The 57139-nt window shown below is 44.9% G+C and carries 61 protein-coding genes and 1 riboswitch; of the genes, 35 read left to right on the forward strand and 26 right to left on the reverse strand.

Annotated elements, in window-relative coordinates; genetic code table 11:
* Positions 1-76: 76 nt before the first annotated feature.
* The 8 genes from OCU90_RS15420 to mlaF all read right to left on the reverse strand — a co-directional run bounded on the left by OCU90_RS15420 (position 77) and on the right by mlaF (position 5572).
* A complete protein-coding gene (locus OCU90_RS15420; RefSeq protein ID WP_029222177.1) occupies positions 77-802 on the reverse strand; it encodes a 1-acylglycerol-3-phosphate O-acyltransferase in 726 nt (241 codons plus the stop codon).
* Positions 803-952: 150 nt separating this feature from the next.
* Entirely contained in the window at positions 953-2218 is a 1266-nt protein-coding gene (murA, locus tag OCU90_RS15425; RefSeq protein ID WP_004735317.1) for a UDP-N-acetylglucosamine 1-carboxyvinyltransferase, read from the reverse strand.
* Positions 2219-2226: 8 nt separating this feature from the next.
* Complete coding sequence (gene ibaG, locus OCU90_RS15430; RefSeq protein ID WP_004735316.1) at positions 2227-2481, reverse strand: BolA family iron metabolism protein IbaG; 255 nt, start codon at positions 2479-2481, stop codon at positions 2227-2229.
* Positions 2482-2494: 13 nt separating this feature from the next.
* Positions 2495-2803: an STAS domain-containing protein gene (locus tag OCU90_RS15435; protein ID WP_004735315.1), complete on the reverse strand. Its 309-nt coding sequence runs from the start codon at positions 2801-2803 to the stop codon at positions 2495-2497.
* Positions 2803-3432, reverse strand: coding sequence for an MlaC/ttg2D family ABC transporter substrate-binding protein (locus tag OCU90_RS15440; RefSeq protein ID WP_136973692.1), 630 nt, complete (start codon positions 3430-3432; stop codon positions 2803-2805). Before OCU90_RS15440 ends, OCU90_RS15435 begins: the two co-directional genes overlap by 1 nt.
* A gap of 70 nt (positions 3433-3502) precedes the next feature.
* Positions 3503-3994, reverse strand: coding sequence for an outer membrane lipid asymmetry maintenance protein MlaD (gene mlaD / locus OCU90_RS15445; RefSeq protein ID WP_017078788.1), 492 nt, complete (start codon positions 3992-3994; stop codon positions 3503-3505).
* A gap of 2 nt (positions 3995-3996) precedes the next feature.
* On the reverse strand, positions 3997-4776 hold the full coding sequence (gene mlaE / locus OCU90_RS15450) for a lipid asymmetry maintenance ABC transporter permease subunit MlaE (protein ID WP_004735312.1): 780 nt from the start codon (positions 4774-4776) through the stop codon (positions 3997-3999).
* Position 4777: 1 nt separating this feature from the next.
* Positions 4778-5572, reverse strand: coding sequence for a phospholipid ABC transporter ATP-binding protein MlaF (gene mlaF / locus OCU90_RS15455; RefSeq protein ID WP_004735311.1), 795 nt, complete (start codon positions 5570-5572; stop codon positions 4778-4780).
* Positions 5573-5837: 265 nt separating this feature from the next.
* On the opposite strand from mlaF, the gene OCU90_RS15460 reads away from it, so the two are divergent.
* From OCU90_RS15460 to mgtE, 12 genes are all read left to right on the forward strand, one after another.
* Positions 5838-6803, forward strand: coding sequence for a calcium/sodium antiporter (locus OCU90_RS15460; RefSeq protein ID WP_061023516.1), 966 nt, complete (start codon positions 5838-5840; stop codon positions 6801-6803).
* 34 nt (positions 6804-6837) lie between these two features.
* A complete protein-coding gene (locus OCU90_RS15465) occupies positions 6838-7809 on the forward strand; it encodes a KpsF/GutQ family sugar-phosphate isomerase (protein ID WP_004735308.1) in 972 nt (323 codons plus the stop codon).
* Complete coding sequence (gene kdsC, locus OCU90_RS15470) at positions 7809-8366, forward strand: 3-deoxy-manno-octulosonate-8-phosphatase KdsC (RefSeq protein ID WP_004735307.1); 558 nt, start codon at positions 7809-7811, stop codon at positions 8364-8366. The genes OCU90_RS15465 and kdsC overlap by 1 nt, the downstream gene beginning before the upstream one ends.
* Complete coding sequence (gene lptC, locus OCU90_RS15475) at positions 8363-8926, forward strand: LPS export ABC transporter periplasmic protein LptC (protein ID WP_004735306.1); 564 nt, start codon at positions 8363-8365, stop codon at positions 8924-8926. Before kdsC ends, lptC begins: the two co-directional genes overlap by 4 nt.
* The gene (gene lptA / locus OCU90_RS15480; RefSeq protein WP_004735305.1) at positions 8907-9401 is read left to right on the forward strand and encodes a lipopolysaccharide transport periplasmic protein LptA; all 495 of its coding nucleotides are present in this window, start codon (positions 8907-8909) and stop codon (positions 9399-9401) included. Before lptC ends, lptA begins: the two co-directional genes overlap by 20 nt.
* 2 nt (positions 9402-9403) lie before the next feature.
* Positions 9404-10129, forward strand: coding sequence for an LPS export ABC transporter ATP-binding protein (lptB, locus tag OCU90_RS15485; protein ID WP_004735304.1), 726 nt, complete (start codon positions 9404-9406; stop codon positions 10127-10129).
* 54 nt (positions 10130-10183) lie between these two features.
* On the forward strand, positions 10184-11644 hold the full coding sequence (locus OCU90_RS15490; RefSeq protein WP_004735303.1) for an RNA polymerase factor sigma-54: 1461 nt from the start codon (positions 10184-10186) through the stop codon (positions 11642-11644).
* A gap of 72 nt (positions 11645-11716) precedes the next feature.
* Positions 11717-12004 carry a ribosome hibernation promoting factor gene (hpf, locus tag OCU90_RS15495; RefSeq protein ID WP_004735302.1) on the forward strand — a complete coding sequence of 96 codons (288 nt, stop codon included), beginning with the start codon at positions 11717-11719 and terminating at the stop codon, positions 12002-12004.
* Between the two features lies 1 nt (position 12005).
* The gene (gene ptsN / locus OCU90_RS15500; RefSeq protein ID WP_004735301.1) at positions 12006-12467 is read left to right on the forward strand and encodes a PTS IIA-like nitrogen regulatory protein PtsN; all 462 of its coding nucleotides are present in this window, start codon (positions 12006-12008) and stop codon (positions 12465-12467) included.
* Between the two features lies 1 nt (position 12468).
* On the forward strand, positions 12469-13338 hold the full coding sequence (gene rapZ / locus OCU90_RS15505) for an RNase adapter RapZ (protein ID WP_061023519.1): 870 nt from the start codon (positions 12469-12471) through the stop codon (positions 13336-13338).
* A 2-nt stretch (positions 13339-13340) separates the two neighbouring features.
* Entirely contained in the window at positions 13341-13616 is a 276-nt protein-coding gene (locus tag OCU90_RS15510) for an HPr family phosphocarrier protein (protein ID WP_004735299.1), read from the forward strand.
* Positions 13617-13764: 148 nt separating this feature from the next.
* Positions 13765-15120 (forward strand): magnesium transporter, encoded by a 1356-nt coding sequence (gene mgtE / locus OCU90_RS15515; protein WP_004735298.1) that lies wholly within the window; start codon positions 13765-13767, stop codon positions 15118-15120.
* Positions 15121-15268: 148 nt separating this feature from the next.
* On the opposite strand, the gene pmbA is transcribed toward mgtE, so the two are convergent.
* Positions 15269-16612: a metalloprotease PmbA gene (gene pmbA / locus OCU90_RS15520; RefSeq protein ID WP_004735297.1), complete on the reverse strand. Its 1344-nt coding sequence runs from the start codon at positions 16610-16612 to the stop codon at positions 15269-15271.
* A gap of 118 nt (positions 16613-16730) precedes the next feature.
* Here pmbA and yjgA point away from each other — a divergent pair, with 118 nt between their 5' ends.
* Positions 16731-17255: a ribosome biogenesis factor YjgA gene (gene yjgA, locus OCU90_RS15525; RefSeq protein WP_017083748.1), complete on the forward strand. Its 525-nt coding sequence runs from the start codon at positions 16731-16733 to the stop codon at positions 17253-17255.
* Between the two features lie 108 nt (positions 17256-17363).
* On the opposite strand, the gene thiQ is transcribed toward yjgA, so the two are convergent.
* From thiQ to mpl, 5 genes are all read right to left on the reverse strand, one after another.
* Positions 17364-18068, reverse strand: a complete 705-nt coding sequence (gene thiQ / locus OCU90_RS15530) for a thiamine ABC transporter ATP-binding protein (RefSeq protein WP_004735295.1) — start codon at positions 18066-18068, stop codon at positions 17364-17366.
* Positions 18068-19681: a thiamine/thiamine pyrophosphate ABC transporter permease ThiP gene (thiP, locus tag OCU90_RS15535; RefSeq protein ID WP_061023522.1), complete on the reverse strand. Its 1614-nt coding sequence runs from the start codon at positions 19679-19681 to the stop codon at positions 18068-18070. Before thiP ends, thiQ begins: the two co-directional genes overlap by 1 nt.
* 124 nt (positions 19682-19805) lie before the next feature.
* Positions 19806-20798, reverse strand: coding sequence for a thiamine ABC transporter substrate binding subunit (gene thiB, locus OCU90_RS15540; protein WP_061023524.1), 993 nt, complete (start codon positions 20796-20798; stop codon positions 19806-19808).
* 53 nt (positions 20799-20851) lie between these two features.
* Positions 20852-20971: riboswitch (TPP riboswitch) on the reverse strand.
* A gap of 43 nt (positions 20972-21014) precedes the next feature.
* On the reverse strand, positions 21015-21638 hold the full coding sequence (locus tag OCU90_RS15545; protein WP_016787846.1) for a flavin prenyltransferase UbiX: 624 nt from the start codon (positions 21636-21638) through the stop codon (positions 21015-21017).
* Between the two features lie 38 nt (positions 21639-21676).
* A complete protein-coding gene (mpl, locus tag OCU90_RS15550; RefSeq protein WP_061023526.1) occupies positions 21677-23035 on the reverse strand; it encodes a UDP-N-acetylmuramate:L-alanyl-gamma-D-glutamyl-meso-diaminopimelate ligase in 1359 nt (452 codons plus the stop codon).
* A 270-nt stretch (positions 23036-23305) separates the two neighbouring features.
* Between mpl and fbp the strand changes: the two genes are divergently transcribed.
* Entirely contained in the window at positions 23306-24316 is a 1011-nt protein-coding gene (gene fbp / locus OCU90_RS15555) for a class 1 fructose-bisphosphatase (RefSeq protein ID WP_004735289.1), read from the forward strand.
* A 91-nt stretch (positions 24317-24407) separates the two neighbouring features.
* Here the strand turns inward: fbp and OCU90_RS15560 are convergent, their stop codons facing one another.
* The 4 genes from OCU90_RS15560 to tamA all read right to left on the reverse strand — a co-directional run bounded on the left by OCU90_RS15560 (position 24408) and on the right by tamA (position 30721).
* Positions 24408-24764, reverse strand: a complete 357-nt coding sequence (locus OCU90_RS15560; protein WP_029224572.1) for a DUF2799 domain-containing protein — start codon at positions 24762-24764, stop codon at positions 24408-24410.
* 83 nt (positions 24765-24847) lie between these two features.
* Positions 24848-25204, reverse strand: a complete 357-nt coding sequence (locus tag OCU90_RS15565) for a gamma-glutamylcyclotransferase family protein (protein WP_061023528.1) — start codon at positions 25202-25204, stop codon at positions 24848-24850.
* Between the two features lie 49 nt (positions 25205-25253).
* Positions 25254-29012, reverse strand: a complete 3759-nt coding sequence (gene tamB / locus OCU90_RS15570; protein WP_061023530.1) for an autotransporter assembly complex protein TamB — start codon at positions 29010-29012, stop codon at positions 25254-25256.
* Positions 29009-30721 (reverse strand): autotransporter assembly complex protein TamA, encoded by a 1713-nt coding sequence (tamA, locus tag OCU90_RS15575; RefSeq protein WP_061023532.1) that lies wholly within the window; start codon positions 30719-30721, stop codon positions 29009-29011. The genes tamB and tamA overlap by 4 nt, the downstream gene beginning before the upstream one ends.
* Before the next feature lie 212 nt (positions 30722-30933).
* On the opposite strand from tamA, the gene msrA reads away from it, so the two are divergent.
* Complete coding sequence (gene msrA / locus OCU90_RS15580) at positions 30934-31563, forward strand: peptide-methionine (S)-S-oxide reductase MsrA (protein WP_017083757.1); 630 nt, start codon at positions 30934-30936, stop codon at positions 31561-31563.
* A 110-nt stretch (positions 31564-31673) separates the two neighbouring features.
* Here msrA and OCU90_RS15585 read toward each other — a convergent pair whose 3' ends face one another.
* Positions 31674-31874 (reverse strand): DUF1107 family protein, encoded by a 201-nt coding sequence (locus OCU90_RS15585; RefSeq protein WP_004735283.1) that lies wholly within the window; start codon positions 31872-31874, stop codon positions 31674-31676.
* A gap of 252 nt (positions 31875-32126) precedes the next feature.
* Between OCU90_RS15585 and OCU90_RS15590 the strand changes: the two genes are divergently transcribed.
* The 7 genes from OCU90_RS15590 (at position 32127) to OCU90_RS15620 (ending at position 37916) form a co-directional block, all read left to right on the forward strand.
* Positions 32127-32678, forward strand: coding sequence for a YtfJ family protein (locus OCU90_RS15590; RefSeq protein ID WP_004735282.1), 552 nt, complete (start codon positions 32127-32129; stop codon positions 32676-32678).
* A 90-nt stretch (positions 32679-32768) separates the two neighbouring features.
* A complete protein-coding gene (locus tag OCU90_RS15595; protein ID WP_017078801.1) occupies positions 32769-33059 on the forward strand; it encodes a DUF2607 family protein in 291 nt (96 codons plus the stop codon).
* Positions 33060-33100: 41 nt separating this feature from the next.
* A complete protein-coding gene (zrgA, locus tag OCU90_RS15600; RefSeq protein WP_061023534.1) occupies positions 33101-33838 on the forward strand; it encodes a zinc uptake protein ZrgA in 738 nt (245 codons plus the stop codon).
* A gap of 139 nt (positions 33839-33977) precedes the next feature.
* Positions 33978-34694, forward strand: a complete 717-nt coding sequence (locus OCU90_RS15605; RefSeq protein ID WP_004735279.1) for an ABC transporter ATP-binding protein — start codon at positions 33978-33980, stop codon at positions 34692-34694.
* On the forward strand, positions 34691-35950 hold the full coding sequence (locus tag OCU90_RS15610; protein ID WP_004735278.1) for an ABC transporter permease: 1260 nt from the start codon (positions 34691-34693) through the stop codon (positions 35948-35950). The genes OCU90_RS15605 and OCU90_RS15610 overlap by 4 nt, the downstream gene beginning before the upstream one ends.
* Positions 35951-35964: 14 nt before the next feature.
* Positions 35965-36480, forward strand: a complete 516-nt coding sequence (locus tag OCU90_RS15615; RefSeq protein ID WP_004735277.1) for a DUF3299 domain-containing protein — start codon at positions 35965-35967, stop codon at positions 36478-36480.
* 527 nt (positions 36481-37007) lie between these two features.
* Positions 37008-37916, forward strand: a complete 909-nt coding sequence (locus OCU90_RS15620) for a TIGR03899 family protein (protein ID WP_017078804.1) — start codon at positions 37008-37010, stop codon at positions 37914-37916.
* A 165-nt stretch (positions 37917-38081) separates the two neighbouring features.
* Here OCU90_RS15620 and cysC read toward each other — a convergent pair whose 3' ends face one another.
* The 4 genes from cysC to cysD form a co-directional block, all read right to left on the reverse strand.
* The gene (gene cysC / locus OCU90_RS15625; protein WP_099426166.1) at positions 38082-38702 is read right to left on the reverse strand and encodes an adenylyl-sulfate kinase; all 621 of its coding nucleotides are present in this window, start codon (positions 38700-38702) and stop codon (positions 38082-38084) included.
* A 24-nt stretch (positions 38703-38726) separates the two neighbouring features.
* The gene (locus OCU90_RS15630; protein ID WP_004735273.1) at positions 38727-40451 is read right to left on the reverse strand and encodes an SLC13 family permease; all 1725 of its coding nucleotides are present in this window, start codon (positions 40449-40451) and stop codon (positions 38727-38729) included.
* 65 nt (positions 40452-40516) lie between these two features.
* Complete coding sequence (gene cysN, locus OCU90_RS15635) at positions 40517-41947, reverse strand: sulfate adenylyltransferase subunit CysN (RefSeq protein ID WP_061023540.1); 1431 nt, start codon at positions 41945-41947, stop codon at positions 40517-40519.
* Positions 41948-41965: 18 nt separating this feature from the next.
* The gene (gene cysD, locus OCU90_RS15640) at positions 41966-42874 is read right to left on the reverse strand and encodes a sulfate adenylyltransferase subunit CysD (protein WP_004735271.1); all 909 of its coding nucleotides are present in this window, start codon (positions 42872-42874) and stop codon (positions 41966-41968) included.
* A 450-nt stretch (positions 42875-43324) separates the two neighbouring features.
* Here cysD and OCU90_RS15645 point away from each other — a divergent pair, with 450 nt between their 5' ends.
* The 11 genes from OCU90_RS15645 to OCU90_RS15695 all read left to right on the forward strand — a co-directional run bounded on the left by OCU90_RS15645 (position 43325) and on the right by OCU90_RS15695 (position 53317).
* A complete protein-coding gene (locus OCU90_RS15645; protein WP_017069395.1) occupies positions 43325-45301 on the forward strand; it encodes a bifunctional 2',3'-cyclic-nucleotide 2'-phosphodiesterase/3'-nucleotidase in 1977 nt (658 codons plus the stop codon).
* 317 nt (positions 45302-45618) lie between these two features.
* Complete coding sequence (locus OCU90_RS15650; RefSeq protein WP_004735269.1) at positions 45619-46206, forward strand: DedA family protein; 588 nt, start codon at positions 45619-45621, stop codon at positions 46204-46206.
* Positions 46203-47336 carry an ATP-grasp domain-containing protein gene (locus OCU90_RS15655; RefSeq protein WP_017063716.1) on the forward strand — a complete coding sequence of 378 codons (1134 nt, stop codon included), beginning with the start codon at positions 46203-46205 and terminating at the stop codon, positions 47334-47336. The genes OCU90_RS15650 and OCU90_RS15655 overlap by 4 nt, the downstream gene beginning before the upstream one ends.
* 19 nt (positions 47337-47355) lie before the next feature.
* Entirely contained in the window at positions 47356-47898 is a 543-nt protein-coding gene (locus OCU90_RS15660) for a DinB family protein (protein ID WP_017083769.1), read from the forward strand.
* Between the two features lie 2 nt (positions 47899-47900).
* Positions 47901-48650: an NRDE family protein gene (locus OCU90_RS15665; protein WP_061023543.1), complete on the forward strand. Its 750-nt coding sequence runs from the start codon at positions 47901-47903 to the stop codon at positions 48648-48650.
* Positions 48651-48662: 12 nt separating this feature from the next.
* A complete protein-coding gene (locus tag OCU90_RS15670) occupies positions 48663-49100 on the forward strand; it encodes a YHS domain-containing (seleno)protein (RefSeq protein ID WP_017083771.1) in 438 nt (145 codons plus the stop codon).
* Between the two features lie 10 nt (positions 49101-49110).
* Entirely contained in the window at positions 49111-49554 is a 444-nt protein-coding gene (locus OCU90_RS15675) for a hypothetical protein (protein ID WP_004735264.1), read from the forward strand.
* A gap of 12 nt (positions 49555-49566) precedes the next feature.
* Entirely contained in the window at positions 49567-51321 is a 1755-nt protein-coding gene (locus tag OCU90_RS15680; protein ID WP_061023546.1) for a lysophospholipid acyltransferase family protein, read from the forward strand.
* A 71-nt stretch (positions 51322-51392) separates the two neighbouring features.
* A complete protein-coding gene (locus OCU90_RS15685; RefSeq protein WP_017083773.1) occupies positions 51393-51959 on the forward strand; it encodes a Crp/Fnr family transcriptional regulator in 567 nt (188 codons plus the stop codon).
* Between the two features lie 57 nt (positions 51960-52016).
* The gene (locus tag OCU90_RS15690; RefSeq protein ID WP_061023548.1) at positions 52017-52469 is read left to right on the forward strand and encodes a GNAT family N-acetyltransferase; all 453 of its coding nucleotides are present in this window, start codon (positions 52017-52019) and stop codon (positions 52467-52469) included.
* A complete protein-coding gene (locus tag OCU90_RS15695) occupies positions 52469-53317 on the forward strand; it encodes a DMT family transporter (RefSeq protein ID WP_061023550.1) in 849 nt (282 codons plus the stop codon). The genes OCU90_RS15690 and OCU90_RS15695 overlap by 1 nt, the downstream gene beginning before the upstream one ends.
* A gap of 59 nt (positions 53318-53376) precedes the next feature.
* On the opposite strand, the gene OCU90_RS15700 is transcribed toward OCU90_RS15695, so the two are convergent.
* Positions 53377-53961: a LysM-like peptidoglycan-binding domain-containing protein gene (locus OCU90_RS15700; RefSeq protein ID WP_061023552.1), complete on the reverse strand. Its 585-nt coding sequence runs from the start codon at positions 53959-53961 to the stop codon at positions 53377-53379.
* Positions 53962-54174: 213 nt separating this feature from the next.
* Here OCU90_RS15700 and OCU90_RS15705 point away from each other — a divergent pair, with 213 nt between their 5' ends.
* On the forward strand, positions 54175-54795 hold the full coding sequence (locus OCU90_RS15705; protein ID WP_017078817.1) for an FKBP-type peptidyl-prolyl cis-trans isomerase: 621 nt from the start codon (positions 54175-54177) through the stop codon (positions 54793-54795).
* A 134-nt stretch (positions 54796-54929) separates the two neighbouring features.
* Positions 54930-55424, forward strand: a complete 495-nt coding sequence (locus OCU90_RS15710; RefSeq protein WP_017083776.1) for a DUF2780 domain-containing protein — start codon at positions 54930-54932, stop codon at positions 55422-55424.
* A gap of 298 nt (positions 55425-55722) precedes the next feature.
* Here the strand turns inward: OCU90_RS15710 and rplQ are convergent, their stop codons facing one another.
* The gene (gene rplQ / locus OCU90_RS15715) at positions 55723-56103 is read right to left on the reverse strand and encodes a 50S ribosomal protein L17 (RefSeq protein ID WP_004729812.1); all 381 of its coding nucleotides are present in this window, start codon (positions 56101-56103) and stop codon (positions 55723-55725) included.
* A 24-nt stretch (positions 56104-56127) separates the two neighbouring features.
* Positions 56128-57120: a DNA-directed RNA polymerase subunit alpha gene (locus tag OCU90_RS15720; RefSeq protein WP_004729813.1), complete on the reverse strand. Its 993-nt coding sequence runs from the start codon at positions 57118-57120 to the stop codon at positions 56128-56130.
* Between the last annotated feature and the right edge of the window lie 19 nt (positions 57121-57139).

The raw sequence follows: 57139 nt of genomic DNA on the forward strand, positions 1-57139 counted from the left end.
GCTGAGCGTTTATCAGATACAAAAAAGGTTGCCCAATTGGCAACCTTTTTTATTGTTCATCATTTCACTTAGATGATTACTTCTTATTAAGCTCAATCACTTCTTTGTCTAACTCTTCAAGCTTAGCAGCCATCTGCTCACGGGCTAAGTTAGCCAGTTGACGAACATTAGACTTATCGTAATCTTCAGTGCTGATTGGTGGTAGCATTTCCACAATCACATGACCATTGTTCCAACGATTCAGCTTCACGCCACCTGTTGAGCTGCACACGATAGGAATAATAGGTAAGCCAGCGCCAATCGCAGCATGGAAAGCACCCGTTTTAAATGGCAACAAACCACGACCACGAGAACGAGTCCCCTCAGGGAACATCCATACTGAAACATCACTCTCTTTTAGACTAGTAACCACTTGATCGATCGTACCTACCGCTTTGCTGCGGTTAGCTCGGTCAATTAGGATATTCCCCGTCAACCAGTACAACTGACCAAAAAGAGGCATCCACGCTAGGCTTTTCTTACCAACAGTCACGACTTTAGGTGTTACCGCTGATGAAATCGTAAATAGATCCCAGCTGTTTTGGTGGTTTGCGACATAAACATGTTGGCCACGAGAGTAAGCATCTTCCGGGATGCGAAGCTCTAACTTCATGCCAAAGATTTTCGACATGCGACCGAAATAACGGCCAAAGGTAAATACGTGTTTCGGGTTACGTGGGCTTAATAGACAATAGCCACAACCAAATACAAACATAAGAATCGCAAATATCGCCACTGCGAAAATACGTAATATTGCTATCATTTTGCTCCTCACAACCGCCAAGTTGATTCATCTATTCACACAAAATAGGCAATAGATTCACTTGCGGTAAATACAACTATAAAAAAGCCGAAACCAAGGTTCCGACTTTTATGTTTTCATCTTACTGATTCATGAATCCACTAACCTAAGTTAGTTCGACTCGCTAAATCGTGTAATGTTTGCGCCTAAAGCTGAAAGTTTATCTTCAATCTTATCGTAGCCACGATCGATGTGATAAATACGGTCAACGATAGTTTCGCCTTGGGCAATACAGCCAGCAATAACTAGACTCGCAGATGCACGAAGATCCGTTGCCATTACTTGAGCGCCGCTTAACTTCTCAGTTTCACCACAGATAGCCGTGTTGCCTTCGATTTCCGCTTTTGCGCCCATTCGCTGTAACTCAGGAATGTGCATAAAGCGGTTTTCAAAGATAGTCTCAGTGATAACACCACTGCCCTTCGCCATCATGTTGAGCAGAGTAAACTGTGCTTGCATGTCGGTTGGGAAACCTGGGTGAGGTGCTGTTACGATTTTCACCGCTTTCAGCTCACGATCTGTCATATCAAGGCTGATCCAGTCTTCGCCCGTTTCAACCTTCGCACCCGCTTCTTCAAGCTTCGCTAATGCAGCTTCAAGAAGATGAGCGTTGGTATTACGACAAACCACTTTACCGCCAGAAACAGCAGCAGCAACAAGGAACGTACCCGTTTCGATACGGTCAGCAACCACAGAGTGATGACCACCACCAAGACGCTCAACGCCTTCGATAGTAATCGTATCCGTACCTGCGCCAGAGATCTTAGCACCTAGTTTGTTTAGGAAATCAGCCGTATCAACAATCTCAGGCTCACGCGCTGAGTTATCTAATACAGTTGTACCTTCCGCTAGCGTTGCTGCACACATGATAGTAATGGTGGCACCCACACTTACTTTATCCATCACGATGTGCGCGCCTTTCAAACGGCCGTCAACACTTGCTTTTACATAACCATCTTCCAACTTAATGGTCGCACCTAGTTGCTCTAGGCCATGGATATGTAAATCAACAGGTCGAGCGCCAATTGCACAACCACCAGGAAGTGACACTTGGCCTTCACCAAAACGAGCGACTAGAGGACCTAAAGCCCAAATAGAAGCACGCATTGTTTTTACTAAATCATAAGGCGCACAAAATTCATTAATCTCGCTGCCATCAACATGAACACTACCGTTACGTGATACTTTTGCGCCTAAACGCTTAAGTAGTTCCATCGTAGTATCGATGTCACGTAGGTGAGGAACATTACTCACTTCAACCGGCTCTTCAGCAAGGATTGAGGCGAATAAAATAGGTAGCGCTGCATTTTTTGCGCCTGAGATCGTCACTTCACCGCTTAACGGCTTATCCGATCCAATAACTCGAAACTTTTCCATCATAAACCTTAAAGTGACATCAGTTTCTTATCACGTTCCCACTCTTCTGGCGTGAAAGCCTTAATAGAAAGAGCATGGATGTCATTGCGTTGAATGTATTCCATTAGTGGGCCGTAGATTAGTTGCTGCTTCTTAACTCGATTCATGCCGTCAAAACATGCATCAACCGCAACAACTTCGTAATGACTGCCTTCACCCTTCACGAAAATCTCCTGAAGGTTCAGTGCCGCTGCTAATAATTCTTGTACTTTTGTGCTGTCCACAAATAGCTCCTGCCTAATTTTTTATGTGTTCTGCCATCATTGGCTGGATATTGCTCAATTGGAACAACGTTCGTAATTGTTCTGGCACGAAACTGAGCATTATATGACAGTTTTGATTTTTTGCATGCTCTAATAAGTGAATTAGCATCACCATTCCTGCTGAATCGACTCGATTTATATGGCTAAGGTCAATTTCAACGCTCGATTCCGTCGTTTGCCACTTTTCCAATATACGCCAGATTGCAGGGACACTGTCTCGGTCTATGTCACCGAGCAGCTGATACTCTTTAGAGCTTAGTGCTTGCCATTGAGAGTGGCTCATTATTTATTACTCTCAAAACGAATCGGTTGTGCTGCCAATTTCTCTAATTCATCGGCAACTTGTAAGATGCCTTCTTGACGAATTTTAGTATTCCACTCTGATTGCTTGCTCGATAATAGGCTAATACCTTCAGCAACCATATCAAACGCCTTCCACTCGCCCGACTTCTTGTCTTTGCGTAACTTAAATTCAAGCTTAATGTTTGGTCGCGGCGTATCTATGATACTAACCTTAATACTGGTAATACGACTATCTGCTTTGATTTTTGGTTCTGGACCAAATTCAATCGTCTGATCTGTGTACTGAGTCAGTACTTGAGCATAAGAAGATACAAGGTATTTACGGAACGCATCGATAAACACGCCTACGTCTTTTCTATCCGCGCCTTTCAAGTTTGGACCTAGCAGTTTAAGAGCCGCATATTGAGCATTAACATAGGGCATCAACTCTTCTTCCACAATGACCTTCAATAACTCAGGATCTTGCTGGATATTCTCTTGCTCACTCTTCAAACGATCAAATGCCACTTCAGCAACTTGCGTCATCATCTGATAAGGCTGAGTGCGATCAATCGATTCTGAAGCAAAAACTTGAGCAGAAACAAGTGAAGCCATTGCGACCATAAACATTGATTTCAAGTAACCGATAGCTTTTAAATGACTAATATCTTTTAAATGACTAATAGTTTTCAACATCATCTTACTCCTTAGCTTCGCTGTCATCAGAGCCACCAACGCTATACAGCACTTGGCCAATCAAATCTTCTAGTACCAATGCTGACTTGGTGTCTTCAATAGAATCACCATCAACCAACATCTCTTCATCATCAAAAATGAAGCCAGGAACCAGGCTGATGTACTGCTCACCGATTAAGCCAGACGTTAAGATTTGAGCACTAGAGGTATCTGGAAATTGTGAGTACTTCGCATCAATAGATAATTCAACGACAGGAAGGTAACTCTCGGTATCAAGCTCAATACTTTTAACTCGACCGACAACGACACCACCCACCTTCACTGGAGAGCGAACTTTTAGGCTACCAATGTTGTCAAAGGTCGCTTTTAGATTGTAAGTATGGTTCGAACCTAAGCCTTTTACGTCAGCGACTTGAAAGATCATGATTAAGATTGCGCAAATTCCGACAATAACAAAGGTGCCGACCCATAATTCTAATTTTCGAGTTTGTTGCATGATTAATTCCCAAACATCAATGCGGTAAGAACAAAATCTAGCCCTAATACCGCTAGAGAAGAGTGCACTACAGTGCGTGTGGTTGCCTGACTAATACCTTCTGAGGTCGGTACCGCATCATAACCATTAAAAAGTGCGATCCAAGTTACTGTGATAGCAAAGACCATACATTTGATCGTGCTGTTACCAATATCTCGACCTAGCTCAACGGAAGACTGCATCGCAGACCAGAAACTGCCGTGGTCAATGCCCTTCCAATCGACACCAACCAACTGAGCCCCCCAAATCCCGACCGCCATAAAGATCATCGCGAGCAGTGGCATTGAGATAAGCCCGGCCCAAAGGCGTGGCGCTATAATGCGTTTGAGAGGATCGACGGCCATCATTTCAAGGCTAGAGATCTGTTCGGTTGCTTTCATTAAGCCGATCTCAGCCGTTAATGCTGAACCTGCGCGGCCTGCAAACAATAATGCAGTCACCACTGGGCCCAACTCACGTAACAATGAAAGCGCGACCATTTGACCAAGGTTACCTTCAGCACCGTAGTCGATTAACACGACATAGCCTTGCAGGCTGAGCACCATGCCAATAAACAAACCCGAAACTAAAATGATAGCTAATGACTGAACACCAACGCTATAAAGTTGTTTAACGAATAAAGGGAAATTCTTTAGTCTCGGGATGCCAAACAAAGCCCCAAATAACATCAGGCTTGCTCGACCAAATGACTCACAGATCGCAAGTGTTCGCTTACCGACACCCGCAATAGCTTTAACAATCATATTAAAACAAATCCTCTTTTAAGCTCTTCGCAGGAAATCTAAACGGCACAGGGCCATCCGCGTCACCTTGCAAAAATTGCTGCACTCTCGGATCGCTGTTGTTGTACAACTCATCAGGCGCACCAGCAGCAATGATTTTTCCATCAGCCATCAGATAAACCCAATCGGCAATACTCATCACCTCAGGCACATCGTGGGAAACGACAATAGAGGTTAAGCCTAGGGCTTGATTGAGATTACGGATCAGCTCAACTAAGACGCCCATAGTGATCGGGTCTTGGCCAACAAATGGTTCATCGTACATGATGAGTTCAGGATCCAGTGCGATCGCACGGGCCAACGCAGCACGTCTCGCCATCCCACCAGACAATTCACTCGGCATCAATTGCGCAGCACCTCGTAACCCTACGGCTTCAAGCTTAAGTAATACGATGGTACGAATGAATTTTTCGTTAAGTTCAGTATGCTCTCGCAGCGGAAACGCCACATTATCAAAGACATTAAGATCAGTAAAAAGTGCACCCGATTGGAAAAGCATGCTCATTTTCTTGCGGGCTTGATATAGCTTACGACGTGATAATGCAGGGATATTGTCGCCATCAAACCAAATTTCGCCCTCATCTGGCGGTAATTGTCCGCCAATCAAACGCAGCAAGGTCGTTTTACCGATCCCTGACGGGCCCATGATTGCGGTTATTTTTCCCTGAGGCACCTCTAAACTGATGTCATCAAAGATAACGCGCTCACCGCGTGAGAAGCTGAGGTTCTTAACTTTCACAAGCTCAGTGTTCAACATATTTTTGTTGTTTCCTTGCTTTAAAATACGCCAATTATGGCTGCAATAATAATGAGTCTACTTTAGAATTAAAAGCACTGTTCAATTAATTCATATTAAACAGGAATCTATGCAGGGATTTGAAAGCATTAGAAAATTATCTATTGAGCTCTCTTTCTTGCCTGCTAACTGGTAATTAATTTGCCGAGTGACTTCCCTTTTATCTAGCAACAGGTCAAAATTAGCGGTTAATTCTCCGTTTTTTATTAATTTTTTAGGAATCATCATGCTTGAAGCGATTGCGCTTCTTATTATCGGTCTAGGTTTTTTGGTGTGGAGTGCAGATAAGCTGGTTTACGGCGCCGCTGCTCTTGCTCGCAACTTTGGTATCTCACCATTAGTTATCGGTATGACGATTCTAGCAATGGGGTCTTCGGCTCCTGAAATGATGGTTTCAGCAACAGCTGCTCTTGATGGAAAAACAGATACGGCTGTAGGTAACGTTCTCGGTTCAAACATCGCCAACATCGCACTGATTTTGGGTATTACAGCGCTTATCAAACCGCTATCAATTAGCTCTGGTGTGATTCGCCGTGAACTACCATTGATGATTGGTGTCACTCTACTAGCGGGCGCTTTGCTGTGGGACAACCATTTAGGATTCTACGAAGGCGTATTATTGTTTGTTCTTTTTGCCGCATTCTTATTCGCGATGCTGCAAATCAGCCGCAGTGAGAAAAAGAACGGCGATGCCTTCCTTGAAGAACAAGAATCTGAAGTTCCTGAAGGCGTGAGCAACCCTAAAGCCGCAATGTGGGTGGTAGTTGGTCTGATTATTCTGCCTCTAGCTGCCAACATGTTGGTTGATAACGCGGTTGTTATCGCGAAGTTCTTTGGCATGAGCGACCTTGTGATTGGTTTAACCATTATTGCCGTTGGTACAAGTCTGCCTGAGCTAGCAGCATCACTTGCTGGCGTAATGAAGGGTGAGGATGATATGGCCGTGGGTAATATCATTGGCTCGAACGTATTCAACATCCTTGCTGTTATGGGTATCCCTGGCATCCTCAACCCTTCAGTCTTGAGCGAGTTTGCGATGGGTCGTGATTTCTGGGTAATGCTAGGTGTATCGCTACTGCTTGTCGTCATGGCGCTAGGTAAATCACGTAGTGTGAATCGTATTGAAGGCGGTGTGTTAATAGTGACATTCGTGGCCTACCAAGCTTACCTACTTATGAACATGTCAGCTTAATTATTGATTTAACTTCCCGTACTTGGAGTATTTAATGTCTCAGTCATTCGATTATCGCAGTGTTGCAAAGCAAGTTTTGGAAACCGAAGTTGCAGGTCTTACTCAATTGGACCAATATTTTAATGATGACTTTTGCAATGCTTGCGACCTTATCCTGAACAACAAAGGAAAAGTGGTTGTGATGGGCATGGGAAAATCTGGCCACATCGGCAAAAAAATAGCAGCAACACTAGCAAGTACTGGCACATCCGCTTTCTTCGTACACCCAGGGGAAGCTGCGCACGGTGACTTAGGAATGATCGGGGCTGGCGATGTCGTGATAGCAATATCCAACTCTGGCGAATCAGGTGAAATCCTAAGCTTATTCCCGGTATTGAAGCGTTTGAACATCAAGATTATCAGCATGACAGGTAAGCCAGCATCAAACATGGCGACTTTGTCTGATATTCATTTACAAATATCAGTGCCAGAAGAAGCGTGTCCATTAGGGCTTGCACCAACAACCAGTACAACGGCTACCTTGGTGATGGGTGATGCATTAGCCGTCGCACTGTTACAAGCCAGAGGATTTACTGCGCAAGATTTTGCTTTGTCCCACCCTGGCGGCGCTTTGGGTCGACAACTATTATTGAAGCTTGAAGATATCATGCATACGGGCGATGCACTCCCAGTGGTAGCACCGGAAGCATTGGTACGAGACGCTCTTTTGGAGATATCTCAAAAAGGCTTGGGGATGACGGCAGTCGTAGGTGAAGACGGTCTAATGGCCGGTATTTTTACTGATGGTGATTTGCGCCGTATCCTAGACAAGCGCATCGATATCCATGATACGCAGATCGGCGACGTGATGACGCTAAATCCGACGGTAGCAGAACCAAACATGCTCGCGGTTGAGGGTTTGAACTTGATGCAAGCTAAGAGCATCAATGGCCTAATGCTGTGCCATGAAGGCAAACTAGTCGGAGCGTTAAACATGCATGACTTACTGAAAGCAGGAGTAATGTAATGACACAGACAGTCGAAACTCTATACGGCACGGTAGATTCAGAAGTGTTTGCCGTAGCGAAAGAGATTAAATTGCTTATTTGCGATGTCGATGGCGTATTCTCAGATGGTCGCATCTACATGGGCAACAACGGTGAAGAACTGAAAACCTTCCACACTCGTGATGGCTATGGCATTAAGTCACTGATGAACGCCGGTATCGAAATCGCGATCATCACTGGCCGTAAATCTCAAATTGTTGAGAATCGAATGACCGCTCTCGGTATTAAGCTTATTTACCAAGGTCAGGATGATAAAGTTAAGGCATACCAAGATATTTGCGATAAGCTTTCTGTAAATCCTGAAAATACGGGCTACATCGGAGACGATCTGATCGACTGGCCTGTGATGGAAAAAGTTGGCTTGAAAGTATGTGTTGCAGATGGTCATCCACTACTTGCAAAGCGTGCAAATTACGTGACAACCATTAACGGTGGTCACGGTGCGGTACGTGAAGTTTGCGACCTTATTTTACAAGCAAGAAATGAACTCGACGTGCATAAAGGTTTAAGCATATGAGTTTTACTCGTATTATCTATTTAATACTAATATTTATTGCCTCTTGGTCGACCTATTACTTGTACGACAAAGAGCAAACATCAACGATACAAGTGGCTCCAAATTTGGAGCTGCCCGCGTTTAGTGGCAAAAGTCTAAACAACATTAGCTATGACGAAAGCGGTATTCGTAGCTATCAGGTTGAATCGACGTATTTAGAGCACTACTCAGTGGTTGGCGATACGCACTTTCAAAACCCGGTTCTTTCGGTATTCCGAGAAGGGCACACGATTGAATGGCAAGTCACCGCTGATCGCGCGATTATGGATGAGAATCAAGTTGTCACGTTTTATGACAACGTCGTGGCAAAGAACCTGTTGCCAGAAGCCAGCTTCGATACAATGACCACAGATAAAATGGTTGTTGAGCTGCCTAGCCGAGATTTTTATTCAGAGACTCCGGTCCATATGATCGGTACATTTTTTGAAACTGAGGGACAAGCAATGAAAGGTAACTTCGGTACCAACAATGCAACCCTCTTTAATTCTGTTCAAGGTAGATATGAAACTCTTACACCTTAGTTTATTCGCTTTGACCCTTGCGGCGCCTAATGTCTATGCCCTTTCTTCGGATAGCGAGCAACCTGTCTACATTGACTCAGACAGCCAGCAATTGGATATGAAAAGTAACCAAGTGACTTTCCTTGGTGATGTAAACCTTAAGCAAGGCAGCATCAATATCAATGCCGATAAGGTTATTGTTACCCGCAACGCCGTAAACGGTGAGATTGAAGAAATTCAAGGCTTCGGTAAGCCAGCGACCTTCTCTCAACTGACTGACGACGGGAAGACACTCTACGGTGAAGCTGATGACTTACATTACCAGCTTGTTGCCGACAAATTGATCATGACTAAGAATGCAATGCTATCTCAAGATGGCAGCATCATTCGTGGCTCTAAGATCACCTACCAGATCGGCTCTCAAAAATTAGTCGCTGACAGTGGTGAAAACAAACGAGTGTCAACGGTTTTACAACCAACGGAAGTGAATAAGTAACGATGGCTGTTCTTAAAGCAAAAAACCTAGCGAAAACCTACAGCAAGCGCAAAGTTGTTACCGATGTAAGCTTGCAGGTAGAGTCAGGCCAGATCGTTGGTCTGCTTGGCCCTAACGGTGCGGGGAAAACGACCTCTTTCTATATGATAGTTGGCCTGGTTGCGCGTGATGAAGGTACTATCAGCATTGACGACCGTGACATCAGTATCTTGCCAATGCACAGCCGTTCTCGTCTTGGTATCGGTTACCTACCGCAAGAAGCATCGATTTTCCGTAAGTTGTCTGTTGAGAACAACATCATGGCCGTTTTACAAACCCGTGATGAGATGACTAACGAACAGCGCCAAGATAAGCTGGAAGACCTTCTAGAAGAATTTCACATCCAACATATCCGCACCAGTAATGGTATGGCTCTGTCAGGTGGTGAGCGTCGTCGTGTGGAGATTGCTCGAGCTCTAGCAGCAAACCCGCAATTCATTCTGCTGGATGAACCGTTTGCCGGTGTTGACCCGATCTCAGTTATCGATATCAAGAAAATCATTGTTCACCTACGTGATCGCGGCTTGGGCGTTTTGATTACCGATCACAACGTTCGTGAAACATTAGATGTGTGTGAAAAAGCTTACATCGTAAGCCAAGGACACCTGATCGCTGAGGGTACTCCTGAAGATGTTCTCAATAACGAACAAGTTAAACAAGTTTATCTAGGCGAACAATTCCGTCTATGATTATATAGAGAGTATCGAGAGTTCTAAGAATAATAACTAGGTAAGTCACACTGAATGAAACCCTCATTACAACTTAAGCTAGGCCAACAGTTAGCAATGACTCCTCAATTGCAGCAAGCGATTCGTTTGTTGCAATTGTCTACTTTAGATTTGCAGCAAGAGATTCAAGAAGCACTTGAATCTAATCCACTACTCGATGTCGAAGAAGGCAATGAAGATACGCCTACATCGGAAGAGAAACCTAGCAGTGACGAGAAAGAAACAGTTGAAGCCACAGAGCAAGATTTACCTGATAGTTCAGACTTAATCGAAAAATCAGAAATTGGCAACGAACTAGAAATCGACACAACTTGGGAAGACGTCTACAGCGCAAACACAGGTAACACTGGTATTGCGATTGATGACGACATGCCTGTTTATCAAGGCGAAACGACTCAAAGCCTACACGATTACCTACTTTGGCAACTCGACCTAACACCATTCTCTGAAACTGACCGAAGCATTGCTTTCGCGCTGATTGATGCCATTGATGACTATGGCTACCTCACCGTATCTTGTGAAGATATCCTTGAAAACTTCGATAGCGAAGAAGTAGAGCTTGATGAGATTGAAGCCGTCCGCAAACGAGTTCAGCAGTTTGACCCGCTGGGTGTCGGTTCAGTGAACCTACAAGATTGCTTGTTACTGCAACTGGCAACCTTTCCCCAGGATACCCCTTGGCTTAACGAAGCTAAGTTAGTACTTACTAGCCACATCGACCAACTCGGTAACCGCGATTACAAATTAGTCATCAAAGAAACCAAGCTGAAAGAAGCGGAACTACGTGAGGTTCTGCAGCTGATTCAGCAACTGGATCCTCGACCTGGCAGTAAGATTACACCGGACGAAACTGAATATGTGGTTCCAGACGTAACGGTGTTCAAAGATCTTGGAAAGTGGTTAGTCACCATTAACCCTGATAGTGTCCCTAAGCTGAAAGTAAATCAGCAATATGCCGCTCTTGGTAGCAAGGGCAGCAGCGCAGACAACCAATTCATTCGCTCAAATTTGCAAGAAGCAAAATGGCTAATCAAAAGCTTAGAAAGCCGAAATGAGACGCTACTCAAAGTTGCGCGATGCATTGTTGAACATCAGCGTGATTTCTTCGAACATGGCGAAGAAGCGATGAAGCCAATGGTTCTGAATGATGTTGCGTTAGCCGTTGATATGCACGAATCCACGATCTCTCGTGTGACGACTCAAAAATTCATGCACACGCCACGTGGCATCTTCGAACTCAAATACTTTTTCTCAAGCCATGTCAGCACTGACAATGGCGGTGAATGTTCATCTACAGCAATTCGCGCACTCATTAAGAAGCTTGTCGCAGCGGAAAATACCGCGAAGCCTCTCAGTGACAGTAAGATTGCTGCTTTACTGGCTGACCAAGGAATTCAGGTAGCTAGACGTACCATAGCGAAATACCGTGAGTCTCTGGGCATTGCCCCATCGAGTCAGCGTAAACGCCTGTTATAGGCTAATTTAGTTAGCTATTTAGTTAACTATTAATTTAGTTATAACCTGGCAACCAACTGAAAAGGAAAGTCTATGCAAATCAATATTCAAGGCCATCACGTTGATCTTACCGATTCAATGCAAGACTATGTTCGCACTAAATTCGACAAACTTGAGCGCTTCTTTGATCATATCAATAGCGTTCAGGTTGTTTTAAAAGTTGAGAAAATCAATCAAATCGCGGAAGCTACCCTGCATATAAATCAGGGGGAAATCCATGCGACAGCAACTGATGAAAGCATGTATGCCGCGATTGATTCATTGGTTGATAAACTCGTCCGCCAACTCAACAAGCACAAAGAAAAGCTAAGTAGTCACTAACATGCAATTAAGCGAAGTACTTTCATTGGACTGCACCAAAAGTGCAGTCCAATGCACAAGCAAAAAAAGAGCCCTTGAGCTCATCAGTCAGATCGCTGCAGAAAGCTGCGGTCAAGATTCAACAGAACTGTTTGAGTGCATGTTGAGCCGTGAAAAAATGGGCAGTACTGGTATTGGTAATGGTATCGCTATTCCTCATGCTCGTATGAATGTCAGTGATAAAGCGATAGCTGTATTACTACAATGCCAAGACCCAATCGAATTTGATGCGATTGATAATCGTCCTGTCGACCTACTATTTGCCCTGCTTGTTCCAAGTGAACAGTGCAAGGAACATCTAAAAACCCTTTCATGTATGGCAGAACGACTTAACGACAAGCAGACTCTTAAAAAGTTGCGTAATGCTCAAAGCGATCAAGAGCTTTACGACATAATGATCCAAGTGCCAACTTGCGAGCAATAACATGCGATTAATCGTTGTGAGTGGCCAATCTGGGGCCGGTAAAAGTGTTGCGTTACGAGTCCTTGAAGACTTGGGGTATTACTGTGTTGATAATCTTCCAGTAAACCTGCTAAGCGACTTCGTCGAATCGGTACGCGAGATCAATCAAAACGTCGCTGTTAGCATTGATATTCGCAACCTACCGAAAGAACCGCAGTTAGTTACAGAGACTCTAGAACAACTAGAAGCCGCCACTGATATTGATGTGAACGTTTTGTTCCTAGACGCAAGCAAGCAAACGCTACTCAACCGCTACAGCGAAACACGCAGAATCCACCCTTTATCGATCGGTCAGGAAAAGTTATCTCTTGAGCAAGCGATTGATTTAGAAAAGACACTCCTAACACCTCTCGCAGAGCAAGCCAGCATTGTGATTGACAGCAGTGACTGCAACCTCTATGAATTGAGCGAAAAGGTTCGATTTAAAGTTGAAGGCAAAGAGAAGCAAGAGCTGATCATTGTCTTTCAATCTTTCGGCTTCAAATACGGCCTACCAAGTGATGCCGACTATGTGTTTGATGTTCGCTTTTTGCCGAATCCTCACTGGGAACCCGCACTGCGACCATTAACGGGTCTTGATGCACCCATTCACTCTTTTCTTGAAAAACATTCAGAAGTTCTTGAACTCAAGCAGCAAATTCAAGGCTTTGTTGAGCAGTGGTTGCCAATGCTAGAGAAGAATAATCGCAGCTATCTAACGGTCGCGATTGGTTGTACTGGCGGTAAACACCGCTCGGTTTACCTAACTCAGAAAATTGGTGAATACTTCGAACAACTTGGCCATCAAGTTCAAATCAGACACGCCTCCCTAGAGAAGCACCAACAGGGCTAACCATGGAATTAACTCGAACTGTACTGATCCAAAATCGCTTGGGTCTTCACGCTAGAGCAGCCGTAAAATTGGTTGAGCTTGCACAAAGCTTTGATGCAACCATCACTATCCATAGTGAAGAAGATAAAACGGCAACAGCAGACAGTGTGATGGGGCTACTTATGCTGGAGTCGGCGCAAGGGCAACACATCACCATCCAAGCCGCAGGCACCGATTCACAGCAAGCGCTTGATGCCGTTTGTCACCTAATTGAAGACCGGTTTGATGAAGGCGAGTAGCAAAAACGCTTCACTCACAACATCTAGAACTCAAACCACGCATCAACCAATATTAATTCTTAGTTCTACCTAAGTTAATGATTTAAATAAGCCCCAGAATTAAGTTACTATTCCAAGCATTGTTAGAATAATGAGATAGGAGGAAAATATGGCAGAGCAATTAGAATTCGACCAAGCTCACCAAACCCTCCAAGAAGTCAGCGAAGCCCTAGAAAACGGCCGATTTGTTCACGTACGCCGACAACTTCAGGATATGGAACCTGAGGATATTGCACACCTTTTAGAAGCCTCCCCTCGCAAAAGTCGTGACGTACTCTGGCAACTCACCGACCCTGAAGACTACGGTGAAATTCTTGATGAACTAAACGAAGACGTCAAAGATGCTCTTGTGTCGAAAATGGCACCAGAGACCTTGGCAGAAGCAACAGAAGGCATGGAAACCGATGACGTCGCGTACGTACTTCGAAGCCTACCTGACGATGTTTCTCGCGAAGTCCTTTCTCAAATGGACTCCGTTGATCGTGCTTTAGTTGAAACCGCACTATCGTACCCAGAAGATTCAGCGGGTGCGTTAATGAACACCGACGTAATCACGATACGTGGTGATGTCGATGTTGAGGTCGTACTGCGTTATTTACGTATGCGTGGTGAATTACCTGACGCTACCGATGCATTGTATGTTATCGATGACGACGAACGCCTCATTGGTAACCTATCGCTCAGCACACTGATTACGACTCAGCCTGATGTGTCTGTTTCAGAAGTGATGGAAGATGCCGACGAAGCGATCGCAGTTGAAACCAGTGCCTCTGATATCGCCAGCCTGTTCGAACGTCGTAACTGGGTGTCAGCTCCTGTTGTCGATGTAAATCAACACCTTGTCGGTCGTATCACGATCGATGATGTGGTTGATGTTATCCGTGAAGATGCCGAACACTCAATGATGAGTATGGCGGGTATGGACGATGACGAAGATACCTTCGCACCGGTCGTCAAATCTGCTCGTCGTCGTAGTGTATGGCTAGGCGCAAACGTTTTGGCAGCACTCGCGGCAGCGTCTGTGTCTAACATGTTTGAGGCGACACTGAATGAGATGGCCGCGATTGCTGTTTTGATGACTATCGTACCGTCCATGGGTGGGGTTGCAGGTAACCAAACCGTCGCTCTAGTGATTCGTGGTTTAGCGCTTGGTCACATTGGTGACAGTAACAAACGCGAACTGCTACTCAAAGAAGCCTCTATCGGCTTCCTTAACGGCATTCTATGGGCCGTTATCATTGGCGGCATAGTGGTTGCTTGGAAAGGCAATTGGATCTTGGGAGGCATCATCTCAGCAGCGATGATGACAAACTTGATTGTCGCGGGTATCGCCGGTGTAACCATTCCTGTGATGCTGAAGAAGATGAATATCGACCCTGCCCTTGCAGGCGGTATGGCTCTGACCACAGTAACCGATGTGATTGGCCTATCGGTATTCTTAGGCCTAGCCACCATTCTTATCTAACTCATGCTTATCTAGTGTGAATAAACAGATAGCCTATTCTAAGATGGGATGCTGAATACAAAAAGGGAGCCAGAGGCTCCCTTTTTAATAGGTCAGATTTACGCTTCAGGTTTAAGTCTCATGTTTAAACTACAACAAATTAAGTAAATTACTCACCCGCGACTTTCATCGATTCAAGCAAGATAGAACCGGTTTGAATTTGTGAACGAGTTTCAACGTCGTTACCTACCGCTACAATCTGAGTGAACATATCTTTTAGATTGCCTGCGATCGTCACTTCCGATACTGGGTATTGGATCTCTCCGTTCTCAACCCAGAAACCTGCAGCACCACGAGAATAATCACCTGTCACGGTATTAACGCCTTGACCCATCACTTCAGTCACAAGGAAGCCTGTGCCTAACTCTTTTAGCATCTGCTCAAAGTTTTGACCGGTCGATTTAACGAACCAGTTATGAATACCACCCGCATGACCTGTTGGCGTCATATCCATTTTACGTGCGGCGTAGCTCGTTAGCAGGTAAGTTGCTAACACACCGTCGGTGATGATTTCACGATCTTGAGTGTAAACACCTTCGCTATCGAATGGGCTTGAAGCCAAACCACGTAAGATATGCGGACGCTCAGAGATATTGAACCAATCTGGCAAAATTTTCTGACCTAGATGATCCAGTAAGAACGAAGACTTACGGTAAAGGTTACCACCGCTAATTGCCATCACAAGGTGGCCAATTAGACCTGTAGCAACATCGTTCGCGAACATAATTGGATATTGGCCTGTTGGTAGCTTTTTAGCATCCAAACGGCTGATGGTTTTTTCTGCCGCTTCTTGACCAACACGCTCAGGCGCCCATAGCTCATCACGATGACGTGCAACGGTGTAGCTGTAGTCACGTTCCATTTCACCATTAGCGCCTTGTCCAATCACACAGCAGCTCGTGCTATGGCGACTTGAGGCGTAGCTTGCTAGTAAGCCATGGCTGTTACCATAAACCTTAACACCATAATGACTGTCGTAGCTTGCACCATCACTTTGCTTGATCTTGTCGCTATAAGCTAGCGCTTGCTTCTCAGCAGCAATTGCAATCTCAGCGGCATAGTCAGGGTTTGGTTCATCAGGGTGGAAAAGATCCAAATCTGGAATTTCTTTTACCATGTATTCTTTTGCTGCAGGACCTGCAAATGGGTCTTCAGAAGTATACTGAGCGATATCAAGCGCAGCCGCGACTGTTTGAGCAATTGCCTTTTCACTCAGATCAGATGTAGATGCGCTGCCTTTTTTCTGGCCGCGGTAAACAGTAATACCTAGAGCACCATCACTATTAAATTCAACGTTTTCCACTTCACACATACGTGTTGAAACACTTAAACCCGTTGACTTAGTAATAGCGACCTCAGCTGCGTCTGCACTCACTGATGCCATATCCAACGCTTTAGCTACTGCGGCTTCTAGCTCAACTCTTTGCTGGGCGACTTGCTGTTTTACATCCATATCTATTCTAATTTTTTAGGTCAATATTACGTAGGATAACAAGAATTTCGCTTTCTCCCCAAGATTCTTGCTAAAATAGGCAATATATTCGTTTGAGATAGTGACATAGGCAGAAAAGATGGCTCGCAAAAACCAAAAAGCCCCATGGGAACCAGAAGAAGAAATCATCTGGGTAAGTAAGACAGAAATGAAAACGGACATGGATGCCCTGCAAAAGCTGGGAGAAGAGCTTGTTGAACTAAAGCCTTCTATTCTTGATAAGTTCCCTTTGTCTGAAGACCTGGCACAAGCGATTAAAGATGCACAACGCTTTAAAAATGAAGCAAAGCGCCGTCAGCTTCAATACATTGGTAAAGTAATGCGCAATGTAGATCCAGAGCCAATTCAAGCGGCTTTAGATAAAATTCGCAACAAACACTCTCAAGCAACAGTTGAACTACACAAACTAGAACAACTGCGTGACCGCGTTGTTGCAGAAGGCGATGCTGCCATTTCTGACGTTATGGAAATGTACCCTGAAGCAGACCGTCAACGTCTTCGTCAGCTAGCTCGCCAAGCTAACAAAGAGAAATCAGCGAACAAACCAGCGAAGTCTTCTCGCGAGATCTTCCAAATCTTAAAAGAGCTAAAGCAAGGCGACTAATCTTCGTCTCCCTTTGCTCAGAAAGATAATAAAAGACCTAGCACATGCTAGGTCTTTTTGTTTTCGACTGACTCTATATCAAAAGCCATCAAGACCAATACTCAGTCGTCACTCACCCGCTTTAACAAACGAGCTTAATTCTTGCTGTGGATGAGCAGCTGTCAGTACCTCTATCGAGTCTTCAACCAACACCTTACCTAGCGCCACAAAAATAAACTTATTCGCGATACTGCGTGCATCACCTAAATGGTGAGTCACCATCAATACCGTAATATTTCGTTCTGCCGCTAATCGCTTCACTAAGCTAAGCATCTCCTCGCGCAGCAAAGGATCAAGCGCAGAGAAAGGTTCATCAAGCAACCAGATATCATGAGGCTGAACAAAACAGCGGGCTAACGCGACACGCTGGCGCTGGCCACCCGATAAATGCTCAGGCAATCTATCTAAATACTCTGCAACACCTACTTGTGCGGCTGCTTGCTCAACTTTGAGCTTTTGGGTTGCGGTAAGCTTTAATCCTGGATGCAGCCCTAAACCAATATTTTCACGTACGGTGAGATGGGCAAACAAATTATGCTCTTGGAACAACATCGCCAATGGACGTTGGTGCGCTTCTTTACCAATAAGCGATTGTCCTGCCACTGAGATCTCACCCGATGTAGGCTCTATGAATCCCGCGACTAGCGCCAACAACGTTGATTTACCAGCGCCACTCGGCCCCATCAACGCGACAATGTCGCCCTGCTCAGCTTGAAAATCAAAGCGAAACAACTCTCGGTGATAGTGGTAGTCCACCTCTTTCATCACTAACATCATCGGTTCCTTAACTCTTTAGCATTGGGCTTTGAACTTCGAGTAAATAAAAATTCTATTAAGCTAAAACTGCCCACACTCAGCAGCAGTAAACTCACAGAAACCACCGCTGCAGCTTCCATCTGATAGCTGCCTAACAATTGGAATAGATACAAAGGCAGCGTTCTAAAATCTTGGCTACCAAACAAGGCAATGGCACTTAAGTCACCCATCGCCAGCATAAAGCTAATAGAGAAGGCTTGCGCCATTGGTTTACGTAGTGCGCGCCACTCCACCAGCCTAAAACGTGTGAAACCTGTCATTCCCAAGCTTGCACACACGTATTGATACTGTTGAGATAAATGCAACATAGGTTGGGCTAAGGTTTTTATCACATAAGGCAGTGCCATCAAGCTATTTACTGCAATCACAATAAAGAAAGCTAAGCTAAATACATCGGTAAATGAACGCAGTAATAAGAAGAGTCCCGTACTGATCACTAACCCTGGTGTCACTAAGATAATGGTACCAATCAGCTCGATTTTATCGGCTCTAAAGTTCTTATTCTGCAAACGCCATGCACGACTGGTCAGCAGTATCGCAATACCAATACCGACAGCAATAACACTTGCTAAGGACGCAACTTTAACGGAGGTCATTAACGCAGCCCAAAACGGTTCGCTGCTGAGCACAATCAGTGCTTGTGAGTTAATACCACTGACGATAACCATGGCTAATGGCGGCAATACCAGCATTGAGACTACTATGATCCAAAAGCTATCCCAAGCTTTTGACCACCAGCTGTCCTTAACCAAATATTTCTCTTCCGACAGCTGACTGGCTGTCACGGAGATAGGCTTAGACAAGCGCTGAATACTCACCGCTAATACACCACATAGCAGCATTTGCCATATCGCGAGCAAGGCACCAGCCTGTAGGTCAAAATCGAATTTAATCGCTTGATAAATAGCGAGTTCGATAGTGGTCGATTTCGGACCGCCACCTAGCGCCATCACGGTAGCAAAGCTAGTAAAGCACAACATGAAGACTAAGCCACACACATGAGGCAGTTGTTGTCTCAATCGCGGCCATTCTACCCATTTGAATTTATTCCAATGACTCATACCCAAATGAGCACACAGCTTATGTTGCTCGGCAGGCACGGTATCTAAAGCTTGTAAAAGTAAACGACTGGCATAGGGCAGATTAAAGAAGACATGTGCGAGTAAAATGCCATTCAATCCATAGATGGAGAATGGCAGTTCAATATCGAAGTTCGCCAGAAATTTAGCTAACCAACCACTGTTGCCATAAATAGCAAGCAAACCAAACACACCGACTAACACAGGCAGAACCAAGGTCGACGCGAACAGCCTTAACAACAGAGCCCGCCCAAAAAATTGCCTGCGACACAAAGCATGAGCAATAGGTATAGCAAAGCCAACACTCAGCACAGTTGAGAGTGTCGCTTGATAAAAACTGAATTTCGTTACATGCCAATAGTAAGGATCGGACCATACTTGGCTGATATCAAGAGAAGGGGCATTGCTAAGCAATGCCCCAACTGCTGAAACCACAAAGGCGGTAATGAGTATCGCAACCCAGATCCCGACCTTAGGTGTTTTCTTTATCATAAATTGATTTTTTACCGTAAATAGTTCGCTCAAAGTATATCGAACGAACCTTTAAATACAGAAAGTTAGAAAGCTGAATTTTAGGAAACTCATCTTTAGAAAGTTAAGCTAGAGAGCTAATCTTTTAAAAAGTAAGTGCACTCTGCCATTCACGAATCCAAGGCTTACGCTTAGCAGCGATTTCTTCAGGCGTAAAACTCAGAGCTTTCTGCGGTACTGTTAACAGATCAAACCCTTTTGGTAGCTCGATATCCGTCACTGGGTACATCCAGTTGCCCGTTGGCATCGCAGATTGGAATTCATCACTTAGGATAAACACCATAAACTCATCGGCAAGCTTTTCGTTCTTGCTGCCTTTAACTTTCGCTGCCACTTCCACTTGAGTGTAATGGCCTTCTTCAAAGCTTGCTGCTGCGTACTTAGAATCACTTTCTGCAATGATGTGGTAAGCCGGAGAAGTCGTGTAAGACAAGACTAAGTCCGACTCACCCTTTAAGAACATAGAGTAAGCTTCAGACCAACCTTTAGTCACAGTAACCGTTTTCTGAGCGAGCTTCTTCCAAGCTGCTGTCGCTTCATCACCGTATACTGACTTCATCCATAGCATCATGCCTTGACCCGGCGTTGATGTACGTGGGTCTTGGTAGATAACCTTAAGGTCATCACGCTGCTCAACCAGTTCTTTCAAGCTCTTAGGCGGGTTTGCCAACTTCTCTTTGTTGTAAACAAAAGCAAAGTAGCCAAAGTCATAGGGTACAAAAGTGCTGTCGTTCCAACCATTAGGAAGCGTTACTGATGACGTATCAACACTGTGCTTAGCTAATAAGCCCGTCGCTTTCGCTTCAGCCATCAGATTGTTATCTAAACCTAACACGATATCTGCTTTGCTGTTCCCACCTTCAAGACGCAAGCGGTTCAGAATAGACACGCCATCTTCTAGCGCGACAAAGTTCACATCGCAGCCACACTTTTCTTCAAATGCTTTTTCAACGGCAGGACGAGGGCCCCAATCCGCAGCAAAAGAATCATAGGTATAAACCGTTAGGGTATTGTCTGCAGCAAAGGCAGAAAAAGAGATGGCTGTAGTAACAGCAAGAGTTGTTAATGTGAATTTCACTGGACGCTCTCCATGGTCTGAGCGGCACAGGTTTGAGGGAGGAGAACGGTAGAAGTTATTCCTAACTCAATTCCTACGCCAGCATTATCTGGTTCAGGTTTACGGGTCCCAAGCACTTGCTTGATCTCAGCTCGCATTCATTATTTGAATGGTTTGCTCCCCGATGAGTGTTCAGAATTGTAATTCGAATTTTAACAATAAGCTATCAAGTTTGGATCAATTACGTTGATCGTAACCCCAACGTGGCACTAAACCTTGCTCAATGCCAAGATGATCCAAAATGCGCGCCACCATAAAATCGACCAGATCTTCAATCGACTTAGGTTGATGATAAAAACCCGGAGCGGCAGGCATGATCGTCACGCCCATAGTCGATAGCTTATGCATGTTCTCCAAGTGCAGCGTCGAGAATGGCGTCTCACGAACCACCAACAACAGTTGGCCTCGTTCTTTCATGACCACATCTGCAGCACGCTCAATCAGGTTATCCGATAAGCCATGAGCAATTGAAGCCAAGCTTCCCGCTGAACATGGGCAAACTACCATCTGCTTCGGCGCTGCTGAGCCAGAGGCAACCGGAGAGAACCAATCATCTTTGCCACACACCACCAGCTTTTCGGGGTCACACCCAAGGTGTTTAACCAAAGCTTGTTTCGCTGCATCGGGCCCTGCAGGTAACTTAAGTTCATGCTCGGTCGCCAACACCACTCGCGCAGCCGACGATATCAGTAAATAGACCTGATAATCCGCCGCCAAAAGGCATTCAAGTAAACGCAGGCCATAAGGCGCACCTGATGCGCCAGTGAAAGCGAGGGTTATAGCTTTATCGTGTTTTGTCATGTTCTCAATTACTTCAAAATATAAGGTCGTGGATGCCGTTAGCCTTTGAGTGCCAACGCATCCAACAATTTCTGGTGAATACCACCAAAGCCACCATTACTCATTACTAAGATTTGGTCGCCCGCTTGTGCCTCTGAGACAATTCTAGCAACGAATGCATCCATGTCATCACTTACATGTGCGGGTTGATGGCACGCATTGGCAACATCTTGTACAGACCAATCAATATTATCCGGTTGGAATAAGTAGGTAGAATCCGCCTGTTTGAGCGAATCAGCCAAGGTTTCTTTATGCACACCACGCTTCATGGTGGCAGAACGAGGCTCTAAAACAGCAATGATTTTTTTCGTATCGACCTTATTACGTAAGCCACCCAGCGTAAGTTCAATCGCTGTAGGATGATGAGCAAAATCGTCATAGACAGAAACACCTGCCACTTCGCCTTTAAACTCTAAGCGACGCTTGGTATTAATGAAAGTCGCCAGTGATTCACATCCTAAGTCGGGTGTCACACCAACATGTCTTGCCGCCGCAATCGCCATCAAGGCATTACTTACGTTATGATCGCCAACCAAATCCCAGTCTACGGTTCCAACACATTCGTCTTGGAAATAGACCTCAAATTTAGAGCCATCTTTAACCAGTTTCTTGGCATCCCAATCGCCAAGTTCGCCGCTCGATTCAGTCTCACTCCAACACCCACGAGATAGAACATCTTCAATAGCCGTATCTTGCTTCGGTGAGAAAATACGACCATTACTTGGCACAGTGCGAACCAAATGATGGAACTGTCGCTTGATCGCTTCAAGATCGTCAAAGATATCCGCATGATCGAACTCAAGATTATTCATCACCAAGGTTCTTGGGTGGTAATGAACGAACTTAGATCGTTTATCGAAAAAAGCACTGTCATATTCGTCGGCTTCGACCACGAAGAACATGCTTTCACCAAGGCGAGCAGAGATACCAAAGTTACCCAACACGCCGCCAACTAAGAAGCCAGGCGCATAGCCACAGTCTTCTAAAATCCAAGCCAGCATGCTCGATGTTGTTGTCTTGCCATGCGTTCCCGATACCGCTAATACCCAACGGTCATGCAGTAGAAATTCTTGCAACCATTGCGGGCCTGATGTGTATCTAAGGTTATTATCCAATACATACTCAACACACGGGTTACCACGGCTCATGGCATTACCGATAACCACGAGATCAGGCCTTGGCTCTAATTGACTGGGGTCGAACCCTTCAATAATTTCAATCCCTTGTGATTCCAACAAAGTGCTCATTGGAGGGTAAACATTCGCGTCACTACCCGTAACCTTGTGACCTAATTGACGAGCCAATACCGCGGCACCACCCATGAAGGTGCCACAAATTCCTAAGATGTGAATATGCATATATTGCTTCCAAACGCTTGGCTAAATGAGCCATGTCTAAATCAAACTACTTGCACTCATTATCATTAAATGGCGATTAAAAGCGAGCAGCAATGCAAAACAAATTTAGTCGACATTGTAAGTGAGATCTGTGTCGCTTAGTTCATTACCATTAAAAAGATCTAACCTTTAGAATTTAGGTAAGCGTCTAGATGAATAAAGCCCACTCAAGAGGCCTAATCTACAGTGCTCAAATCCCCCCTAATATTGAGAGAAGTTTAAGGAAATAACATGTCTGAGATGCGCACCCTTGGTGAGTTCATTGTTGCAAAACAAAGTGACTTTCCCCATGCAAGTGGTGATCTATCATCCCTTTTGTCATCAATTCGTCTTGCTGCGAAAATTGTTAACCGTGAAATCAACAAAGCAGGTCTTGTCGACATTACTGGCGCTGTTGGTACAGACAACGTTCAAGGTGAAGAGCAACAAAAGCTAGACCTTTACGCGAACGACAAATTTAAAGCGGCTCTAGAAGCTCGTGACCAAGTTTGTGGCGTTGCAAGTGAAGAAGAAGACGAAGCTGTTGCCTTCAATAAAGAGCTCAACAAAAACGCAAAATACGTTGTTCTGATGGATCCACTTGATGGTTCTTCAAACATCGATGTGAATGTATCGGTTGGTACGATTTTCTCTATCTACCGCCGAGTGTCACCGATTGGTACCCCACCAACACAAGAAGATTTCCTACAACCTGGACACAAACAAGTCGCAGCTGGTTACGTAATTTACGGTTCTTCAACCATGCTTGTTTACACAACAGGCGCTGGCGTCAATGGTTTCACCTACGACCCATCACTGGGTACCTTCTGTCTATCTCATGAAAACATGATGATCCCTGATGAAGGTAAGATCTACTCGATCAACGAAGGTAACTACTTCCGCTTCCCTACGGGTGTTAAAAAGTACATCAAGTACTGCCAAGAAGATGAGCCAAGTGATAACCGCCCTTACACTTCTCGTTACATTGGTTCTCTAGTATCAGATTTCCACCGTAACCTGCTGAAAGGCGGCATCTACTTATACCCAAGCACACAAAGCCACCCTCAAGGTAAACTGCGTTTGCTTTACGAGTGCAACCCAATTGCTTTCCTTATGGAACAAGCGGGTGGTATCGCTTCAGACGGTGCTCAACGTATCATGGACATCAAACCAACTGAGTTACACCAACGTGTACCTTTCTTTGTTGGCTCAACAGACATGGTTCGCAAAGTAGAAGAGTTTCTTGAGCTTAACCGAGACTAATCCTCTCGTTTATTTCTCAAAATAACGTCATTAAAAAAGCCAGCATTTATATGCTGGCTTTTTAGTACTCACTAAGTGATTATTTACCGGATTATCGAACCTGATACTTCGATTCAGCACCCCGTTCAAAGTTGAAACGGAACCATTTATCGACGTCATCGCAAATGCCAAGGTAGGTCTCACCGCGACGTCCTAGCGCTCGCGGGTTCTGCGAACAGTACTGAGTTTTACCCACTTCATAACCTTGGTCGTAAGCCGCATACAAATCGGCATCAATAGATGGTGAAGACGCAGCTTCTGCTAAACTTGCTTCAGTCTGTTTGGTTTTCCCTTTTAGCGCCATTTCTTCGCCAAAGCTCTGCCAATCGGTCGTATTCATTGATGTTGGTGGCGGGGTTTGCGCGCAACCGAATAACATTACTGATAGCACCAATAATAGATATTTCATGATTTCCTCCTGATGGAAAAAAGACTAGCCTGTACATTGAGACTGTTAGCTATTACGTCAGAATGCTTTCATTAGTTCACTCACTAGAGCGGGTTATTCCGCTTACACCAGTCACCCGAAAGTATTTCTTTATTAGCTGTTAGATCAAGCTGATATAAATATACCCATGCTAATCCAAATATAGTCTCTATTTGCTCGCGACGATACTCAACAGGAACATCTTCTAGCCGATCGAGCGACTCCAAAATTTCGTCGTTAATGATATAGACCTCGCCAGCGACACTTTTCTTTCCGAAAATCATCGCCGGATACGCAACTAAATCAAAAAGTGCGTATTCCTCAGGTGTGTCAAACCTTCCTAAACACTCACATTGTTTTAAATAGTGGTGGTTCGATTGGTCTTTTCTCAATGTCCCGTAAACAAAAACGAGGTGCTTCATACTCACTCCCTAGCATTCGTCATCCGCTAATCAATCACCGCTCAAAGTGTTACTCAAATTCAAATTGATAGAGAAGATCCACAGCACTGTCTAGACCCGATACTGCCTCAACGTAGAGATCCTGCATCAATCGATAACGAACGGTAAACTCGCCTAACGAGTTAAAGATACCCACACCATATTTCACCTGTAAACCTGGGAGAATATAGCCGCTTACCGTAACCTGAGAGTCATCCCCAGAGCCTGCTGTATCCAGTTGTAAATCTTGTACACCAAAGGCTTCGCCGATTTCGCCAACAACCTTACCACTCTTCGCCAAACTCAAACCGATCAAGGTTGTTGTCATCGAACCGCTGGACTCACCATCGATATCTTGGCCACGCAGAATATAAGACAGCGCGTTCGCTTGTGGCATCGCTGGATCAGAGTAAATCTCGATGGTCGGCTCTGTCGCAGGGCCTGTAACTCGAATACCTGCGGTCACATCATCCTGAGTATTATCAGGGTTACGAATTGCATTGATGGCTACATATGGCTGATCCGGTGGGCCATTCATTAGAATCTTACCCTCTTCGATCAAGAGGTCTTGACCGAATGATTGATAAGTACCATCGACGATATTCACTTCACCAGTGATGAATGGGCCTTGGTCTTTTTGAGCTACATTGAGCTTACCAACCAAGTCGCCTTCAAGACCGAAGGCAGACAATTTAAAGTCATCACCAATGGAGATATTAATATTGGTCATCACATTGAATGGGATCGTATCTTCACTTTCAGGCTCAAGATCTTTGTTCAATATCACCTGATCGGAAGACACACCAACCGCTGACGGTGGTAAGTCTTCTACCACAATTCGTCCCCATGGTAGTGCTATGTCACCGGTAATTTTTGCCAGCTCGGGCGTGACATCAATAGTCATATCAGGTACGACCTTAACCTTGACCATCGGCGGGATATCAACCATCAACTCATCGGCAAAAACTCTAACGTTAGAGTGCCATGCTTTAAGATCTTGCCAATCTCCGGTTCCCTCAATATCAAGGTGACCGTCAGGTGTTTCTACATTCGCATCAAGCTTTGCACTATAACCATCAAAGTCGAGATCGATACGGCCATCTTTCACATCAACAGGCGTAACGTCGCCTTTGACTTGAATACCATCAACCGAGAACTGACCAAAGACTTGAGGATGCATCAAAGAGCCTTTAACTTGAAGATCACTCTCAAGGTCGGCTTTCAACAGGCTGTACTCACCTAGGATTGGTTGCAAGAAATCGAGGTGGAACGTGGTCAGCTTAATTGCAGCATCTACCATTTTGTCTTCGGCAAGAATATCCGGTAACGACACCGTACCAGACAGGTCACCATTGTCGGAAACATCCAGCTTAAAATCGGCATCCAATTTGTTATCTTTCAGCTGGGCATTCAATGCAATACTTTCCCAACCCAGTGTGATTGGCTCACCAACTTGTTGAACAACCTGACCTTTCGGCATATCAACGCTTACCGTAACCTCAGGCTCACCTTGTTCAGACCACTTAGCATGAGCGGTCGCATTGACTAAGCCCTGTAGTTGCGTCTCTTTAGGCACAAAAGCTTTAATCTGTTCGAAGTCGAATTGGTTGATCGCCAATTTCGCCTCACCTGATTTCCCGACACGAACGTCTTCATCCAGACATACACTCGAACCCGATTGATTCCAACAGTGTGCTTGTACATCGGCAAACTGCTTGTCGACATCCGCCTTAATCGCGACAGGTTGATCTAACACCCAAGGCCCCTGTTGCGTGGTAATTTTGACTCTGTCTAACGACCCATCCCAAATAAGAGAAGGCTTTTGAATCAACTCACCGGAAATAGCTAAGCTTGTAGACACGATGTCGGATATCACATCAAGTGTCACGGTATGCTTCTTCTCACCACCACTCACCGTGAGATCAATACTTTCCACGTTTTGATCTTGATAGGTTAAGTTCTTAGCTTTGAGTACAAGATCGGCTTGGGCTTCAGGTAATGGCAGAGGAACCAAAGAGCCATTAAGCGACAAGGATTCTAGTGTTGCTTCGTTATTCCAATCGACCTTATCAACATTTAAAGCAAGATCGACTTCAGGCTCTTTCGTTGGGCCGCTAAGTTGGATGCTACCGATCACTCTACCTTTCAGCTCAGGACTACTTTTTGCAAGCTCAGGGAAGAAGATCTCAACGCCCATGTCCCATTGCTTATCAAGTTGCCCCTGTGCCTTAATCGAGTTCACACCATGAGCCAAGCTCAAACCGCTGGTTTTCAGCTTTGGTTCACCGTTCGCGCTGCGATCCGACGCTGACAACTGACCTTCGATATCGAGAGGATATTCTCGTAAGATCCCTTCAATATCCAACTTAGGCAATTCAATCGCCCAGCCGCCCGCTTCCGTCAACTCACCCGAGGTGACGATGCTTCCGCTAATGTTACCCTCGGCTTCTGGCCATTGCAGGCCCGGCTGAATGTCTTTGAGTGTCACGTCAGCTTGCCAGTTAACGAGACTCTTCCAATTCGCTTTAACGACACCGTTAAGTTCACCGCCTAGCGTGTTGAGCTTTAGACGCTCGAGCTCGATCTGTTCCGTGGTGCCTTTACCCTGTAGATCGATTGATAACTCAGGGATTTCCTTACCATCGGCCCCACCTTTAAGTAGAACATTGAAACTATCTAGTGAGCCATTAGCTTTGAATTGCTCAATTGTCGCTTGGTAATCGCTTTTTCCGGTAAGAGGCCACTGCGCTTGTCCGCCCTCTAAAAGAAGGTCAAATGGTAGAGTTGGCTCTAAGGGTTGAATATCCCCAGACAGCTTTGCCTCAATCAATTCAGAAAACTCGGAATCTAAGTTTAGTTTAGCTACGCTACCTTGCGCTTTCAGGGATAGCTTCTGCCCAGCAAGGTCGGTTTCTTTCACTAACGTATCCAAAGACAGCTCTAACGGGTAATCACCTTTAAGCTCAACCTTCGTCGTTAGATTTGCGCTTACTTGTGGCATATCGAGTTCGAGAGTGGAAACATCAACCGTGTGTTTACCCGCGCGTGCCTCTAGTCCAAGGTGATTAACAACGATTGGTGTTTCTTGTTCTAAGGTGAAACGGTTAAGATCAAAACGCTCAAGTACAACCTGCAAAGGAATTAAGACTTCAGGTAACTCGATAGCCGTTTTAGTGGCAGCCTCTGGTTCTACCGTTTCTGTTTGCGGTTCTTCTGTCGATTCAGCAAGCTTAATTTTTAGGTCATTGAACAAGGTTGGCGATACCGTCAGCGTTTCTCCCTGCATGCTCAGAGCCGTTGAGAACAGACCCCATTCGATTTCATGACCCAAGATATTCAGTTTGATATCAGATAAAGCGATGCGATTGATCACTATTGGTAATGGTGTTTTCACTGATGTTAGGGGCGGAGTCGGTTCTACTTCTTCTGTAGAGGGGGGAGGCAGTTCAGTCAATGCGAAGTCCAACCCTTGAATCGCTAAACGATCAACACACAGCTTAGGATCAAGCAAACAACGAGGGTTAATAGCCAAGTTCAGCTTTTGAACCTTGGTGTCGATATGCAGGCTGTCATCTTTAAACTGAACATTATTAAGCGTAAAGCTTGGGAACAGGGCTCCTTTAGTACTTTCCACTTTAAGTTGTGGTAATGCTTTTTCAGCGCCCCACAACACGGTGTTCAACCCTAGATTGGTGAACAAAACAAAACCGAGCAGGGCTATCAACAATAGCAAAATAGACGTCAATGAGATCGACGTCCATTTCAGGCACTTGCCCATCACTTTGATCATAATTCAGGTCCTAAACTAAAGTGCAGTTGGAACTCATCGCCTTTCTTCGCATCTAGGCCCCAAGCAAAATCTAGACTCACTGGACCAACGGGGGACGCCCAACGCACCCCGACACCGGTGCCGTGCTTCCACTCTGGCTTGTCATTAAATGCATCACCAATATCGTAGAATGCAGCGCCCCACCAGTTTCCAACCAAGCGGTATTGGTATTCAAACGAACTGGTTGCGATAAATTTTGCACCCGTTAAAGCGCCACTTTCATCGCGCGGAGAGATCGACTCATAGCCATAACCACGAATACTGTTATCACCACCGGCAAAGAATCTTAGGGAAGGAGACAGCTTCTCAAACTCGTCGGCAAAGTTACCGCCAAATTGAAGCCGAGTTAGGCCTCGGTGGTTATCGCCAATGCTTCTAATCCAAGCGGTTTGGCCTTGAAAACGAACAACCTTAGTTTCGGATAACAAGGTATCATCGGCCGCTTCAAACATAATGGTTTGTTTATCGCCCCACATCGGCATCGAACCACCTCGCGTTCGAGTTCGTGAGAAAGAGAAACCCGGCAAAACAAACTGTGCCAAGTCATCTTGTAAACCTTGTTCATAGTTTTCGACCAAGTATCGAATGAACACCGTGCGTTGCCAGCCATTGTCCAGACGCCAATATCTTTCTAAGGCGAGGTTGGATTCCAAACTCTTGGTATCACGATTATCCAAATTTTTCATACCGTACTTAACTTGGTAGTAGTCATTAAGTACGTCATCCAATGGGATTTTATAAGCTGCAGTGATCGTCTGCTCAGGCTTGGAGATCGACAAGCTACTATTGAAGCTATGGCCTCGATCATTAACCCAAGGTTTTTTCCATTTAAGAGTGCCTTTCACACCAAGGTCTGTTGAGACACCGATACCCGTTTCGATTTGGTTACGAGCTTGCGGAGCAAGGCTAACCTTCATCGGGATTTCTCGGCCTTCGCCTAACTGACTTAAATCTGGCTCAACAAATACCGAGGAGAACCAATCTGTATTCGACAAGTTTTGGTTGTACTCGCCGACTTTGGTAATAGAGTAAGGTTCGCCATCTTTAAACGGCTTGAGAGATTGAACTTTGTCATCTTCAATTTGACTGCCCGTCACTGTAGTTGTGCCAAAGTGGTAGCGTATACCACTGTTATAATGAAGGCGGACATAAGCACGGTTTAATTCAGGGGCGACTTCTAGCTTGCTAAGATCATACGACCCATCGAAGTAGCCTTTCGCTAATCCAAGGTTGCGGATCGATGATTTCAAAGAATCATAATTGCCATGATTCAGAATCGAACCTTTAGACAGCTTACTTCTAGCTATCAAAGCCAAAAAGTCAGGATCATCTTTGGCTTCACCAGTCAGAACGATATCTGAAGTATAAATAACAACAGGCTCTCCCGGCTCAACCGTAACGGTCATTTCGGTATCATCTTCGGGGTGAGAAAATGTGATATTAGGGTGGTAGTAACCTAACGCATTCAGGGCTTCTTTTATCATAGACTCCAAGCGAGATTGGAACCTTAATGAAACCGAGTACTCTTCTTCAGGAATCGCACTCAGATAAGCATCAACATTATCCTCAAGCGCTCCATTAAGCCCTTTAATTTCAAGGGAAACATCAGCGAAAGCGAGCGTCGATGACAATAGAGTGCCAATCAGAACTGGTAAAGTTTTTCTTATCATGCTTAATTGGTGAAGAAGTTATCAATACGTTAATAAATGAAAAGAAATAATACCGCTAAAAAGACATTGAGTCTGTAATAAATCTTGGAATAACACGGTCTAATTTAAAGACTTAATCAATATGAACCAGCCGTTAATATGAACCTACAGTTAATATAAACCTGGATCTAATGTTAACTTACGCGGTAAACGTATGCGAAAAGGAATATAACATGCTAAACAAACAACAACTGGTTTCCGCAGCAACCGCATTACCGGGAAATTCAGACCCAATCCGAATCACTGAGCGCCATTTTGTCAATCAAACTGACTTACTCGATGCTCCTATGGGTTCCCAACAAGAAGTCCTACTTGGTATGGGATGCTTTTGGGGAGCTGAGCGTTTGTTTTGGCAACTTGATGGTGTTATTTCCACATCCGTTGGCTACGCTGGTGGATACACAGTCAATCCCACTTATGAGCAGGTATGCAGCGGACAAACCGGTCATACCGAAGTCGTTCGTGTCATTTTTGATAGCGAACAAACATCTTTAGCTCGAATACTTGAGACCTTTTGGGAGCGCCATAACCCAACCCAAGGTATGCGCCAAGGCAACGACTTAGGGACTCAGTACCGTTCCGCGATATACACATTCAGCGAACAGCAACAAGCCGTCGCCGAGCACTCTAAACGTGAATATCAACGAGCAATGACTGAATCATTAGGCAACGAGATCACGACGGAAGTTCTACCTGCTGGAAAATATTTTTTCGCAGAAACCTACCACCAACAATACCTAGCCAAAAATCCTAACGGTTACTGTGGGTTGGGCGGTACGGGTGTCTGCTTCCCTCCGCAATAATGTGTGTTAGGCATACAAACTAGAACAACATCCATTAAAAAAGGGCTTCCGCTAGGAAGCCCTTTTTCATTGGAAATCTATTTGACGCAATGCAAATCTATAACAGTCAGTTACACCGGCAGCGCAGCAATGGTGCCGTTAACTTCTTTAAAAATAGTGAGCTTTTGTTTGTCTGAAACTTCAGGAAGAAGCACTTTGCCTTGGTCGAAGCGAAACTCTCCGATACCCTCAATAGCAAACTGGCCTTTGAACAGGACTTTAACGAAACGCGCCACCTGATGTGGACGGTAAGTAGAAAATTTTCTTAACATAATACAACCTCAATTCCATTTGAGTACTACAGTCACGTACCTGAACACCACCGCATTCAAAGCACATTAAATCGCTAATTCCTTTAGCAAACAGCAAGATAATCTATTGTTCATCTCGATATTGATGCATTATACCTTTTGGTAACAAGCCTGCAACTTATTTCTACGTCGTACGATAAAAAAGTTAAAGAGGCATTTTTCAAATTTCATATTATACTTCCAGAGCAAACCAATAAGCGGAACAAAAATATAATGAAAAACAAAACTCTACTGGCTTTTTTAGCCGCAGCCTCTCCACTCTTAGCCAATGCTCACAACTTATCTGTAGGTGAAACTCTGCCCGCTGTCGATGTTAGCAACTATGGTGAAATCGTACTAAACGATGGAAATACTGGATATCAAGCTTGGGCAACCAACGCTCTTCTAGGTAAAGTTCGCGTCGTTCAAGCTATTGCAGGCCGTAGCAGCTCGAAAGAGCTCAACGCACCACTGATGGCAGCCATCACAGCATCGAAATTCGCAGAAGACAGCTACCAAACCACTACCATCATCAACCAAGATGATGCGATTTGGGGTACTGGGTCTTTTGTTAAATCGTCAGCAGAAAGTAGCAAAGAAGAATTTCCATGGTCTTCTATGGTGCTAGATGAAGACGGCACGGTAGCGTCATCATGGGCTTTAAAAGAAGAAAGCTCTGCGATTATCGTTCAAGACAAGCAAGGTAAAATCTTGTTTGTTAAAGAAGGGGCATTAAACGAATCAGAAGTCACTCAAGTCATTGAGTTGATTAAAGCGAGCCTTTAATAAGATATTCGCGTCTTTTTCGAGACCTAACCAAAGGATATTGTTATATTATAACAGTATCCTTTTTTAATTCTGTGGTTAAACATACTCATGTGGCAAAACACACCTAACAATGTGAAACGCAAAACAGGCTTCTTGCTTGGGCTGATGCTCATGTTAAGCGTGTTAGCGGCAACACATATGGTGGATATTGACCCCGATCACCACACTTCGCATCACTGTGAGCTGTTTTCGATAAATCAGTTCATTACTGCGCACTCACTACCACAAGTTCCAGAGTTCCATTCAGAATTTACAGCCACTATTACAGAGTCAGTAATTTCGTTACAGCGCCTGTATTTCGCTTATTTAGCACGTTCACCTCCTGTAAATATCGCTTAATTACCACTACTTTTTAATTAACCTTTATTCAGGAAAAAAACATGAAACCTACTATTTTAGCCGTTGTTATCGGCATGACTGTCTCAACGAATGTTCTAGCTAACGAAGAATTCCGCTCTCACGAAGCACACGTGCACGGTAAAGTTGAAGTGAACATCGCTCAAGATGGGCAAGAGCTGCTTGTTGAAGTAACAGCTCCCGGCGCTGATGTGGTTGGCTTTGAACATGCTCCAGAAACTGCCGAGCAAAAGAAAGTGTTTGAACAAGCGATTGCGCAACTGAACAAGCCAGAAGAACTATTTGGTTTCAACAATGCAAGCTGTACTTTGAAGTTCAAGTCAGTGACGAACACCCTAGAAGACGATCATGATGACCATGAAGGCCATGACCACGCTGAAGGCGAACATGACGACCACGAAGGTCATGACCACGCTGAGCACGATCATGACGACCACAAAGACCATGACCACGCGGAACACGATCATGACGACCACAAAGGCCATGACCATGCTGAGCACGATCATGATGACCACGAAGGCCATGACCATGCTGAGCACGATCATGATGACCACGAAGGCCATGACCACTCAGAAGGCGGCCACGGTGAGTTCACTGTCGAGTATCACTACCAATGTTCTGACATTGAAAAACTGGATACCGTGAATACTCAGTGGTTCTCTAAGTTCAGCAACACAAAATCAATGACTGTGAACCTGCTAACTGACAGTGCTCAAATTCAAGAAGTACTTAACGCAGATCGTATTAGTTTTCGATTCTAATTAGCATTAGATTGAATTAAACGTAGATAAGCAGCCAAGTAAGTATTCACTTACTTGGCTGTACAAATCGGTATGCTCTGGGAATTTATGATTCTAATAACTGTCCAGTAGAGACACCGCTTTAATTATTGGAGCTAATATGTCTTTTGACAGTTCATCACTTGTGGTCAAACTCGAAAATATCAGCTTTCGTTGGAAGCCTGAATTGCCCCCAACGCTAGAGATCCCCTCACTGCATATCCAAGCCCAAGAGCACCTTTTCATCAAAGGGCCTAGTGGTTGCGGGAAATCAACATTGTTAGGGTTACTGACCGGAATCAACCAAGCTGAACAAGGCGAAGTATCTATCCTTGGCCAAGATCTCACACAGCTAACACCTCGCCAGAGAGACAAATTCAGAGCCGATCATATTGGTTATATATTCCAACAATTTAACCTGCTTCCTTACTTGTCAGTCATCGACAACGTGACGCTTCCTTGTCAGTTTTCTAAGATTCGTAAGCAGCAAGTCACTGAAAGTCAGAACAGCCTGCAAGCAACCGCTCAAGAGTTGTTGCTCAGATTAAAGCTACCTCAAGCTCTAATGGACAAGCCCGTTACCGAGTTGAGTATTGGTCAACAACAACGTGTTGCTGCCGCTCGTGCTTTGATCGGCCAACCCAAAATCATTATTGCCGACGAACCGACATCGGCTCTGGATCATGACAACCGAGAAGCCTTTATCGAACTGTTGCTAGAACAAGCGAATCAGGCGGGTTCTACCCTGATCTTTGTTAGTCACGATCCAACATTAGAAAAACTGTTCACTCGAACCATAGATTTAAAAACCGTTAACCAAGCTAAGGTTGTCGTATGAAAGTAATTACTCACTTAGCCTTAAAAAGCGTACTCAACCGTAAAGCCACAGCCATTCTAACTATTCTCACTGTGGCGGTGTCAGTTATTCTATTACTCGGTGTGGAACGTGTAAGAACCGAAGCTAAGAGCAGCTTTGCGAATACGATTTCAGGTACTGACCTTATCGTCGGTGGCCGCTCTGGTCAGGTAAACCTGCTGCTTTATTCCGTATTTAGAATCGGTAATGCGACCAACAACATCGACTGGAAAAGCTATGAAGAATTTAGCCAGCACAACGCTGTAAAGTGGGCGATCCCAATCTCATTGGGTGATTCACATAAAGGCTTCCGCGTAATGGGCACGAACCATAGCTACTTCGAAAATTATCGCTATGGAAGTAAGCAACCACTTACTTTTCAGCAAGGCAAAGAGTTCAATCAGCTATTTGATGTCGTGATTGGTGCCGATGTCGCGAAGAAGTTAGATTACAAGATTGGTGATCACATCATTCTGGCGCACGGTATCAGTGATGTCGCTTTCAGTCGCCACGACAACCTGCCCTTCACCATTGTCGGAATACTCGCGCCAACCGGCACACCAGTAGATAAAACGGTGCATGTTTCGTTAGAGGCCATTGAAGCGATTCACGTTGGTTGGGAATCGGGGGCTAACCTCGGGCACACACCGAATGCTGAAGCGCTAAAGCAACGTGACTTCCAACCGAAGCAGATTACCGCGATGATGGTTGGCCTTAAATCGAAGATCCAAACCTTTGCACTGCAACGAGAAATCAATAACTACCGCCAAGAACCTTTGAGCGCCATTATGCCAGGCATTGCGCTTCACGAATTATGGGGAATGATGGCAGTAGCAGAACAAGCACTACTGATTGTTTCAGGGTTTGTTGTAATCGCGGGACTGTTAGGGATGCTGAGTAGTCTACTCACTAGCTTGCAAGAAAGACGTCGAGAGATGGCCATTCTGCGCGCGATGGGAGCAAGGCCTCGTCATGTATTTGGTTTACTGATCAGTGAAGCAAGTGCCCTAACCTTCCTCGGTATCACATTGGGTGTTGCCGTGTTGTTTGCCTTGATCGCAGTAGTTGCTCCTATTGTGCAACAAAGTTATGGTATCAACATATCGATATCCGCAATCACACCTCATGAGTGGAAACTGCTTATGTTGGTGCAAGTTGCTGGAATCATTATCGGCTTTATTCCCGCTTTCAGGGCTTACCGTCAGTCATTGTCTGATGGCATGACTATTAGAATCTAAAATAGGAACCTACGATGCAACGCAAATTCCTACTGATACTTGGGTTACTTATGTTCCCATTTATCAGCACAGCTCACGCTGAAACCACTCAGACTGACGAATCGGTATTAACACTCGATTGGATTGACTTGATTCCAGAGTCAGAGCGAGCACAACTCGACTCATTTGGCATGCCGATGGTTAACCACGACAGTATGGACAAACCTCAACAATCGACACTTGGCGCTGTTCGCCCAGAGCTGAATGGCAGCACAGTCAAAATTCCTGGCTTTGTGATTCCATTGGAAGGCGATGAAAACATGATCACTGAGTTTCTGCTGGTACCGTACTTTGGCGCATGTATCCACGTGCCACCGCCACCACCAAACCAAATCATCTACGTGAAGTTCCCTAAAGGTGCACCAATCCAGCAGTTATGGGATGTGATCTATTTAGTGGGTACGCTGAAAACTGAGTCAATAAGCCATGACTTGGCGCAAACCGGTTATCTTATTGAAGGTACTGCAATTGAAGAATATGACGACATGTAGTCATTAGAAGGGTGGCTCAAGGATGAGCTGCCGTCACTGAACGAGTGAGATCATTCAATAACAGTTTAATAACGATTATTTTATTCTAAATTACGCGATGTAATTAGATAAGTACGCTAGAACAGCGACATAAGTAGCGAGTAATAACCCTATACTAAGCTGTTTCTTCAGCTTGTTATCATTGACTTGATTCATAACTCCTCCTTGAGAATTACAACAAATTTAACATTTTATTATCATTAGCAAAAGTAAAATTTTGTTGAAACCTTCAACTCTGCACGCAAAATCTAGCCACCAATAAGATAAAGAGTTACATTTTAGACAGTTATACCAATCACAATAAGTAAGTGTTCAGAAATAGCGTAGGAAAAAGGCTTGAGAACAAGGAAGCTCTTTTCAATAAATAGTTTTGATAAGTAGTTATTCTACAATCAAAAATTCTAACGCTGTTATCGAGCGTTTTAACAAGCTAGGGCGAGCAATTAATTACTACGATTGGTGTTGGGTCGTCTCCTTACGGTACTCTTATGTCAGAAACTAAACAGCCAGTGATCATTGAGCATGCTAGCGATACACAGCAAAAGCATGAGAAAAAGCCTCATATTGCCGACAGTGCAAGCAGAATGCTGCACATCGCACAAAGCTTCGGCCTCGATTCCTTAATTAGTCATAGTACAAAGCCAAACGATAAAGCTGAGAGTACGCTTATCGAACGGGCACTATTAAGAGAGAAAAAACGTAGAGAGCTTCGCCAAAAGAACCTAGAACAGATTCTAAAGTTGGCACACTCTTCATGTAAGGATGAAGCGGCTGGAGACCCTGATCAGGACTGGCTATACCGTTTCTTCGATATGGCACAAGAGATCCACAATACATCGATGCAGAGGCTATGGGCTCAAGTACTGAAACGAGAAGTCACCAACCCAGGCTCGACGTCGATGAAGGCGCTTCAGATCTTAAAAGACATGACACCAAAAGAAGCACTCACCCTGCAAAGAGCCGCGTCACTGGGTTGTAGCTTTGGTAGTGATAACAGCAGAAAACTATTACTCGGCTTTAAATCCCATGCTGGAATCTTCAGCTTTGGCAAAAGAGACACCACCAACACCATCAACCTTGGTGGACACAACCTGCCCTACTCTAGTTTGCTCCACTTGATTGAGCTCGGGATTATTCTAGGAACAGAATTAGAATCTGGAGAGATTGATTTCGACCCAGCCCTACACCTGACTTATCAAGGTAAGAGCATGTCACTGGCGCCTATTTCAAAAGGGGTTAAACTGGTTTATTACCGATTCAGTCCAACAGGTAATGAGCTGTGCACCTTACTTGGCAACAAACCCAACATGCAGTATTACGACCAACTGATTGCACTATTGAGCCAGAAATTCACGGTTCAAACAGAAGTTAAAAGCAGTGTGAATTACACCGTCTAGGCACTCGACGGTGCAAAAAATAGACGGTGTAAAAAGTGAAGAGTATCGAGAAGAATAAAGAGAATCTAGAGGATAGGTTTCTTGTCTCGGTAACCAAGGCTGCACTATTTATCGGTCGTGAATAAACAGATAAACAACTGAGTAGCCTTAGTCATACCAACGATCTCAGTTGGTTAAAATATTACGCTTCTCTAAAGCATCAATACACAACTCCACCAGTTCATCGAGTGTCTTCTCACCCGCAGGTAGATCTATCTCAGGATTCTGAGGCGCTTCGTAAGCTGAACTAATACCAGTAAAATTCGGGATTTCTCCAGCACGTGCTTTCTTATACAAACCTTTAGGATCACGCTGTTCGCAAACCTCGAGTGGTGTATTGACGAACACCTCAAGAAACTCACCTTCCGGCAATAAATCACGTACCAACTGTCTCTCCGCTTGATGTGGAGAAATAAACGCTGACAACACGATCAAACCCGCATCCGCCATCAATTTAGCAAGTTCACCAATACGACGAATATTCTCTCGGCGATCCTGCTCAGAGAAGCCAAGGTCGCTACATAACCCATGACGCACATTATCGCCATCCAATAAGTAAGTATGGTAACCAAGCTGTGCCAAGCGATTTTCTAATGCTCCAGCGACTGTCGACTTCCCAGAACCAGATAATCCCGTGAACCAGAGCACGGCTGGCTTTTGTGATTTCAGATCAGAGCGAAATGTTTTATCAATCGAGTGTTGATGCCACACAACATTCTCATCTTTTGGTTTGAGTACTGCGGTCATAATTAGTCCTTTAAATAAACAGCATTAAAATGGGAAAAAATAAGGAATTAGGGTCAGCACCAAACCCGAATAAACAATCGAGATTGGGATGCCGATGCGCAGATAATCCGTAAGGTGGTAATTACCTACGCTATAAACAAGTAAGTTGGTTTGGTAGCCGTACGGCGAAATAAAACTGGCACTGGCACCAAACAGAACCGCCATGATGAACGGCATTGGATCGACGCCATAGCCTACTGCCATACTGTAGCCAATGGGGAATGAGAGTGCCGCTGCCGCATTGTTGGTCACCAACTCAGTTAGGACCAACGTCATGAAATAGGTCGCGACTAGCGCTCCAAACACGCCCCAGCCATTAAAGGCCTCCATAAACATCAACCCCATTCGCTCAGACAACCCAGATGAAATCATCAGTTGAGCAATAGAGAGTGCCGAACCAACGATCACGACAATATCGACGGGGAAACGGCGGCGAAGCTCACCAAGTTGTACTACACCAAATGCCACCAGCAATAATAAAAATCCCGCTAGCCCTTTAATAATCGGCACGACTTCAGCGAGCGATAACCCAATCACACTGGCAAAGCCGAGCAACACAAACGTCGATTTATCGGCATCAAGCTTGGCGCTTGAGTCTAGATCGTTCATCAACACAAACTCTTTATTGTGTTGTTGACGCTGTTCTTCAAAACGTTTTCCTGGAACCAAAATCAAGGTATCGCCAGCGGTTAATGTGATGTTTCCAAGGCCACCTTCAAGGCGTTCATGACCACGACGAATGGCAACCACAACCGCATCGAAGCGATCTCTAAACTGGCTGGTCTTGAGGGTTTTATTACAGAAGCTTGCCGATGAACTGACTACGACCTCAACAAAGCTCTGGCCATTCAGGTGGTGCTGACCAAACAGAGTTAGCCCTTGGATCTCTTGCAGTGTCGCAACACTCTCGACATCACCACAAAACAGTAATCGATCACGAGCTTGGAGTATGAAGTCAGGGTCTATAGACGCGGTTGTTTTACCGTCTCGAATCACTTCCGCTAAGAACAGTTTTCTCAATGCTCTGAGGTTATTCTCGCTGACGCTGCGGCCAACTAAAGGAGAACCCGGCTCAACTCGCGCCTCGAGAAAGTAAGGTAGATCGTCTTGAGAACCATCATCGTAGCTGGGTAAGAAGTAGCTCAGAGGAATGAGGATCAACACACCGCCGACCAACACAGCTAAACCGATCAAGGTCGGTGTAAAAAAGTTTAAGCTTGGCAGTCCAGCATCTTCAACAAAGCTATTGATGATCAAGTTGGTAGAGGTGCCGATCAATGTCAGGGTTCCACCTAAGATGGCAGCGTATGACAAAGGGATAAGCAGTTTAGATGGCGCATGTTGTTGATTACGTTTGATCGCCCCGATCAAAGAAACAACCACCGCCGTGTTATTAGTAAAAGAAGAAAGTAACGCTGTGGAAATACCCAACTTCGCAACCACGGTACCTAGCCTACCTTCAGAGATATTACGGCTAACCCAACTGATTAAGCGAGTTTTCTCCAACGCACTTGATGCGAGGATAAGAAGAATTAAAGTCAGTAACGAGGAGTTAGTGAAGTTATTGGCTAAGCTCGACAAATCGATCATGCCAGCCATAAAAGCAATAAACGCCGCGCCAGCAAAGATAAAGCTTGGCTTAATACGGGTAACGAGCAGGCAAGTAATGATGCCGAGCAAAATCGCTAATACAAATCCTTGTTGCCACATATACCCGTCCTTTATGGCGGAAACGATGGGTTTCCGCCTGATTCAATAAGCTGTTACTTAGTCGTTTATGACTTCAGTAATTGGCTTAGATCTTTGGCATCCCAATGAGGGAAGTGCTTGCGTACCAATGTGTTGAACTCAAGTTCAAATGCAGAGAAGTTACCGACTTGCTGTTCAACAGAGTCCAAACGGTCTCGAATCAAACCAGCACCCACCGTCACGTTAGTCAGGCGGTCGATAACGATGAAACCACCGGTATCGGCACTCTCACGGTATTTATCCAGCGCGATAGTCTCGTTCAATGACCATTCACACAAACCAATACCATTCAGTGGCAACTCATCAACTGCGTAAGTCGACAAGTTGTTGATGTCATATTGGTGACGAACCGTTTCAACCTGACCGACGGTTTTCTTGCCTGCGATTTTGATGTCGTAGGCTTTACCCGGTTGCAGTGGTTGCTCTGTCATCCATACGATGTCAGCCAATACATGGTTAGTTGATTCAATTTGAGCATTTTCCAGCACAATCAAATCACCACGGCTGATATCGATTTCATCTTCAAGAGTCAGCGTTACTGCCAAACCCGCTTGCGCCGATTCAAGTTCGCCATCAAAGGTCACAATGCTTGCCACCTTAGACGTTTTACCTGATGGCAGCGCCTTGATTTCATCACCTACACTGACACGGCCAGAGGCAACGGTGCCTGCAAAACCACGGAAGTCTAAGTTAGGACGGTTTACGTACTGAACAGGGAATCGGAATTCACCTGCAGAACGTTTTTGGTCAATATCGACGTTCTCTAACACTTCTAATAGAGACGGGCCTTCAAACCATGCAAGTTCTTTGCTTGGCGCTGCAACGTTAATGCCTTCAAGCGCGGAAACAGGCAGAATTTGAATATTAGTTTCGCCTTCTAGGTTTTCAGCAAACTCTAGATATTGATCGCGAATCTCCTCAAAACGATCTTGCGAGTACTCCACCAGATCCATCTTATTGACTGCGACGATGAAATGCTTCAAACCAAGTAGGTTAGAAATAAACGAGTGACGACGGGTTTGATCCAGAACGCCCTTACGAGCATCAATCAAGATCACAGCCAGATCACACGTTGAAGCGCCGGTTGCCATGTTGCGCGTGTACTGCTCATGCCCTGGGGTATCAGCAATAATGAATTTACGCTTTTGAGTCGAGAAGTAACGATAAGCCACATCGATCGTAATCCCTTGCTCACGCTCAGCCTGCAAGCCATCAACAAGCAGTGCTAAATCAGGCTTCTCACCTGTGGTACCCACTCGTTGGCTATCAGAGTGAACCGCTGCTAGCTGATCTTCATAAATCTGTTTTGTATCATGGAGCAAGCGACCGATTAACGTACTTTTACCGTCATCTACCGAGCCACAAGTTAAAAATCTAAGCATAGATTTATGCTGATGCTGACTTAGATAACCTTCAATCCCTAGTTCAGCCAATTCGGCTTCTACTGCACTATTCATTTTTCTTTCCTTAGATTCTTAGAAATAACCTTGGCGCTTTTTCAGCTCCATAGAGCCAGACTGATCATGGTCAATCGCTCGACCTTGACGCTCACTAGACGTCGCCACCAGCATTTCTTCAATAATGCCCGTTAGCGTATTCGCCTCAGATTCAACCGCTCCGGTTAATGGGTAACAGCCTAAAGTACGAAAACGAACGCTTTTCTCTTCAATCACTTCACCTTCTTGCAGCTCCATACGGTCATCATCAACCATGATCAGCATGCCATCACGCTCAACAACTGGGCGTTTATCAGAAAGGTAAAGTGGAACAATATCGATACTCTCTAGGTAGATGTATTGCCAGATATCGAGCTCAGTCCAATTAGATAGCGGGAAGACACGAATGCTTTCGCCCTTATTAACCTGACCGTTGTAGGTGTGCCAAAGCTCTGGACGCTGGTTTTTTGGATCCCACGTATGGTTCTTATCGCGGAAAGAGTAAACACGTTCTTTCGCACGAGATTTTTCTTCATCACGACGCGCACCACCAAAAGCCGCATCGAACCCATACTTGTTTAACGCCTGCTTAAGGCCCTGTGTTTTCATGATGTCAGTGTGCTTCGAAGAACCATGTACAAATGGGCTACAACCCATCTCAATACCTTCTGGGTTCTTATGTACTAAAAGGTCGAAGCCGTACTTTTTAGCCGTACGGTCACGAAACTCAATCATCTCGCGGAATTTCCAATCCGTATCTACATGCAATAGCGGGAATGGAATTTTGCCTGGATAAAACGCTTTGCGAGCTAAATGAAGCATCACAGAAGAATCTTTTCCGATGGAGTACATCATCACTGGGTTATCAAACTCAGCCGCTACTTCACGGATAATATGAATACTTTCCGCTTCGAGCTGTTTTAGGTGGGTTAAACGTTCTTGGTCCATTTCAGTGCTTCCTTTAAGGCTCGCGTTACGAGCAATTCATTACTTGGTCTTGCCAAGCAAGGGATTTAACTCATCCACTTGAGTGAATGGGAGTATTGGCACTAGAAGAAAACAGAAGCTTCGTTTTGAGCTATCCTTGCTATTCATCTGCCTGATACGTCCTTGATATAGGCATTATGACGAGCCTCTCATATTACTGGAAATTCTAAAATTTCATTTTTTATTCGAAAAGCTGATAAGGGATTGAATTTACCGATAAGCAGGTGAAATGAATGGACTAATATTATCGATATCAGTTGCGCATCGATTGAGCAGCTTTGGGAGGCGTCTTGCAGAACACCATAAAGTAATCGATCTAAGTCACGAATTAACATTCGTTGTAATCATTGTTTCATTCGGTTTTGTTACATTACGCAACGAATTTTCTACTATCCACTTTGGAGCTACAAAATGAAAGTTGCAATGAAACCTTTGTCATTGGCTGTACTTGCGGGTCTTGGTTTGACTTTAGCAGGCTGCACAACAACACCAGATACCGATGAAGTGATTAAATTACGTGTCGTAGAAACGACGGATATCCATACCAATCTAATGGATTACGACTACTACAAAGACAAGCCATCGAAAAAAATTGGCTTAGCACGTACTGCAACTTTAGTAAAAGAAGCTCAAAGCGAAGTAACCAACAGCGTTTTAGTTGATAACGGTGACTTGCTACAAGGTAGCCCAATGGGTGACTACATGGCAGACAAAGGCATCGAAGCGGGCGAAGTTCACCCTGCATACAAAGCTATGAACCAACTAAGCTACGACGCTGCAAACCTAGGTAACCACGAATTCAACTACGGTCTTGAGTTCCTAGAAGAATCTATCAACGACGCTGACTTCCCGTACATCAGTGCTAACGTTTACGACGCAGAAACCAAAGAACACTACTTCACGCCTTACATCATCAAGACGCACACGTTCGAAGATACTGCTGGCGTAGAGCACGAAGTAAAAGTGGGTTACATCGGTTTTGTTCCACCACAAATCATGACGTGGGATAAGAAGAACCTTGAAGGTAAAGTGATCGCTCGCGACATCATTGAGACGGCTAACGAGCTAGTGCCTCAAATGAAAGCGGAAGGCGCTGAAGTTATCGTTGCTATCCCTCACTCAGGCGTATCAACTGACCCATACAAAAATGGCGAAGAAAACTCAACGTTCTACCTATCTGAAGTAGACGGCATCGATGCGATCGCATTCGGCCACTCTCACGCAGTTTTCCCAGGTAAAGGTTTTGATGACATTCAAGGCATCGACAACGAAACGGGCACCATGAACGGCGTTGCAGCAGTAATGCCTGGTCGTTGGGGTAGCCACGTTGGTGTTATGGATCTAACACTTGCACAAAAAGACGGTAAGTGGGAAGTGGTTAAAGGCCAATCAGAAGCGCGCCCTATCTACGACAAAATCGAGAAGAAATCGCTTGCTGCAGCTGATGAAGGCATCGTAACAGCACTAGAAAAAGACCACGCTGGTACTCGTGAGTTTGTTAACCAACCGATTGGTAAAGCAGACGATGTGATGTACAGCTTCTTGTCTCTAGTACAAGACGATCCAACAGTTCAAATCGTTAACCTTGCACAGAAAGATTACGTTGAACAGTTCATCCAAGGTGACCCTGACCTAGACGGTACACCAGTACTTTCAGCGGCTGCACCATTCAAGGCCGGCGGCCGTAAGAATGACCCAGCGAACTTCACTGAGGTTGAATCTGGTCAACTGACATTCCGTAACGCAGCTGACTTGTACCTTTACCCGAACACGCTAGTTGCGATGAAGGTAACAGGTCACGAAGTAAAAGAGTGGCTTGAGTGTTCTGCAGGTCAGTTCAACCAAGTGGATGTTAACTCAACAGCACCACAACAATTGATCGAGTGGGATAACTTCCGCACTTACAACTTCGATGTTATCGATGGTGTTGATTACCAAATCGACGTAACTCAACCTGCGAAATACGATGCAAACTGTAAAGTCGTTAACCCTGACTCACAACGTATTGTTGGCCTAACTTACCAAGGTAAGCCAATCGACATGAAGCAAGACTTCCTGATTGCCACCAACAACTACCGTGCATACAGCGCTAAATTCCCAGGTACAGGCGAAGACTTCATCGCATTTGATGCACCAGATGAGAACCGTACTGTTCTTGCAAACTACATCTCTCGCGTAAGCAAAGAGCAAGGTCAAGTGAGCCCAAGCGCGGATAACAATTGGTCATTTGCGCCAATCAAAACAGATAACAAGCTAGATATCCGCTTTGAAACATCTCCAAGCGACAAAGCAGCAGAGTTCATTAAAGAGAAGGGTCAATACCCGATGAAACGTGTTGCGACTGACGATGTTGGTTTTGCTGTTTACCAGATTGACCTAACTAAATAGGTTGCTTAAGTAATCTATAGTTAACGTTATGAAAGGCTGAGTTTAACGACTCAGCCTTTTTCTTTTCTTATAAATGTTCAGTCCAAAGCTCTAATTTGTCGAACGACAAACTCTCGTTCAACCCGCTTCCAAATGCCACGCCTTTAGCTTCAAAACAGCAGTCAAACAGCACGACTCAAACCACCAATTGAATGAATCCAACACAAAAAAACACTAATCAGCTGTAAGTTTTTATCTGCTCCTCCTGTCTATTTAATTTACTACACTCAATGAATGGTGGTTAAGCCATTCATCTATAGGATAGATAAGGACATTTGATGAGCACCGTCGAGAGCATTCAAGCATGGTTACATTCAGGAGAGGAGTCGCTGCTATGGCTGATGCTTGGCATCATCGCGCTTTCTTACCTGCTTGAAGATCTTGCGATTGTTACGGCGGCAGGTATAGCGACTCAAGGTCTAATACTTCCTCAATATGCGCTGCTTGCTATTTTCATCGGTATTGCCACGGGTGATCTCGGTCTTTATTACTTAGGGAAGTCAGGACGTTATTTCCGAGGTGTTCGATATAAAGCCCTCACGAATAAGTACTTTCGTTCGCTTCGTACCAAATTACGTCAGAACGCATTCAGCAGCCTTTTTGTTATCCGCTTTATTCCAGGGCTTCGCACCGTCGGGTTTACCTTAAGTGGCTTTTTCGCCATCCCACTGCCTACTTTCTTGTTTGCTGTCATCAGCGCCACCGCGATCTGGACTGGCATTGTCTTCTCTGCCATCTACTATTTAGGGACATCAGCGTGGCTGCAAGCCTCTGAATATCAATGGATCGTTATCCCGTGTGCCATCGCTTTACTGTTTATCGGTAATCGATTAATGAATAAAACCTACTCTAGAGGATTATCATGAGTTCACCGCAAGATATTCGCATCATTCCCGCACATCAAATCAATGCAGGCATGCCTTTGCTTGAAAAAGATACCGTGCGCAGTGTCTCTCCTTATGAGTTTCTTCCGACTTGGTTCTTCTACACGCCAGTCGTGATTCAAAGCCTGATGCAAGGGTTACGGCACTTTGACTGGGCGCTGCCGCTCATTGCCAACCCAAGCATCAAGTTAAGCGGCATGGTAGGCGAATCAAAACACGAGATATTAAGCCTTGCCGGATCTTCAAGTCAGCGTTGGATCTCTCCGTTTATCACCCTCACCAAAACGGATCTCAGCGGTAAGAAACAAGCTGAAGATGCACGCAGCGCACTCATACAATCCGATCTTGATTTTCCAATCGTGGCGAAGCCGGATCTTGGCTGTCGAGGCGTAGGCGTCAAGCTGATCAACACACAAGATCAACTTGAGCAATATGTTGAATCTTTCCCAAATAATGCTCGCTTTCTACTGCAAGAAAAGGCGCCTTATCAGGCAGAAGCGGGTGTTTTCTATGTTCGTTACCCAAACAAAAAGCAAGGCGAGATCATCTCGATCACACTCAAGTATGCGCCAATGGTGATGGGTGATGGCAAGTCGACACTCAAGCAGTTAATTGAAAATAGCCCGCGTGCTGGGCAACTCAGCCACCTGTATCTACCAAGGCATGAAGATAAATTGGATCACGTGCTCGCAGAGGGCGAAGAGTTCCAACTCGCGTTCGCAGGTAGCCATAGCCGTGGCTGTATCTTCCGAGACGGCAACCAATACATCACTCAAGCTTTAACCGAACGCTTAGACGAGATATTCGATGACTTCGATGGTTTTCATTTTGGCCGACTCGACGTCAAGTTTAAGGACATGCACAGCCTAATGAACGGCGAGGATTTCACGATCCTTGAGGTCAATGGCGCAAGCAGTGAGGCTGGGCATATCTGGGATCGCAACACACCGCTGCGAGAGATATTTTCTACGCTACTTCTGCAATACCGCATTCTTTTTGATATTGGCGCTCAGCAAAAACAACGAGGCCATAAGACTCCTTCTTTCAAGAGCTTATTCGCTGCGTGGCAAGAAGAGCGACGTCTTGTTCAACAATATCCGACCACTGACTAACTTTGTACGAGGATCATGAATGAACCCCATAGCCCAACCAAGCGCCCTCACTTCTTTCTCTCCTAGTATCAAAGGAGCGGTAGAGATATTGAATCAGGGTCTAGAGTTTTTGTTAGCGATATCTGACAGCGACTATCTGACACGAGCAAAACCGCACGTCACAAGCTCTATTGGTGAGCATACTCGTCACACGCTCGATCTTTTTCACGCCTTAATCTTAAAAGAGAATGCGACCGTTGATTACAACACTCGTCGTCGTGGTCATCCCGTCGAATACGACCGCTCAATTGCAGTAAAAGAGATCCATTATGTGATCAACTGGCTTGAACGATTAGACCGCAGAGATCTCGAAGCGCCTATCATGATCCAAACCGAAGTTTCAATGGATACACAAGTATTCGCCAGCCTGCCTTCTACGTTAGAAAGAGAGGTCACCTTTGCTGCTCTGCATGCCAATCATCACTATGCGATGATCAAGGTGATCACGACCTTTCTTGATGTCGAAACATGCAATACCTTTGGTTATGCCCCAACCACCAGCAGCTATCTGAGGGAGCAATAATCATGTGTTCAGTATCTTGGCTGCTTGAAGAAAATGGTTATCAGGTCTTTTTTAACCGTGACGAACAAAAGACGCGAGCACTGGCAATGCCACCTAAACAATATCGAGTTAACGGCGTCGATATCATCATGCCACTCGACCCAACTGGCGGTGGTAGCTGGATCAGTATCAATGAGTTCGGGCTTTCACTATGCCTACTCAATAACTATCAAGGCATAGTGCCTGTTGGACCTTTAGTCAGCCGTGGTTTGCTACTCAAAAATCTATCATCGAGTCGTAACATCAGTCAGCTCTCTGAAGCATTTCATCAGCTCGACCTGCACTCTTTTGCTCCATTCACCTTGTTGGCTTTCGCGCCGAATTTAACTCAGAACAATGGTTTGGTTATCGCCTACATGTGGGATGGTATTCAACAGCACATCGTCGACACCGATTCTCCACTCTTCTCATCCGGTGTTGATTTAGAGCGAGTACAAGCCTATCGACAAGCAAAATACGATCAGCTTGTGGCAACAGGTAAGAATCAACAGAACTTACTTCAATTTCACTCTCACCATCACAGCGAACAACCTCATTTAGCGACCTGTATGCATCGTGAAGACGCGCACACCGTGAGCTTTACACACTTACGCAATCTACACGGCCAAGCCTCGATGTTTTACGCACCCGGCTCGCCTTGTGAACCCATTAAACCATGCCAGATAAATCAACAGCGTTTTACCTTCGATTTATCACCAGCAATCAATCTATAGATGGAGTCCATCATGAGAAAACTATTAACCATGGTCATGCTACTCGTTAGCCCGTACGTATTTGCCGCCGATGAAATCTACACAGGATTCTTTAGCAGTAAGGCGCTCGATGGCTACGACACTGTGGCTTATTTCACTTCAGGTAAGCCCATCGAAGGCAGTAACAAATTCAGCACCGAGTACAAAGGCGCGGACTGGTATTTCTCTTCTGAAAAGAATCTGACTTTATTTGTTAATAATCCTGAAAAATATGCCCCTCAATATGGGGGTTATTGCGCTTGGGCTGTTTCAGCAAAAAGTGACTTTGCACCCGGTGACCCAAATCAATGGACGATTGTTGATAACAAGCTTTACCTCAACTACGACCAAGAGATTAAACAGCGTTGGGAACAAGACCGAGCACAACATATTCAAAAAGCCGACACCGTTTGGCCGCAACTGATCAAATAAGGGAATAACCATGACATTCACTCCAGCTAAACATATCCCTGCGGCATTTATCGCTTTCGTATTTGTTCAGTCGCTGTTTTTTAAGTTCACAGGCTCATACGAGACTGAGCATATCTTTGGCACCTTGGCGACATGGTCTGGCTTAAGTTGGTTCGGTTCATTTGGCGGCTACTTGATTGGGTTCGCTGAATTGATTGCGGCCATTTTGCTGTTTACTCGTTGGCATGGCCTAGGTGCCATCATGAGTGTGGGAATTATGAGTGGTGCGATTTTCTTCCACCTGTTTACACCACTCGGTATTCAAATGCCTGAGTTTAACGCAGCGGGTGAAATTGTCGGTTATGACGGCGGATTACTGTTTGGCATGGCATGCCTAGTATGGCTTTGCGGTGCATTTTTAAGTGTAAAAGATTTCAAGAATCAAGACGGTTTCCTAAACAACTTTAGTCAATAAGGTAGCTTAATTATGATTGATAGTCCTTTTCGTTTACCACGTTACACGCCTTTTGGTTTAGGTGAGTCTGTTGTCGAGTGGGCAACTGGGCTATCAAAGCTAGATAAGCTCTATCAAGATAGACCTGATGAGTTATCTAGCTTTGAATTCATGCATCACACCTTGTCAGCATTGAATATCGACTATTCCGTTTCAGCAGGCGCCACTGATAATATTCCCGAACAAGGGCCAGTAGTCATTGTGGCTAACCACCCACTTGGTGCGATTGAAGGCGTGATCCTTGCTGATCTCGTAGGATCGGTAAGAAAGGATGTGAAGGTGTTGGCCAATGAGTTGCTCAAGCGACTGCCTGAACTGGATGATCTTTTCATTGGGGTCGATGTCTTTAACAGTAAAGAATCGAAACGCACCAATGCTAAAGCGATTCGAGATGCCAATCGTCATTTAGCAGACGGTGGACTCTTGATTGTGTTCCCTGCTGGCGAAGTATCGAGTTACCGTAAAGGGGCCAAGACACTAACAGACATCGAGTGGAGCAAATCAGTCGCAAAGTTTGTTAAGCGTCACCAAGCCACCACGGTGCCTATCTTTATCAATGGCAAGAACAGTGAGCTTTTCTACCAAGCAGGCCGTGTTCACCCACTACTGAGAACGGCTTTACTTGGCCGTGAACTTCTTAATAAACAGGCGACGACTATCTCTATCTCGATTGGCTCTTCGATTCCGTATTCAGAGATCAAATCGTTTGAAAAAGAGATGGATATCGTCAACTACCTACGACTCAATACCTACCTAATGAGTCAACAAGATAGCCCGAATACGCCAATCCACGCGCCCTCTTTTGACACCCAAGTGATTGCGCCTATTCCACCAGAAGTGTTGGCAATAGAGGTCGATTCTCTTCCTGAAGAGATGAAGTTACTTGAGCAAGGAGACTTCGAGGTCTACTGTACGCCAAGCCAATCTATTCCTAACTTAATGCGCGAAATTGGTCGAGTTAGAGAAGAGAGTTTCCGAGAAGTCGGAGAAGGCAGCGGGCTTGCCTGTGATTTAGATGAGTATGACCTTTACTACCATCAACTGTTTGTATGGAACAAAGCTAAGGCTGAATTAGTGGGTGCATACCGACTTGGTATGGTCGACAAGCTCATCGCTGAGCACGGGCTTGATAAGCTCTACTCTCGTAGCCTGTTTAACTACAATCAAAAATTCATCGATACTTTAGACAACAGTATCGAGCTTGGGCGTTCTGTAGTGAGCAAGCCTTATCAAAAGAGCCTTAACTCACTATTACTATTGTGGAAAGGTATCGCGGCCTTCGTGTATCGTCATCCTCAATACACTCACCTATTCGGCCCAGTCAGTATCAGTAATGATTACAGCCACAATGCGCGTCTGTTGATTGCGACTACCCTATCCATACACCATTACGATGAACAAAAGGCGAACTTGGTTTCTCCTTCGTCACCACTCAATACCAATAATAATGTGTTCTGGCAGAATCACCTGCTATCGTCATTGGCGAGTGTCCCTCTGCTTTCTAAAGTGTTGGCTCGTATGGAGCAAGGGAAAGGCCTACCGGTACTGCTACGCCAATACTTAGGGATGAACGGTAAACTTGTGTGCTTTAACGTCGATCCATCTTTTAATGATGCCTTGGATGGCTTGATTGTGGTTAATCTTAAGAAAGTACCGTTGAAAACCCTAGGCAAATACATGGGCAGAGACCTCGCTCAAGATTATCTAGAGCAACACAGTCGACGCTGATTTAGCCTGCTCTGTACCTCTCCCCAAATAAGTGCGATGATTTCGGCACTTATTTGGGTTAGGTTATTTTCATGCACTCCTCTTTTATCGAACAACTACAAAGCTTTGACTTCTCTGAGAGTCAGATTGAATCTCTATTAGCTGTCGCGAAGCCGCTTGAGCTGCCAACCCGACACATCCTGATCAATCAAGGTGAGATGGCGAGTTCGATCTACTTTGTACTTGAAGGCTTGTGCCACGCTTGTTATCTCACTAATGACGGCAAGCAATACAGCAAAGAATTCTACTGGGAACAAGACTGGATCATCGGCTTTGAGAGTTTGATAAAGAACCAAGCGTCCCCTTACCTACTAGAAACGCTCACACCCATCACAATGTTAGAACTGCCAATGAATGCGGTTATCGAGTGGCGTGCATCAAATAACCCTCTGTATTTAAAGCTGCTAGAAACTCAGCTCATGCACAAGGAAAACAAAGAACGCTTTATGTTGCTTTATACCCCAGAGCAACGCTACCAACTGTTCTGCGAACATTACCCCGACCTTGAACAGCGCTTGAACGACAATCAAATTGCGGCTTACCTAGGTATAACCGCGATCAGTCTGAGCAGAATTAAAGGTCGAATTAACAATAGTTAATGCCAACAATCATCGCACATAGTACATTCAGAGCATCGATAATCTCTGGATGTAAACATGATCACTTGGCACTCAATTCCCTTCTCTGAACTTTCAACACAACAGCTTTATCAATTACTTAAATTACGAGTCGATGTTTTCGTTGTTGAGCAAAATTGCCCTTATCCAGAGCTCGATGGTAAAGATACACTCGCAGGTGTTGAACACTTGCTTGGCTATGCTGATGCAGAGCTAGTGGCGTGTGCCCGTTTGTTACCACCAGGTACTTCTTACGACAATACCAGCATCGGCCGAGTGGCGACCAAGCAATCAGCAAGAGGTGATGGCTTGGGTCATCAATTGATCAAAGAAGCGTTAACACGCTGTGAGACTCTTTGGCCGAGCAAGACCATCGATATTGGCGCGCAACAACACCTAGAAAACTTCTATGCGAATCACGGGTTCGAAACTATCTCTGAGATATATCTGGAAGACGATATTCCGCATGTAGACATGAGATTTGAAAAGTAATGACGAATATCACTGTCGGTATTCTATTGTTGGTTGCAGGTAACTTGTTTGCCTCGCTTTCCGACGTAGCGGTAAAACTGTTGAATGGCGAAGTACCGCCTCTTCAGTATATTTTTTTCCGACAGTTGATATCTCTGCTCATCATCACCCCTTTGTGGCTACAACAGAAAAAAGAACAACGACGCTTACAACAAGCTAAAGTGACCTTTATTCGAGGACAACTGATCCTAATCGGCAGCGGATGTATGGTCGTCGCGATTACCCATTTATCTTTGGCCACCGCTAACGCTGTATTTTACGTCGCGCCCTTGTTAATGCTGCCTTTATCGATATTTCTACTCAAAGAGCAACCCGCACTGGGTAAGGTGATAGCAACCACTATCGGCTTCATTGGCGCACTGATTGTCTTAAGGCCATCGCAATTTCATTGGGCAGCATTGTTTGCATTAGGCACAGCGCTGACGCTCGCACTGTTCAATGTATTGGTAAGAAAGCTTCCGAGTGAGCAAACGGTGGTCACTACGCTGTGGTGGACAACGTTATTTTCTATTCCAGCATCATTGATACTGTGCTTCTTATACTGGCAACCGGTATCTGTGGAGCATTTGGGATACATAGCATTAAGTGCGACGCTAATCTTAAGCTACAACGGGCTTGCGGTCGCTGCCTACCAAAAAGCACACTCAAGTCAAATTGCCTTGGCTGAATACTCAGGCTTAGTGTTTGTCGCCATAATAGGCGCTATATGGTTTGATGAGATTCCAGATACGTTAACCTTTATCGGAATTATGCTCATCATCTTACCGCTTGCACCTTTCAAGCGACCAAAAAAAAGAGCTAATCGTTAGCTCTTTTCTATCGACTATCTGTATCTGACGAAACGCTTTAACGCAGGCTCAGTATTGAGCTACTTACTACGGCCAAAGCCACCGTCAGACAATCGGAAAAACATCACCGAAGTGTTGCCTTTTTCTAGCTGAAGAATGTCTAGTTGCCCGGTCTCGGCGAGTTTGAATCGAACTAGCTGGCCTTTACGAATCTGACTAAGTGGTTTGTCTGCCCCTTCAATACGCACTAGCGCGTTCAAGTCAGACAACGGTAAGTCGTTATTTCGAAAAACCTGCGCTAACGTATCCCCTTGCTTTACAAGATACTCCTGCCAGTTGTTATTACTCGGTTCTGATGAACTGCTCTTGGCATTTTGCTGTTCGCTTAAGCCAACCGTGTTTATCTCAAGCTCAACGCGCGATGTTGCTGGGGCTGCGTCTACTTTAGGTTCTGGTAGCGGCGCAAAAAGTAAGATCAATACGATCGGCGAAATCACCATCAATAATCTCTGGTGTAATTTCGGCAATGATCCCCAAGCCTGCACGGTTGAGGTTTTCATTTTCTTGATATCGATCGAGCTTAATTTCTCTTTGACCTGATTCAGTCGATCCTTGAACTCTGCTAAGTGGTCTACTTTCTGTTTTTTCTTTTGACGACGATTCATGCCACTGCGTCCTATACATTGAATAACTACAGTATAAAAACCAAAGTACCAACAGTATAGATCTTTCCGCTACAACAGAGACCAAAGCAAGAAAATTGACATAGCTGTGATTTGGACACGTTAAAGCGTAAGTGATCAGGGGCTAGCCGTTTATTCAGGCTGCTAATACTGGTATTCTTACCCTTTTCGTACTGACAAAAAGAGTGACTTTTCATGTCTGAAGTAAAATTTGAAACTGTAGAGCAAAAAGCTAGCTACGGTATCGGTCTACAAATGGGCCAACAACTTGCTGGTTCTGGTCTTGAAGGCCTAAACGTTGACGCAATCGCTGCTGGTATCGCAACAGCTCTAGTTGGTGACATGCCAGCTATCGAAGTTGACGAAATCAACAACGCACTACAAGAGCTACACACTCGTGGTGAAGCTGCACGTCAAGAACTAGCTAAAGCAGCAGCTGCTGACGGCGAAGCTTTCCTAACTGACAACGCTCTTCGTTCAGAAGTAACAGTTCTTGAGTCTGGTCTTCAGTACGAAGTACTAACTGAAGGTACTGGCGAAATCCCTACTGCAGACAAGCAAGTACGTGTTCACTACCACGGTGAACTAACTGACGGTACTGTTTTCGACAGTTCTGTATCTCGCGGTCAACCTGCTGAATTCCCAGTAACTGGCGTAATTCAAGGTTGGGTACAAGCTCTACAAATGATGCCTGTTGGCTCTAAGTGGAAGCTATACATCCCTCAAGATCTAGCATACGGTGAGCGCGGCGCAGGTGCTGCAATTCCACCATTTGCAGCTCTAGTGTTTGAAGTAGAACTTCTAGCTATCCTTTAATTTTTATAAAAACCTTTAGTAAAACAAAATACTATAGGCAAATAAAATTAAAATAATCCAACGGCGATGTGACTACATCGCCGTTTTTCGTTTATAGTGAATAGGTCGATTACTTTATTACTTAAGGAAGAATAATGAAGAAAATACTCATCACTATGCTCAGCAGCCTTGCTGTAGTTTCTTGCGCTAGCACTAGCGACTCTGAACAAACCGGTTCAACATCAGATACCAACTATTCCCAACTATCGCAAACTGCCCTGATGGCAGCAGTGAATATGTGGTCTCAACAAAACGAAACAACACCACTTGCTGATACCGTTGCTGATCAAGCATCTGTTACCAGCGATCAAGCAATTGGTGGTATCGGTTCAATGTTGGCGCTTGCACAAAATTCACTTGGCTCAGCAGACAATAAAGAACTCGCATCACTCATTCCTGGAATGTCTTCGCTTGAATCAACTGGCTTATCATCAGTTCTAAGCTCACAAGGTGCTGTTGAAAGTGCGTTTGCTGGGTTAGGTATGGATTCGTCAATGGTTACGACATTTGCACCAATCATTCTTCAGGCACTTCAATCACAAGGTGCAACGAGCGGCCTTATGGATTCACTTGCCGCTATTTGGCAGTAAGGCCATCGCGATTAGCGATTAGCGATTAGTTAAAGAATATTGTAAGGGCACTTCGGTGCTCTTTTTTGTGCGTGGAAGAAAAGATATTTGAGATACGAGATACGAGATACGAGATACGAGATACGAGATACGAGATACGAGATACGAGATACGAGATACGAGATACGAGATATTTTTAAAAAATAGATCAGAGCAGGCAAGTAAAAATGCCAAACATCGTGGTGCAATTTTTCAATTCGATAGAAACAAAAAAAGCCGAGCTAATGCTCGGCTTTTTGTATTAAGAATCTAGTATAGATTACTCAGCAGCTTCTTCAGCAGCTGGGCGGTCTACAAGCTCAATGTAAGCCATTGGAGCTTTATCACCAGTACGGAAACCACATTTAAGAATGCGAGTGTAACCACCTTGGCGAGCCGCGAAACGCGGGCCTAGTTCATTAAATAGTTTTGCCACAACTTCGTTATCACGAGTGCGAGCAAATGCAAGACGACGGTTAGCAACACTGTCTGTCTTAGCTAGGGTAATCAATGGCTCAATTACGCGACGTAGTTCTTTTGCTTTAGGCACGGTAGTTTTAATAACTTCGTGACGAACAAGAGAGCTAGCCATGTTGCTGAACATCGCTTTGCGATGACTGCTGTTGCGGTTGAGTTGACGACCACTTTTACGATGGCGCATGACCTAATCCTTCTAACTTTTCGATTAATCTTCAGCGATTGACGCTGGTGGCCAGTTTTCTAGGCGCATGCCTAGAGAAAGACCACGTGAAGCAAGCACATCTTTAATCTCTGTAAGAGATTTCTTACCAAGGTTTGGCGTTTTAAGTAGCTCAACCTCAGTGCGCTGTACAAGATCACCGATGTAGTGAATCGCTTCTGCTTTCAAACAGTTAGCAGAGCGAACTGTTAGTTCAAGATCGTCTACAGGACGTAGTAGGATAGGATCGAATTCTGGCTTCTCTTCCTTCTCCTCAGGTACACGTACATCACGAAGATCTACGAACGCATCCAGTTGTTCAGCTAAAATAGTAGCTGCACGACGGATTGCTTCCTCAGGTTCTAGAGTACCGTTCGTTTCCATATCGATAACAAGCTTGTCTAAATCAGTACGTTGTTCTACACGTGCCGCTTCTACAGCATAGGCGATTTTATCAACCGGGCTGTAAGTAGCGTCAACTAATAGACGACCGATAGGACGCTCATCTTCTTCAGTATGGATACGAGCTGAAGCTGGAACGTAACCACGACCACGTTCTACTTTGATACGCATAGCGATCTCAGCATTGTCATCCGTTAGGTGACAAATTACGTGCTCAGGGTTAGCGATCTCTACATCACCATCGTGGGTGATGTCACCTGCAACAACAGGGCCTGAGCCTGATTTGTTCAGTGTAATAAACACTTCATCTTTGCCTTCAGCAACGCGTACAGCTAAACCTTTAAGGTTTAGAAGGATTTCCAGGATATCTTCCTGAACGCCTTCTTTAGTGCTGTATTCGTGTAGCACACCTTCAATTTCAACTTCTGTTACGGCACAACCCGGCATAGAAGATAGAAGAATGCGGCGAAGAGCATTACCTAGAGTGTGGCCGAAACCGCGCTCTAATGGCTCAAGAGTTACTTTCGCGTGTGTCGTATTGATCTGTTCAATGTCAACAAGACGCGGCTTAAGAAATTCTGTTACAGAACCCTGCATTGTGTCCTCTCTTTTTTTA

Source organism: Vibrio splendidus, assembly GCF_024347615.1.
GTDB lineage: Bacteria > Pseudomonadota > Gammaproteobacteria > Enterobacterales > Vibrionaceae > Vibrio > Vibrio splendidus.

Bases quoted from the DNA above. Each gene is read 5' to 3' on its own strand.
- murA (WP_004735317.1), bottom strand. From the start codon at position 2,218: ATGGAAAAGTTTCGAGTTATTGGATCGGATAAGCCGTTAAGCGGTGAA.
- lptC (WP_004735306.1), top strand. From the start codon at position 8,363: ATGAGTTTTACTCGTATTATCTATTTAATACTAATATTTATTGCCTCT.
- OCU90_RS15630 (WP_004735273.1), bottom strand. From the start codon at position 40,451: ATGTGGCAACAAGGATTTGTATTAGCGATTTTGCTCGGCATCATTACT.
- mlaE (WP_004735312.1), bottom strand. From the start codon at position 4,776: ATGATTGTTAAAGCTATTGCGGGTGTCGGTAAGCGAACACTTGCGATC.
- OCU90_RS15440 (WP_136973692.1), bottom strand. From the start codon at position 3,432: ATGTTTATGGTCGCAATGGCTTCACTTGTTTCTGCTCAAGTTTTTGCT.
- rplQ (WP_004729812.1), bottom strand. From the start codon at position 56,103: ATGCGCCATCGTAAAAGTGGTCGTCAACTCAACCGCAACAGCAGTCAT.
- OCU90_RS15705 (WP_017078817.1), top strand. From the start codon at position 54,175: ATGTCTGAAGTAAAATTTGAAACTGTAGAGCAAAAAGCTAGCTACGGT.
- OCU90_RS15650 (WP_004735269.1), top strand. From the start codon at position 45,619: ATGAGCACCGTCGAGAGCATTCAAGCATGGTTACATTCAGGAGAGGAG.
- tamB (WP_061023530.1), bottom strand. From the start codon at position 29,012: ATGATCAAAGTGATGGGCAAGTGCCTGAAATGGACGTCGATCTCATTG.
- OCU90_RS15595 (WP_017078801.1), top strand. From the start codon at position 32,769: ATGTGGCAAAACACACCTAACAATGTGAAACGCAAAACAGGCTTCTTG.
- rapZ (WP_061023519.1), top strand. From the start codon at position 12,469: ATGCGATTAATCGTTGTGAGTGGCCAATCTGGGGCCGGTAAAAGTGTT.
- OCU90_RS15420 (WP_029222177.1), bottom strand. From the start codon at position 802: ATGATAGCAATATTACGTATTTTCGCAGTGGCGATATTTGCGATTCTT.
- lptB (WP_004735304.1), top strand. From the start codon at position 9,404: ATGGCTGTTCTTAAAGCAAAAAACCTAGCGAAAACCTACAGCAAGCGC.
- OCU90_RS15675 (WP_004735264.1), top strand. From the start codon at position 49,111: ATGACATTCACTCCAGCTAAACATATCCCTGCGGCATTTATCGCTTTC.
- cysC (WP_099426166.1), bottom strand. From the start codon at position 38,702: ATGACCGCAGTACTCAAACCAAAAGATGAGAATGTTGTGTGGCATCAA.
- OCU90_RS15665 (WP_061023543.1), top strand. From the start codon at position 47,901: ATGTGTTCAGTATCTTGGCTGCTTGAAGAAAATGGTTATCAGGTCTTT.
- mlaF (WP_004735311.1), bottom strand. From the start codon at position 5,572: ATGTTGAACACTGAGCTTGTGAAAGTTAAGAACCTCAGCTTCTCACGC.
- OCU90_RS15660 (WP_017083769.1), top strand. From the start codon at position 47,356: ATGAACCCCATAGCCCAACCAAGCGCCCTCACTTCTTTCTCTCCTAGT.
- OCU90_RS15695 (WP_061023550.1), top strand. From the start codon at position 52,469: ATGACGAATATCACTGTCGGTATTCTATTGTTGGTTGCAGGTAACTTG.
- fbp (WP_004735289.1), top strand. From the start codon at position 23,306: ATGTCTGAGATGCGCACCCTTGGTGAGTTCATTGTTGCAAAACAAAGT.
- pmbA (WP_004735297.1), bottom strand. From the start codon at position 16,612: ATGGATGTAAAACAGCAAGTCGCCCAGCAAAGAGTTGAGCTAGAAGCC.
- lptA (WP_004735305.1), top strand. From the start codon at position 8,907: ATGAAACTCTTACACCTTAGTTTATTCGCTTTGACCCTTGCGGCGCCT.
- OCU90_RS15710 (WP_017083776.1), top strand. From the start codon at position 54,930: ATGAAGAAAATACTCATCACTATGCTCAGCAGCCTTGCTGTAGTTTCT.
- OCU90_RS15645 (WP_017069395.1), top strand. From the start codon at position 43,325: ATGAAAGTTGCAATGAAACCTTTGTCATTGGCTGTACTTGCGGGTCTT.
- OCU90_RS15620 (WP_017078804.1), top strand. From the start codon at position 37,008: ATGTCAGAAACTAAACAGCCAGTGATCATTGAGCATGCTAGCGATACA.
- OCU90_RS15610 (WP_004735278.1), top strand. From the start codon at position 34,691: ATGAAAGTAATTACTCACTTAGCCTTAAAAAGCGTACTCAACCGTAAA.
- cysN (WP_061023540.1), bottom strand. From the start codon at position 41,947: ATGAATAGTGCAGTAGAAGCCGAATTGGCTGAACTAGGGATTGAAGGT.
- OCU90_RS15585 (WP_004735283.1), bottom strand. From the start codon at position 31,874: ATGTTAAGAAAATTTTCTACTTACCGTCCACATCAGGTGGCGCGTTTC.
- thiP (WP_061023522.1), bottom strand. From the start codon at position 19,681: ATGATAAAGAAAACACCTAAGGTCGGGATCTGGGTTGCGATACTCATT.
- OCU90_RS15605 (WP_004735279.1), top strand. From the start codon at position 33,978: ATGTCTTTTGACAGTTCATCACTTGTGGTCAAACTCGAAAATATCAGC.
- OCU90_RS15670 (WP_017083771.1), top strand. From the start codon at position 48,663: ATGAGAAAACTATTAACCATGGTCATGCTACTCGTTAGCCCGTACGTA.
- mpl (WP_061023526.1), bottom strand. From the start codon at position 23,035: ATGCATATTCACATCTTAGGAATTTGTGGCACCTTCATGGGTGGTGCC.
- OCU90_RS15655 (WP_017063716.1), top strand. From the start codon at position 46,203: ATGAGTTCACCGCAAGATATTCGCATCATTCCCGCACATCAAATCAAT.
- OCU90_RS15465 (WP_004735308.1), top strand. From the start codon at position 6,838: ATGTCTCAGTCATTCGATTATCGCAGTGTTGCAAAGCAAGTTTTGGAA.
- OCU90_RS15460 (WP_061023516.1), top strand. From the start codon at position 5,838: ATGCTTGAAGCGATTGCGCTTCTTATTATCGGTCTAGGTTTTTTGGTG.
- ptsN (WP_004735301.1), top strand. From the start codon at position 12,006: ATGCAATTAAGCGAAGTACTTTCATTGGACTGCACCAAAAGTGCAGTC.
- OCU90_RS15435 (WP_004735315.1), bottom strand. From the start codon at position 2,803: ATGAGCCACTCTCAATGGCAAGCACTAAGCTCTAAAGAGTATCAGCTG.
- OCU90_RS15560 (WP_029224572.1), bottom strand. From the start codon at position 24,764: ATGAAATATCTATTATTGGTGCTATCAGTAATGTTATTCGGTTGCGCG.
- zrgA (WP_061023534.1), top strand. From the start codon at position 33,101: ATGAAACCTACTATTTTAGCCGTTGTTATCGGCATGACTGTCTCAACG.
- msrA (WP_017083757.1), top strand. From the start codon at position 30,934: ATGCTAAACAAACAACAACTGGTTTCCGCAGCAACCGCATTACCGGGA.
- kdsC (WP_004735307.1), top strand. From the start codon at position 7,809: ATGACACAGACAGTCGAAACTCTATACGGCACGGTAGATTCAGAAGTG.
- OCU90_RS15615 (WP_004735277.1), top strand. From the start codon at position 35,965: ATGCAACGCAAATTCCTACTGATACTTGGGTTACTTATGTTCCCATTT.
- OCU90_RS15680 (WP_061023546.1), top strand. From the start codon at position 49,567: ATGATTGATAGTCCTTTTCGTTTACCACGTTACACGCCTTTTGGTTTA.
- thiQ (WP_004735295.1), bottom strand. From the start codon at position 18,068: ATGTTAGTGATGAAAGAGGTGGACTACCACTATCACCGAGAGTTGTTT.
- OCU90_RS15510 (WP_004735299.1), top strand. From the start codon at position 13,341: ATGGAATTAACTCGAACTGTACTGATCCAAAATCGCTTGGGTCTTCAC.
- yjgA (WP_017083748.1), top strand. From the start codon at position 16,731: ATGGCTCGCAAAAACCAAAAAGCCCCATGGGAACCAGAAGAAGAAATC.
- OCU90_RS15565 (WP_061023528.1), bottom strand. From the start codon at position 25,204: ATGAAGCACCTCGTTTTTGTTTACGGGACATTGAGAAAAGACCAATCG.
- OCU90_RS15720 (WP_004729813.1), bottom strand. From the start codon at position 57,120: ATGCAGGGTTCTGTAACAGAATTTCTTAAGCCGCGTCTTGTTGACATT.
- OCU90_RS15490 (WP_004735303.1), top strand. From the start codon at position 10,184: ATGAAACCCTCATTACAACTTAAGCTAGGCCAACAGTTAGCAATGACT.
- OCU90_RS15690 (WP_061023548.1), top strand. From the start codon at position 52,017: ATGATCACTTGGCACTCAATTCCCTTCTCTGAACTTTCAACACAACAG.
- mgtE (WP_004735298.1), top strand. From the start codon at position 13,765: ATGGCAGAGCAATTAGAATTCGACCAAGCTCACCAAACCCTCCAAGAA.
- OCU90_RS15545 (WP_016787846.1), bottom strand. From the start codon at position 21,638: ATGACAAAACACGATAAAGCTATAACCCTCGCTTTCACTGGCGCATCA.
- OCU90_RS15700 (WP_061023552.1), bottom strand. From the start codon at position 53,961: ATGAATCGTCGTCAAAAGAAAAAACAGAAAGTAGACCACTTAGCAGAG.
- hpf (WP_004735302.1), top strand. From the start codon at position 11,717: ATGCAAATCAATATTCAAGGCCATCACGTTGATCTTACCGATTCAATG.
- cysD (WP_004735271.1), bottom strand. From the start codon at position 42,874: ATGGACCAAGAACGTTTAACCCACCTAAAACAGCTCGAAGCGGAAAGT.
- mlaD (WP_017078788.1), bottom strand. From the start codon at position 3,994: ATGCAACAAACTCGAAAATTAGAATTATGGGTCGGCACCTTTGTTATT.
- OCU90_RS15590 (WP_004735282.1), top strand. From the start codon at position 32,127: ATGAAAAACAAAACTCTACTGGCTTTTTTAGCCGCAGCCTCTCCACTC.
- OCU90_RS15685 (WP_017083773.1), top strand. From the start codon at position 51,393: ATGCACTCCTCTTTTATCGAACAACTACAAAGCTTTGACTTCTCTGAG.
- tamA (WP_061023532.1), bottom strand. From the start codon at position 30,721: ATGATAAGAAAAACTTTACCAGTTCTGATTGGCACTCTATTGTCATCG.